Below are 41587 nucleotides of genomic sequence, written 5' to 3' on the forward strand. Positions count from 1 at the left end.
GGCGAGGGCGGCGGCGAGGCGGCCTTGCGGCGCGCCGACCAGGCGCTGTACTGCGCCAAGCGCGGCGGCCGCAACCGGGTGGCGCTGGCGGGGGAGGAGACGGTGGGCGGGGCGGGGAAAGAGGCGGATCGGCCGGGAGTTCAGGTCCCGGCCGCTTCCGGTTGAAACTGGGGCTTAGACCGCGTGTTCCATGGTGGCGCGCAGCTGCTGCTTGCGCGAGCGCGAGCGGAACACCATGTACAGGCCGGCCGGGATCAGCAGCGGCAGCAGCAGGGGCGAGACCGCCGCCGCCACCACCACCGCCAGCAGCACCAGGCCGCTGATCATCAGGATGCCCAGGCCGGCGAACAGCAGGCCGACAAACACCGCGCCGCAGGTGATGGCCACGGCGGCGATCAGCAGGCCGCCGCCGGCAAACACGGTGCCGAGCAGGAAGCCCAGCGGGCCGTCGATCTCGTCGCCGTCGATGTTGACGTGCATGCCGTCACCGAAGATCGACTGCCACGCGGCGACAGCCAGCAGGGTGACGAAGGCGGCGAATACCAGTTTTTTAGCAGTGATTTTCATGGCGGACCTCGGTGGTTGGGTGGTTCTGTTTTTCCAGTGCCGTTTGGCATGGTTGAACTGTACCGATCCCCCCCGGCGGCGGCCAGCGGATTGCGACAGACCGGCAAATTGGCGGGATGGAATGCTTGTCCGGCGCGACGAGCCGGAATCTCCCTTGATTTAAAGTTATGCCTGCCTATACTGATACTCTGACCATTGCAGGGAGGGCTACAACATGGCTTGGCTAGAATTGAGCGAGGGTCAATCGCTATCCTCGATTTGCAAGCGGACCGGGCGCCAGCGCAGCGCACAGCACCTTTCCGGCGGAGGCCCCAAGGGCCCGCCATCGGCGCCGCCGACGATACCGCCCATCATCATCACGCCGTTCAGCTACCACACACCGGACCCGGCCATTGACCCCCGCGTGACGCCGCTGCGCCCGCCCATCGTGCCGCCGCCGCGGCCGTGCATCTCGTGCTGAGCGCGGCCGCCTGAGCGCACCGCCGCCGGACGTAAAAAAAGCCCGCTGCAAGCGGGCTTTGGCGCTGGGCGGGCGCTTTATACCCGCGCCTTGCGGCGGCGCGCGATGACGCCCACCAGGCCCAGGCCGGCCAGCACCATGGCGTAGGTTTCCGGTTCCGGCACCGGCGCGCCGATCTGGTACAGGCCGGCGTTGGAGGTGGCCTGGAGCGCGGTGTAGAACCGGTCCACGCCGCTGCCGGCGTCGAACGCGCAGAAGTTGGTGACGTTGCCCGGCCCGCCCTGGCCATTGCCGAAGTGCAGGCCGACAATGACGTTGCCGGTCAACAGCTGCGGGAAGTCATAGGTCGTGACGTGGCTCAGCGGATCGGCGCTGACGTTGAACGAGGTGATCGGCGCGCCGCTCTGGCCGCTGAAGCCGAACTCCGAGGCCAGCAGGCCGGCGACCGTCAGCTTGTCGGCGGGCGAGTTGTCGACCACGTTGCCCGCGGTGCTGTAGCACTTCGAGACCGTCACGCCGGGCAGGTCGAAGGTGAGGTCGGTCGTGGCGCAGCCGGCCGCCGAGGCCAGGCCGGAGACGGACAGCAGGGCTGCCGCGGCGATTGTTGGAAGTAATTTTTTCATCATGGACCTATCTTAATAAAAACGCGGATTGGATTGGTGGCCGCGGCGGCTGGCTAGACCCAGCAGACCGATGCCGGTCAATAGCATCGCGTAGGTGCGGGGTTCGGGAACCGCCGCGATGTATGAATGGTTGTCCGACTCGAAGGCGTTCTGGTTGGACGAGAACGTGACCTTGGTGATGGTCGTGCCGCTGTCGGTGAAGAAGTTCAGGTAGAAGCCGGCCTGCTGGTTGCCATTGGCCAGCAGGCTGGCGGCCGACGCCATGGCGTCGCCGTTGATCTGCAACACCATCGTGTTGCCGCTGTACAGGGTGACAATGTTGTAGTTGTCCGGCGAGCCCATGTAGTAGCCAAAGTAGCGCACGCCGGCGCCGCCGAACGTCACGCTGGACGACGAGGGCTGGCCGTTGCTCACGCCGACCGAGAAGAAGGCGGTGGCGTCGCCCGGCGGCTGCGCCGCGTAGCCGGGATTGCCCGGCGACGGGATCAGGGCGCCCGGCTGGTCATAGGTGGCGAAGCCGGCCGGCAGCAGGCCGTCGTCGAAGGTGTTGGTGGTGACGCCGGCGACGGCGGACGTGGTGCCGCCGGTCGCGGTGTAGGTCACGGCGGCGCCGGCGTTCAGGGCGGCGCCGGCCAGGCCAAGGGCCAGGAGGGTGTTGGTGATCATTTGGACGTTCCTTATGCGGAAGCTCGCGGGCGCTGGCGCCCTGCTTGCACTGTTGTTAACAACTGGAAACTAGTGATTCAAGATTGATAATAATCATATTTCTATGGCAATGCCTCGCCAAATCTAGAATGTTTCGTCGGTTTTTGTGTCCGGCGAGTGGGGAAGTGTTAACAATAGATGCCGAAGGGAATTGAAAATGCCGCCCGTCGCTGGGGCGCGCAACGGGCCGCCGCGGCTGACTAGTCAAATGCATGCCGCTGCCGATGTCACACTTTCGTGTAGAAAAACAAACACGGCCGCGGCGGGCCCGCCGCCGGCTTTTTGCGCTGGCGGCGCGACTTTCTATTGTTGTTGCGGGGCGGGCCGCTTATCATTTCACCCCCATCCATCTTTCCAGGCGAGCCCACAGCATGAGCGCAGACTATCCCGACACCGAACAGCAGCAGGACGACGAGGCCCCGGTCCAGGAGGCGCGCGTATGGCAGGGGAACGGCTGGACCGCGCGCGTCATCAAGAACGATGACGACGAGGGCTGGGCGGTGGCGATGATCAAGGATGGCGAGCCGGAACCGGCGCTGGTCGGCCCGTGGACCATGGGGCGCGACAAGAAGAACCCCAAGCCGCTGGACGTCAACGCCTTCAACACGCTGGTCAAGACCGCCAACGAGGTGATCCGCCGCCATGAGCAGCAGTTGCACGCCCAGCTGCACAAGAACGTGTTCGTCAACGGCGAAGGCGGCCAGGTCCGGGTCAACCTCGACATCGTGCCCGACGAGGACGACCCCTACGCCACGCTGAGCGCCTTCGATTCCTACGGCGAGGAGCTGGCGCGGGTGCGGGTGGCGCCCACTTTCAAGCTCAGCGTGACCAGCGCCGCAGCCTGGATCGACAGCGGCTATCGTAAACCGTAGTTACTCAAATCATTAGTTCTTTACTAGAATTAAGATTTCGTTAAATAAACGTGTAAGCGGATGTAACATTCAATTGTGCGGGGCCGGTCGGCGAGGACGAGGCTGCTACATTTTGGACTCCCTTTTTTTAGGAGTTAGAGATGATTAAAATCAAAGCCCTGGCTGGCGCCCTGGTCATGACCGGCGCCGCTTTCCTGTCGCAAGGCGCGATGGCGGCCGACATCAGCAATCCCGACACCGCGCTGGACCTGAGCAGCGGTGCGGATTATGTCGGCCACATGATCACCGGCAACCACGCCGGTGACACCTTCACCGACAAATACACCTTCACCCTGACCGGCGCGTCGACCATCACGGGCGACCTGCTGTCGTACACCGGCAATGCCAAGAACGGCCTGGACATCACCAACCTGGCGCTGTACGGCACCAGCGGCTTGCTGATGACCGGTAACCAGGTGTCGACCGGTGCCTCCGATATTTGGCAGCTGAGTTCGGCCGTGCTGGGCGCCGGCAACTACTACCTGGCGGTGAGCGGCAGCGCCGTGTCCAAGTCGGCCGGCTCGTATTCGCTGGGCGTGACCGTGACGCCGGTGCCGGAACCGGAAACCTACGCCATGCTGCTCGGCGGCCTGGGCCTGGTGGGCGTCATCGCGCGTCGCCGCAAGCAAGCCGGCAACGCCTAAGCTTTTTCCGCGCAAGCGAACAGCCAGGCCGTCGCAGGACGGCCTGGCTGTTTTTGTTTCGGTGGCCGGCGTGGGCCGGACCTGCTAGTATTTCCTATGCGCATTAGCCCACACTAGGAAAATCGATGGAAAGTCGCCTCACCCGCCTGGAAGCCGTCCAGGCCATGTTGCTTGAAATCGGGCAGAAGTCGAGCAGCTGCACCGATATCAGCGAGTTCCTGCAGGCCGTGCACGCGGCGCTCGGACGCATCATGTACGCGGCCAACTTCTTCGTGGCGTTGAGCGACCGCGACGGGCCGGGCAACCAGGTGCGTTTCGTGTATTTCGTCGACGAGGTGGACGACCCGCCCAGCCGCGACGAATGGTTCGAGCTGGTCGAGGGCGAGTCGCCGACCGCCACCGTGATCGCCACCCGCGAGCGCATGGTGATGACGGCGGCCGAGCACCTGTCGCGGCGCGAGGCCAACGCCGGTTTCGGCATCGGCACCATCGCCGAGCACTGGATGGGCTGCCCGCTGCTGGACCAGAACCACCAGGCGCTGGGCGCCATCGTGATCCAGAGCTACGACAAGCAGCACACCTTCAGCGAGGAAGACCAGGCGCTGTTCGCGCTGATCGCCAACCACGTGTCGAGCGCGCTGCAGGGCCTGCAGAGCATGGACCGGCTCGAGCGCGCGGTGCAGGAGCGCACCGCCCAGCTGTCGCACGAGGTGGCCGAGCGGCGGCGCGCCGAGGCCATCCAGCGCGCGCTGTACGAGCTGGCCAACCTGTCGGCCACCGCCACCGGCGGCAGCCGCCTGAACATGCGGCTGCACCAGATCATCAGCGAGCTGGTGCCGGCGCAGAACTTCCTGATGGCGCTGTACCACGCCGACACCAAGGAAATCAGCATCCCGTATTTTGTCGACCAGAAGGACGAGCACGCGCCGGTCAAGCGCTTCGACTACGGGGTCGGCATGTCCTCGTACATTTTGCAGCGCAAGCAGGCCATGCTGCTGGACCGCGCCGGCTTCCAGGCGCTGGTCGACAGCGGCGAGATGGAGCACCCGCTGGGCAACACCGACATCGCCAGCTGGATGGGCGCGCCGATGCTGCTGGGCGACGTGGCCTACGGCGTGATCATCGTGCAGAGCTACGACGAGACGGTGACCTACACCCAGGCCGACCTCGACATCCTGGCCTTCATGGCCAGCCACGTGGCGGTGGCGATCGCGCGCATGCAGGCCGACCGCGAGATCCGCCGCGCCAAGGAGGCGCTGGAGGAGCAGAACGCGGCGCTGGAAAACGCGCTGACCTCGCTCAAGGACGCGCAGGGCGAGCTGGTGCGGCAGGAGAAGCTGGCCTCGCTGGGCCGGCTGGTGGCCGGCGTGGCGCACGAGATCAACACGCCGCTGGGCATCTGCGTGACCGCCACCAGCCACCTGGTGGAGGAGCTCAAGCTCACGCGCGAGGACATGGCCAACGGCACGCTGGACGAGGACGGCCTGAACCAGTTCTTCGACATCATCGCGCAATCGCTGCGCATCATGACCACCAACACCCAGCGCGCGGCCGCGCTGGTGCGCAGCTTCAAGCAGGTGGCGGTGGACCAGTCGTCCGACGATATCCGCAGCTTCAACCTGCGCAAGTACCTGGACGAGGTGCTGCTGTCGCTGCAGCCCAAGCTCAAGGGCAAGCCCATCGCGGTGGAGATCGATTGCGACGAGCACATCAACATGGCCAGCTTCCCCGGCGCGGTGTCGCAGATCGTCACCAACATGGTGGTGAACTCGCTGGTGCACGGCTTCGAGGAGGGGCAGTCCGGCAAGATCAAGATCAGCGGCAAGGTTGACGGCGACTTCGTCGACTTCCAGTTCAGCGACGACGGCGTCGGCATGGACAGCGCCACGCTGGCGCAGCTGTTCGATCCCTTCTTCACCACCAAGCGCGGCTCGGGCGGCAGCGGGCTGGGCGCGCACATCCTGTACAACCTGGTGACGGGCGCGCTGGGCGGCACCGTCAAGGTGGTCAGCGCGCCGGGCATGGGGCTGCACTACAAGCTGCGCTTCCCCAAGGTCAAGCGCAAGTAAGGCAGCCGCTTACTTGGCGGCCTTGCTGATCTCCACTTCCCAGTCCACGCCCGAATCGATGTGGTGCTGCTTGGCGTAGTTGCCCTGGCTGACGGCCACCGCCACGTCCAGCAGGCTGTTCAGGTAGACCAGCGGCTTGCCCTGGGCGACGCCGCCGAAGGTGTGCTCGAACGGCGCCACCACCTTGTCCACCTGCTTGCCCTTGTGCAGGATGCGCACCTGCACGCGCTCGTGCACGCCGATGCCCAGCTCGTCGAACAGCGCTTTCGGGATGTTGGTCCAGACGTTGCCGTACTTGATGTCCAGCACCGGGATGATGCCGCGCACGACGTTGCCCTGGCGGACCGCCTTCTGGTACGGGATCTTCACCACCGACTCGCTCGGCAGCACCGGGCCGACCTGCTCGAAGCTGATCGCGCCCGAGGCCAGCCGCGCGCCGACGTAGGCGTACACGTCGCGGCCGTGGAAGGTGTAGGACTCGCCGGAGCCGGCCAGGCGGTTGACGTTCTCGTCGATCTCGCGCAGCTCGGCCACGCCGTCGCGCTCGGCGATCAGCGTGAACAGGCCGTTGTCGGGGCCGACGAAGTAGCGGCCCTGTTTGGTCTTGAGCACCACCGACTTGCGCGTGGTGCCCACGCCCGGATCGACCACCGCCACGAACACGCTGCCCTGCGGCCAGTAGTTGGCGGTCTGGTACAGGCGGTAGGCGCCCAGCCAGATGTCGTAGTCGGGGATGTTGTGGGTCAGGTCGGAGACGTGCAGTTGCGGATCGACGCCATAGGCCACGCCGTGCATGGCGGAGACGGCGCCGTCCGAGGTGCCGAAGTCGGTCAGCAGGACCAGGGCGTTGCTGGCGTGGGCTTGCGCGGCCATCAGCGTGCTGAGGCAGACGGCGGCGAACAGGGCGGAAATGCGGGTGAGCTTCATGGAGTCCTCAGGTTAGAAAGTGTAGCGCAGGCGGCCGTAGAAATACGCGCCGTTGACGCCGATCGGGTTGATGAAGTTGTACGGCAGCGCGCCGCCGTAGGTGGCGTTGTTGGTCTGGCGCACGCGCTCGGGATAGCGGTCGAGGATGTTGTCGCCGCCGACGGCCAGGGTCAGTTGCTTGCCCAGCTTGTACTGCGCCTCCAGGTCCACCGACCACACCGCGCCGAACGATTGCGCGTGCACGCCGTCGTCGAGCGGCGCGTCGCTGTCGTACGAGAAGTCCTTGAGCGGGCCGAAGCGCGTGGCGCGCGCGAGCAGGCTCCAGCGCGCGGCCTGCCAGTCCGCGCTCAGCACCAGCTTGCTGGTGGGCGAGGCGTGGCGGATGCGGTACAGGCTGGTGTCGGTCAGCAAGGTCAGCGACGGATCGATGGCGGCCAGCGCGGCCGAGCCCTGGCGCACGCGGTCCAGGCGGGTCTTGTTCAGGTTGAGCGCGGCGTTCAGGTCCAGCTTGCCGCCGGCGATGGACAGGTCGTGGTTCAGCACCGCGTCGACGCCGGTGGTGCTGGTGTCGAGCAGGTTGGCCAGGTAGGCCACCGACTGGATGTCGCTGCGGCCGATGCCGGCCAAGTAGGCGGTGGCGGCGTCGCTCTGCAGGTCGCTGGTGCGGGTGATGCGGTCGCGGATCTTGATGCGGTAGGCGTCCAGCGTGACACTGGTGTTGCGCTGCGGGCGCCACGCCAGGCCCAGCGACAGGTTGGTCGACTTCTCCGGCTTGAGCGCCTCGGCGCCGAAGCTGCGCGCCAGCGGATCGCTGGCCGGCAGCAGCGAGGCGGTCTGTAGGCCGCTGCCGTCGCTGTTGAAGTTGAGCGTGGAGAAGCGGAAGCCGGTCTGTACCAGCGCCGGCGCGCGGAAGCTGTTGGACAAGGAACCGCGCAGCAGGAAGGACTCGCTCAGCTTGTAGCGCGCGGACAGCTTGCCGGTGCTGGCGCTGCCGAAGTCGCTGTAGTGCGAGTAGCGCGCGGCCGCGCCCAGCAGCAGGCGGCTGGTGATGTCGCTCTCGACGTCGGCGTACACCGAGCGGATCGAACGGCCGCCGTCGAAGGCATCCTGCGGGCGCAGGCCTGGGCCGGCTTGCGCGCCCGGCGGCGCGTCCGTCACGGGGCCGGCCGCGTAGGAGGCGGCGTCGCCCGGCGAGCTGCGGTAGGTCTCGTGCATGGTCTCGGCGCCCAGCGCCAGGTTGAGTGGCGCGCCCAGGCCCAGATCGAGCTCGCGCGTGAGGTCGGCGTTCAGGGCGTTCTGGCGGAAGTCGAAGCTGGCCAGGTGGAAGCTGGTCGGGCTTTGCGCGCCCAGCGAGGCGTTGGCCGAATGGTCGAGGTCGTAGCGGAACAGGTTGGCGCCGTGGCGGACGCTCAGGTCCCAGTTCCAGCCGGCGCGGGTGAAGCGGGCGCCGGCCACCAGGCTGACGTCGCTCATGTCGCCCTTGGTCACCGGACGGTAGCCGGCCGGGTACAGCGCCGGCACGTTGGACGGGTCGCCCGGATAGCGGAAGTAGGCGCTGCCGTCGGACTTGCGCTGGTTGACGGTGGCGAAGGAATACGCGTCGACGCCATCCGCCAGCGGCAGCAGCGCGTTGTAGAACAGGTAGTTGTTGTTCTGGTGCGAGTCGCCGGACTTGAACACCACCTTGCCGTCCAGCACCAGGTCGGCCGCGGTCGAGTTCCACGAAGTCCAGCCGGCGTCGCTGAAGCCGGCGCGCTGGGTCGGCGCGCGGCTGCGGGTGTCGAAGCCGAAGCGCAGGAAGCCGGCGTCGCCCAGCGGCACGCCGTAGTCGGCGCTGGCGGTCTTGGTCTGGCCGTCGGTCTTGGTTTCGTTGGTGGGTTTGAAGTCGGTGTGGTTGGCGCCGTAGCCGAGCGAGGCCGAGCCGCCGCTGCGCGCGTTCTTCAGCACGATGTTGATGACGCCGGCCACGGCGTCGCTGCCGTACTGGGCGCCGGCGCCGTCGCGCAGGATCTCGATGTGGTCGATGGCGCCAGGCGGAATGGCGTTGATGTCGACCGGCACGGTGCCGGCGAAGCTGCTCTCGGTGTCCAGCACGGCGCTGGCGTGGCGGCGCTTGCCGTTGATCAGCACCAGCACCTGGTCCGGCGCCAGGCCGCGCAGCTGCACGCCGCGCACCGAGTCGGAGGCGCCGCTTGATTCGATGCGCGGGAAGTTGATCGATGGCGCCAGGTTCTGCAGGGCCGCGCCCAGTTCGCCGCTGGCCAGCGCGTTCTCCACCTCGCGCGCGCCGAAGCGGTCGATCGGCACGGCGCTGTCGTACACGGTGCGGTTGCGTGCGCGCGAGCCGACCACGGTGACCTGGTCGATGGCGGCGTCGGCGGCCGGCGCGGCCGGCGTGATTGGCGTTTGCTGCGCGTGCAGCCCGGGCTGCGCGGCCAGCAGCAGCGCGCAGGCGAGCACGCTGCGGCGCAAAGGCAATGGGGGGAGGGCGTGCGGGTGGCTGTGCTGGGGCATGCTGGATTCCTTGCGTGGTCTGGACCGGACCACGATCTTAAGGGCAAGGAATTCAGTTTAACAACAATCGATTGTGTATATGCTTATGTTGTCAGTCCGGGAAGCGCTCGTTGATGGCGACCGCCTTGTCGATGTTCTGGCACAGCAGGTCGACATACAGCGGGTCGAGATGGTGGCCGGCCACTTCGCGCAAATGCGCCACCACCTGGTCGATCGGCCAGGCTTCCTTGTAGCAGCGCTTGTGCATCAGCGCGTCGAACACGTCGGCCACGGCGACGATGCGCGCGTACAGGTGGATGTCGTGGCCCTTGAGGCCCTGTGGATAGCCGCTGCCGTCGAACTTCTCGTGGTGCTGGTGGGCGATCACGGCGGCCGCTTTCAGGATCGGGCGCTGCGAGCCGTCCAGGATGGACAGGCCGACGGTCGGGTGCTGCTTCATGATTTCCCATTCGGCCGCGTCGAGCTTGCCCGGCTTGAGCAGCACCGCGTCCGGCGTGGCGATCTTGCCGATGTCGTGCATCGGCGCGGCGTGGCGCAGCACGGCCGTCTCGTCCTCCGGCATGCCGGACGCCTGGGCCAGCAGGTGGCACACCTCGGACATGCGGCGCACGTGGTTGCCCGCCTCGTTAGAGCGCGACTCGACCACGTCGCCCAGGCGCAGGATCAGCTCGGCCTGGGTGTCGGTGATTTCCTGGGTCAGCAAAATATTATCGAAGGCGATGGCGACGCCGGAGCAGAACACCTCCAGCAGCTTGGTGTCGATCTCGGAGATTTCGTCGACGCCCTTGAGCACCAGCAGCGACGCCTTGCCGCTGCTGTTGGGGAAGTAGCCGATGTAGGTGTCGCCCTCGACGCGCGAGATCTTGTTGCTCTTGGCGGCGTCAAGCTGGGCCAGCACGTCGGGGCTGAGCAGGGTGCCGTCCTCGTCGCCGATCTGGGCCAGGATTTCGTAATCGTTCTCGCCGGTGATGGCGGTGGCGCCGCGCAGGCGCAGCAGCATGCTGTGCTCCAGCCGCAGCAGCGCCACCACCTGCTGCAGCAGGCCGTTGGCGAAGTCCTTCAGGTTACGCTGCTGGAAGATGTGGGCCGAGGCGGCGATCACGCGCTCCAGGCCTTCGCGGTAGTTGAGCTGCTGGCGGCGGGCCTCCTCGACCTTCATGATGTCGCGGTAGGCGCGCAGCGCGGCAAAGGTGGTGGTGAACAGCTTTGTGCGGTCGAGCTCGGTCTTTTCCTTGTAGTCGTTGATGTCGTAGTTGACGATCACGCGTTCCTCGGGGGCCTGGCCGGGCTGGCCGGTGCGCAGCACGATGCGGGTGAACTGGTTGTCGAGGTCCTCGCGCATCCAGCGCGCGACCTCCAGGCCGCTGTCTTCCTTCTCCATCACGACGTCCAGGAACACCAGCGCCACGTCGGCCTCGCGCGCCAGCACTTCCTTGGCTTCGGCGCCGCTGTAGGCGTGCACGAAGCTGAGGGCGCGGCCGTCGAGGCGGAAGCGGCTCAGCGTCAGCTTCGTGATGTCGTGGATGTCCGGTTCGTCGTCGACCAACAGGACTTTCCAGGGCGCCAGCTTAGGCGAGGCAGCAGACAAAAAAGACATAGGGACGAGTTCCGCAAAATGGCACGACTGAATGAGTTTTTCGATTGTAGTCTTACCCACGGATATTGACAACAGGCAACAAAAATTCCTGCTGCCTTGCACAACACTCCGGAGCTGACCGGGCACTCTGATTGTACGGCGCGCTGATCCACGACGGCGCAGCGTTAGTCTGCTGTAACGCCATGTGCAACCGGAACAATACTTCGTTTTTGGCAATATTGCTATCTCTGTGAGAAATATTTTGGTGGGTTGTGCAACAAACTTGCGGCGGAGGCGGCGCGGTTACTTTGATGCGGGTCTAAGGGCGTGCAAGTAATGGGGACTACGATTTAAGTATCCTCATGGCCGGAGCGCGAAAACATGCTAATCGCCAACTACGCCCACATCCATACGCAGATCGTCGAGCTACTGGAATCCTCGCGCCGGGCCGCCGCGCGCAGCGTAAACGCGGTGATGACAGCCGCCTATTGGGAGATTGGCCGGCGGATTGTCGAGAGCGAACAGGCAGGAGGCGTACGTGCGGCCTACGGGGAGGAGTTGATTGAGCGCTTGGGTACGGACCTTACCAAACGCTTCGGCCGCGGCTTCAGCAAACAGAACTTGCTGCAGATGCGTAAATTCTATTTGTTCTGGCCGGAAATTCTCCAGACAGCGTCTGGAGAATTGCTTTTACCTTGGTCGGCCTACGTGCGCCTGATGTCGGTGAAAGACGCCACCGCCAGGCTGTTCTACGAAACGGAGGCGCTGCGCGGCGGCTGGTCGGTCCGCCAGCTGGACCGTCAGGTCAACAGTCAGTTCTACGAGCGCACCGCGCTGTCCAGGAACCAGGCCAAGATGCTGGTGCAGGGCGCGCAGCCGCAGCCGGAGGATTTCATCACGCCGGAACAGGCGATCAAAGATCCCTTCGTGCTGGAGTTCCTCGACCTGAAGGACGAATACTCGGAGTCCGACCTGGAAGACGCCCTGATCCAGCATATGGCCGACTTCCTGCTGGAACTGGGCGACGATTTCGCCTTCGTCGGACGCCAGCGCCGCCTGCGCCTCGACGACAGCTGGTTCCGCATCGACCTGCTGTTCTTCCATCGCCGCCTGAAGTGCCTGGTCGTGATCGAACTGAAGACCGGCAAGTTCGGCGCCGCCGATGCCGGCCAGATGCATCTCTATCTGAACTACGCCCGCGAGCACTGGACCAAGCCGGAGGAAAATCCGCCGGTCGGCTTGATCTTGTGCGCGGCCCGCGGCGCGGCCGAGGCGCGTTACGCGCTCGACGCCCTGCCCAACAAGATCATCGCCGCCGAATACCAGATGCTGCTGCCAGCCGAGCGCCTGCTGGCCGCCCGGCTGGAGCACTGGACGCAAAAAAGCCCGCAAGGCGCTTGACGCGCGTTGCGGGCCGGGACAGCTGGGGTGACTTAGTTCAGCGTCGGGAAGCCGGTCAGGTAGCCGACGGCGGCGCCGAAGCGGTCGCGGTAGTTGGCGCGGATCAGCGGGTCCAGCGTCGGCTGCACCTTGCTGTGCATCGCTTCCCAGTCGCCCGGGTGCTGGAAGTTGCTCATGATGTAGGCGAAGCCGTTCATGTCATCGACCGCGTGCAGGCCGGTCGACTCGGCGCCGGCCGGCGTCGACAGCAGGCGCGTCAGCGACTTGGTGTCGACGTTGTAGGCCCACAGGAAGTTGTTGACGTGCAGGCCGCTGTCCTCGCCGATGAACAGGGTGCGCAGCTTTTCCGAGAACTTGATGTTGTCCGGATTGGCGATCTTGTCCGGATTGGCCAGGTTGCCCAGGTCGTCCGGCTTGGCCAGGTCCTCGCCCACCAGCGCCGGCACGGCGGCCATGTCGACCGGCACCCATTCGCTGTTGATGGCGGCGCCGGTGTCGTCCACCTGGCCGGCCTTCAGGTTCAGCGCGTACACGATGCCGGCGCTCGGGCCCTGGATCTTGATGCCGCCCGAACCGTCCTTCATGGCGCCGTTGATGTAGCTCATCGCCGAGTACGCGATCTTGTCCTTGGCGTTGACGGTCGTGCCTTCCATCTTGGTGAAGCCCATGCTGCCGCCCTTGAACGCGGCGTAGCGGTGGGTCTCCAGGAAGGCCGCGGCCTTCTCCTTGCCCGGCACGATCTTGATCCAGTTGGTCTTGCCGCTGAACGGGATCTTGGTGTACGTGGCGTCCGACGGATCGCTGGTCTTGACGCTAAGGATGTCGGCCGCCTTCAGCGAGTCGGCCAGGGCCTTGATCTCGGCGCTGGTGGCGCTGCCCAGCTTGATCCACGACAGCGAGGCCGAGCCGCCGTTCTCGGCGGTTTTCTGCGTCCACTTGGCCACGTACAGGGTGCCGGAGGACAGGTCCTGCGCCTTGTCGGCCACGAACATGAACAGGCCGCCGTTGGTGGCGTCATCGCCCATCAGCGCGGTGCGCTCGTCCGGCATCACCTGCACCAGCTCGTGCGAGATGCGGCCCATGCAGTAGTGCTTCTTGATGCTGCCGGTGCCGTCCGGGTTGACGGTGATCTCCGGCATGTGGCCGTAGTGGTAGGGGTTGGCCTTGGTGGCGTCGCCGAACAGGTTGGTGCTGAAGTTGGCGAACTGGGCGTTGCTGGCGATGCTGGTCGCGTCCGGCTCGTACTCTTCGCTCGACAGGTGGGTGTTCCACGGCGAGCGGCTGGCGCCGCAGGTGATCCACAGGCCGTTGACGCCGGCGGTGTTGACGTTGTGGTACTTGACCAGCGACAGCGCGCCGGTGGTCTTGTCCTGGTCCAGGGTCAGCACGGCGATCGGCGACGGCAGCATGCCGTACATCGAGTCGCCCTTGACGTTGCGGGTGGCGTATTCGAACTGCACCACGGCGAACACGGTGTTGCCCTTGATGCCGGGCACGGTCGGCGCGGCCAGCTTGAGCAGCGAGGTGCCGTCCGGGCAGTCCGAGAAGAACTGGCGGCCGCCAGCATCGGTCTTGTCGATGATCGGGCGGTTGTTGATGTCGTAGTAGCCGCCGGCCAGGATGGTGCCGCCGCTGCCGTTGGGCACGTTCGCGCCGGTGATGAAGAAGGTCTGGTAGGCCAGCGAGTAGGGCTGGGTCTTGCCGTCGGAATAGGTCAGGTTCAGCGTCGAGCCGACCGTGGTGGTGGCCATGGCGGCGGCGTTGGCCAGCGATGGCGCGGCCATGCCGGTGAAGGTGACGGACAGCAGTTGCGGTGCTTGCGCGGCGGTGTCGCCGCCGCCGCAGGCCGACAGCAGGGCAGCGGTCGCGCTGCCGCCTGCCAGCGGCAGCAACGGCGCGCTGGACAGGAACTTGAGGATGCTGCGGCGGGACAGATCGAGGGACTCGGTCATGGGAAAATCCTGTTGTAGTTGTGGCCGTTCCATGTGCCGGCGCCGGGCGCGGCATCATGCGAGGTGGTGGCTGCACCTCGACGGGCGTAATATTAAGAATTTGTTATGACAGGGGCGTGACATCGGGCCAGGTAAGTTTGGTAACAAAGCGCTTCAAAAGCGGTTCGCGCCGGCGAAACGGGCTATATTGAAAGCATCAACTGTGAAGGAGAAGCAAATGCGAGCATCCATCCGTACCATGCTGGCCGCGTCGTTGGCGCTGCTGGCCGGCGCCGCCTGGGCCGACGTCAGCGTCAGCTATGTCAAGCCGGAGGACTTCACCGACGTGCCGCGCAACGCCATCGACCGCGCGCGCGTGCTCAAGGATTTCAGCGACTATTTCGCCACGCTCAACGCCAAGCTGCCGCCCGGCCAGAACCTGAAGATCGAAGTGCTGGACATCGACATGGCCGGCCGCATGTGGCCGCGCCGCAATGGCGGCGAGGACATCCGCGTGCTCAACGGCGGCGCCGACTGGCCGCGCATGCGCCTGCACTACACGCTGGAGCAGGACGGCAAGGTGCTGCGCAGCGGCGACGAGCAGGTCTCGGACATGAACTACATGCAGGGCATCAGCCGCTACCACGACGGCGACACCCTGCGCTACGAGAAGCAGATGCTGGATGACTGGTTCAACAAGACCATCGTGCCCAAGGTGGCCAAGCGCTGACGCGCGCGCTCAGCCGATGCGGTTGACCTTGGGGAACTTGGCCAGGAACTCCGGCGCCATCGGCGTCACCTGGCCGCTCTGGTAGTTGAAGAAGACGAAGCCGGACTTGGCCATCGCCACCAGCTTGCCGTCCTTGGGACGGGTCACGCGGAAGGTGATGTCGCCGCCGTAGGCGTTGAAGTCCATCACGCCGATCTCGAACAGCAGCTGGTCGCGCGCGTGGGCCTCGGCCTTGTAGGTGGTGGCCAGGTCGGTGACGATGATGCCGACGCCGTCGCTGCCGGTTTCCTGCACGCCGAACTCGTACAGGAAGCGGGCGCGCGCCTCGGAGATCATCGAGATCATCGAGTCGTTGCCCAGGTGGTTGGCGCCGTTGATGTCGGTCACGCGCACCGTCAGCTGGGTCGAATACAACCCCGAATTCACACTCATTGACACACAACCATTTACTGGCATAGCATGGACATCGGTGATGAAAAAATGCTAATGACGGAAGCTGAGAATGGTTAAGGTGTCGAATGCGAAGTTGCTGATAACTCAAGGTCTCACACCTCATATTTACATCGCCCGCGCGCGCATCTGCTGATGGCCCGCCTTGAGACTATCCAGTTCCAGCCTATGCGAGAGGTTGTAGAGGAGGGCCGCATCCAATGGAAGAACGATAAGCTCGGCCGACCGGTGGCTAACCTTCCGCAGATTTTTTGGAGTAACGGCGAGCCTTGGTCTGAGGTTAACCACTGGGCGCTGATGAAGGTAACCAGCTCCGTCGGTGGACACATCAAAACGGTCACCAGCCTTATGAAGCACTTGGGCGCCTATGCAGACTGGCTGGAGGCGGAGCAGCAGGACTGGCGCCATTTCCCCGAACGCATGGCGGACCGCACCATCGTACGTTTCCGAGGTGAGCTTATCGCCCAGAGGAAGCGCGGGGTGATCCGTCCCAGCACCGCCACAGTACGCATGCTAGCCGTGATCCAGTTCTATCGCCATGCTCAGGTCTATGGCTTTGTGGGTCGACAGTCGCCCATGTGGCGGGACGAGGCGGTGGTTCTGCGGTATCACGACTCAGTGGGTTTTCAGCGCACGCTTCTTCGGATGAAGTCGGAACTGTCGATTCCCAACCGGGCAAGGCCCGGTCTTATGCTTGAAGACGGGCTTGTCGCCTTGCAGGGCCGCGATGCGCAAGCGCTGCTGAAATTTACGGCAAACGAGAACCTCATCGAATTGCACCTAATGCTATCCATTGGGATGCTTACCGGCGCACGTATTGGCACCATCACCTCGATTTCCATTCGCAATCTGGAAGACGCATTATCTGATCCCAGCATGCCGGGCTTCTGTCGCATGCCGGTAGGACCTGGAACCGGTATTAGCACCAAGTTCGACGTCAGTGGCGATTTGCTGGTGCCCGCTTTCCTGGTCGGCACGCTAAAGAGTTATGCCTACTCGATGGAGCGTCTGCGCAGGCAAGCCCATGCATCGAAGGAGCATCGTGGTCTTCTGTTTTTGACTTCGAGGGGTAATCCGTACCAGCAGTCTTCATTTAATCGGTTGATGACGGACCTACGGCGTCGGGCCACGGCGGCGGGCCTCCGGTTTATGCAGACGTTCAAGTTCCACCAAACCCGATGCACCTATGGGACATGGTTGATGGAACTTGCGTTGAGAGTCACCAGTCAAGCGGCTGCCGTGGCGTTCGTCAGAGATGCCATGCTACACAAGGATGAGGCAACGACGATGCGCTACGTCCGGTTCGTCCAGCAGGCTCCTGTTAAGGCGCTGATTTCCAACGAGTTCACAGTGGCGTTCTCAGGCATCCTGAATCGCGATTGGAACAACTACCATGCGTGATGAAATGCGCTTGCCTGACCTGACGTTCCCAGGATACGAGCAGGGCCGGAACGAGACACCACTTGACCTCAAGCGGCTGCTCTATCACGGCGGTGCATCGATGCCCATTCGCCAGGCTTCTGCCTCTATCCTGGCTGGGGAGCTGGGTCTACCACTACCTGAGCGAATCGAAGTCGTTAGGCGCGCACACGAGGCTATCTCAGGGAAGCTGGCGTCTGGCGGCAGTCAGGCAACGACCAAGACGCAGATCAGAAACCTGATCACTTTCGTCGGCTGGGTGGAGAGTGCCGGCCTTGATCTGAATTTGGAGACAGTACAGACCAACTATGTTCATTGGACAGACATGCTCCAGCATCGTCTGAAGGTTGCTAAGGCAATCAAACCCCACACAGCCTACACCTTGAGCAGGTCGGTCGGCCAGATTCTGGACCACGTCGTAGGTCGGGAGACGCCGATGATTGAATTGACCCGGGTCCGGGAGCCCAAAGGCCGGAAGACGCCGCAAGGGCGAGTGGCGGACAAGCAGAATCTTGAAGCGACCTTCGCTTTCGGTCGTCTCATGCAAGACATTTGTGATGGGCTGACACTCGACGTAATTTGGGGAGCGCGACCTTTTCGTATCCCATTGCGCGCTGGTGGCGAATTGGTTCAGAATGCAGGACTACACGCACCTAAGGCTGCTGTTGAGCGCACCGCTTTTCTTGAGAGTTCGCGTCTTGCGAAGCGGGCGCTGCGCCACGCCGCGTATGAAAGCAACAAGTCGCCTGAAGCGAGACGGCACATCCTGAATCTACGAATTTTGGCCGAGCTCCTCATGTTCATCGGCCAGACAGGTATGAATCTGTCCCAGGCTTATCAACTCGAACTGCGGCATTTTAGCTATGCCAGCGACCTCGACGGTTATAAGGTTAGAGACTATAAGGCGCGACGCGGAGGGGAGGTGCTCTTTGATATTTTTAAGGAGTATCGCAATCACTTCGAGCGCTATCTTGACTGGCGTAGAAAAATATTCCCAGCTGAAATTCGTCTGTTTCCGTTAATACGCTATCGCGGAACGCATGAGTCGTCGCGGCCTTCGTTCCTCCCAATTCAGCAAGCATGCAAGGATGCAGGTGTAGCTTGGCTTCCTCCTAGCTCCCTTCGCAGTACGCGTGTGAATTGGTTACTCCGACGCAGTGGTGATACCGACTTAACAGCGGAAATGGCGCAGCATCAGAGGGAGACCCTCCTGCACGTCTACGAACGCCCCTCTCAGCAGCGAGCCATCGGAGAGGTCACGCGGTTCTGGAGAACTGCCGATCCAGCACTTTGCAAGTCGAGTCCTCTGCAAGCAGCCGCGCCCGGAGCCTGCGACGGTACTCCGTCGATGGTCTTATTCAAGCCGGTGGCTGCAACAGCGCCAGACTGTATTCATCCCTCCGGTTGCCTGTGGTGCGAACACCATCGCGACATTGACTCGCTTGACTACGTCTGGGCTCTGGCATGCTTTCGCTACCTCAAATCTCTAGAACTCAGTCGCTATCGACCACCCCAGGGAGCGCAGCACTCGGAGCATCCGGCTTATCACGCGGTTATGCGCATGAGTAACAAACTCGCATGGTTCCGCGATTCGAATAATGCTCGGCGAGCTTGGGTTGAGGAAGCCTGCGCCAGAATTGACGAAGGCAACTATCACCCGGAGTGGCGCCGTTTGATCGAAGCAGTTGAGGGAGAGCCGGTATGAAATTAGTGCTTGCCGAAATGAGGCATGGAATCCGAGCTGACTGGATCACCCCAACGTCTCCGACTTTCAGGCCATCAACTTGGCCACCAGCTCGTGACTGGCCCGTCAGCATTGACCGTGACGGCACTGTGCTTTCGCGATGGGGCGATTCGGTGTGGGACCTCACTCCGATCGCGGGAACGATCTTCAAGCTTAACTTCGGCGACGGGGCAAGCTGCAAGACCGATCCGCTGGACAGAGCCAATGCTGACATCTTGAGATTGATCGTCACTTGGCGCATGTGGGGGCCGCGGCCGGTCAGGGCGGCCGGCACACTTCAAAGAGCCTTTACGGTGGTCCGCTCGATCGTCGCTGTGTGCAGCCGGAACGGCATACTGGTGTCTAACCTGATGCAATTCCCGAAGGTCCTTGAGCAAGTCCCTGCTGTGCTGGCACCGAGTAGGTATGAAAGTACAATCACCGAATTGCACCGGCTGTACGACGCTCGCGAGGCGCTGGGACTTACTATCCTTGATCTGTATGGGCTGAAGCGCTTAGCGATTGCTATGCCGGATCACGACAAGGTGCAGACCCCGTACATCCCGCCCCGAATTTGGGTTTATCAGGTAGAGCGGCTCCGCGAATGCCTCGTTGAATTCCTTGCTTACCGTGAGCAGGTGCAAGCCTGCTTCCGGTATTGTCTCGATGCCTATGTGGGCAACTACGGCTCAATCGAAGCAGCCGTGCAACGTGACAAGGACCCCGGTAAGGTTCCGTTCACTAAGAACTCGCTGGTGCGCATTGGATGCACCTACCATGGGCCCTTCGTGGATATCGCCGATCGATTCGGCTTGACCGCCTTGTTCCAGAAATGGCTCAACGTCGAACGCAAATCACTGTCCGTGCAGCAACTTTCCAGCTACCTTAGCTTAGTCACTGCTGCCGGTCTCGCGTACGTGGCCAACTTTACCCTGCAGCGCAAGGAAGAAGTGGCCTCTCTACGCACTAGCTGTCTCGTATGGGAGCAGGACGAGAAATTGGGCCGGGTGCCTATAGTCTGCGGAGAGACGACGAAAACTGATCCAGATTCGGATGCCCGTTGGGTGGCAAGTCCCAGCGTGGAAACAGCGATCCAAGCACTGTCGATTATTGCAGAGCTGCGAATGATCTGCGATGCGAATAACCCGCAGGTGGCAGCTACGGTCGCCGATAAAGAAGATCCGTATCTGTTCAGCATGGCAAGCGAACCGTGGGGAGGGGGCAAGTTAACCGCCTACCATATTCGGCGTGATGTGGACAGCTTGACGGAGATCGCGCGATACTACCCGAAGCTCTTCGACAGTGCCCAGCTCTGTGTTACACAAGAGGACCTGAAAGTTGCGAGGCAACTCACGCCGAATCTTCCGGACGACAAATTCGCAGTCGGCTTGCCCTGGCCACTGGCATGGCATCAATACCGGAGGACCAGCGCGGTAAACATGTTCGCGTCCGGGCTCATCTCGGATAGCTCGATGCAGCAGCAGATGAAGCATTGTTCGCGCTTGATGCCCCTTTACTATGGGCGTGGGTATACGCGCCTGCACTTGAACGAAAACGTCGAGACGACGATCATCACGGCGATGTACGAGGCTCTGGCGAAGCAACTTCTCACGGCCATGAGCGACCGTTTTGTCTTCCCCCAGGCCTCTGAACAGAAGCACGCCGTCCTCGTGAACATTCTCACAGTGAAGGATACGAAGACTCTCACCGAGTGGGCCAGGAGCGGAAAAGTCAGCTTCCGCGAGCATCGACTGGGAGGATGCATGAAGGTGGACGTGTGCGACTATGGCGGAGTTGAATCAGTTTCTCGTTGCGCCGGTGGTGACGGTGGCAAGCCGTGCCGGGACGTGGCCTTCGACCGAGAGAAGGAGCCGCAGGTACGCATCGCCCTGCAGCGAATCGCAGAGGAAATGGTCGGCCTGCCCGATAACAGTCCTCGATACCAAGCACTTCTTGCTGATCGCCGTGGAATGGAGAGCTACCTCAATGTCATCGCAAGCTGATACGCTCGGTGCCGAGCAGCGCTTCCGGCAGGCATACGAACGCCTTAAGGCTAACGCTCCTAAGATCGTCGAGCCTGGTACGGCGGTGACCCAGAACAACGTCGCTCGGGAGGCTGGTTGTGATCCGTCCGCGTTGCGCAAGGCGCGATTCCCGGCGTTGATTCGCGAAATCCAAGCTTACCTGGAAATTCACCGCGACGACACGCCGTCGCAGCGGCAGGTGGCACTGAAGAAGAGTAAAGTCAGGCGCTCTGCGACAGAACGGCTGGAAGATGCTATCCGCCAGCGGGACGCAGCTCAGTCACGATTGGTGAGCGCCGAACGGCGCGTCGTTGAACTGTGCGAACAAATCCGGGGACTCCAACAACGTCTGGACGAGCTGCAACCGCAAGTGACACGGTTTGACCGTCGGTGACCAGACGGACAGCCGTAAAGCCAGCTGTTCTCACTGACCGCCGCTACACATTCCCTCACGGGGTGCCGCCCTGCTCTAACTGTTCGCCGCCATTCGTTCTTATGCAACGCTGCCGCACAACCCTGTTAGATTTCGCGTATTTTTCAGATGAGCAAGATGTTATCCTCTAGACACCAGCCGAGTTCGGCCGACAGCAGACGACTCCCTGAAATCTCGTCGTTGTGCTAAGCGAGTGTCAGTGTAGCTTCCATTAGAAAAGAGAAAAAATAGCTATGAGTACAGAAGTATATGAGAACGCCCAACTAAACATTTTGATTAGCAATGTGGTAGCGACGGACGAAGAATTGGTGGCGTTTCGCGCTGGACTGCTGAAGGAATTTAGCACGATTCAGGACCTCAAAATTGAGGTGGACCACATGTCCAAGCAGGGCCCGCATTATGCGGTTCGCTTCAATATCCCTGGGCCACTGTATTTCGATGACAAACGCTTGATGGACGTCCTATATGCCATTCCGCTTGGGCGTTGGAGTATCGATTACAAGGCTGGTCCGAAAGGCGAGACGGCCATTCTGTAATCTAGGGAAAGCCGTTGTCGGCTAGCACCGGACAATCGCTTTTAAACATCGAAAACAGGAGAAATTCAGTGAATAAATATCAACGCGGCTCCCTAGTAAGTTTTACCATCGATGACAAAAAAATCACTTTGGAATGTAATATGCCAAAAGAGCCGACCCCAGAAGATATCGCGATTCTAATTAGAAATCACGCTGAGCCTGGGACATATAAAATTCCCGATGTGGTACGTCCATCCACTAAATTTGAGGCCGCAAATGCATTTTTGTCAGTTAATAGGATTGAGAATATTGTTATTTCTCCACTGAACGAAGAAGACAACTGATGGTAAGCAGCGAGCGAATTGAAATTACTGGCGCAAGGATAAAAAATGAAATCGATGTTTTGGGCGATACTAGGGTTTGCATTGGCTGGATGTACAACTGTTACTGTAGTCGAGGGAAATAAAGTTGAGGAAGCAGTTGGTAATTCCCCCCAATTTAACGTTAAATCGTCAGTACCCGTCGGTGAAGTATTGTTCTCTCAGTTTCGCTACTGGCGTAAAACCGGGTATGTTTTACGCGACTCTGCAAACATTTCAATAGGCGGAGGCCAAGTTCAAGTAAGTTCTGGTGACTTTCTGGTGAAGTCGATTGTGGAGGGGCAGCCCGCTTACTGCACAGAAAAGCCTGCCTTTAAGATGATAATTGGCGGAAAAACAGCATGTTTCACCGACCTTGAAAACAAGGGGTTACTAAAACAAGTAAAAGTAGCATCTGATGTAATGTGGTGGTCCTCAGACTTGGCTAACCCGCTGGCGTACGCTTCCTCTGAAATTGTCGTGCCGCGACAGGACGCTATGAAAAGAGAACTTATTTATCAAGGAATCAGTAAAGGCGTGCTGCGTCTGACTTATCGGGAATATTTTAATGATATGGCGCGTCCCGCATTTTTCCAAGATGTCACCTATGATGTATCGATCTTCCCCACCGAGATAACGTTCAAGTCAGTACGCTTACGGATTCTGGATGCTGGAAATAAAGGTATTGAATATCAGGCATTATCAGGATTTCAATAGCAGGTCGTGGATAAGAAGCTGAATCTCGAGAATGGGGGCGGCGATGGTGAGAATGCTCAATTTTGTGTCGGAACAGCACGCATTGTCACTGTCCCGACCGACTGTCCGCATCACCTAATTTAAAGATCCGTGTATCGTGGCAGCAAGTCCTGGTCGACCAGGCGGATTTCGATGGCATTGGCAATCTTGACGTGTTCTGGATTCAGATCCGAAAACGGTGTGTCGGTGACGCTGACGATGATGGTGCCAATTTGGCGGTCTTTGCCCTGCTCGTCCTTGCCCGTTACAGGCACCAGCGCCCGAGCCTCGGGCACCTGCTGGATCGTCAATAGCCGGGGCAGGTAGAGCATCCAGCCAACACCAGGGCGATCGGGAAATACAGCGTCGTACTGCCCAGGACTTATGGAGCAATAGAGCGGCTTGTAGAGTTGCGCCGATTCAGTGAGCATTTTCACTCCCTGAGTGAAATCTCCCAACCTAAATCCGTCGGGCTCGGAGTCCATGCCAATAGTCAGACTGGACGACACACCGTCTTGTCTGTTAAAGAGACAAGAGATCGAGGCGCCCGTTGTCTGCTCCTCCTCGCCGTTCCACAGCGAGAAACTTTGTGCAGCTGTGTTTTCTTTGTTCTCTTCTTGGATAATCGCGAGCGCGGCGGTAGTAGGTCCTTTATCATCAAAAGCATGATACGTATAGGACGAATCTCTCTCTCCGGTGGACAGGAACCATCGGTCCGGTTGAAGTAGCGGGTCGAGCGATGCTGTCCCTTGAAGTAATTTAAAGATGTAGTCCATCTGAAATTTAACGGATGGACTTCCGATCGCATCGTCATGAAATCGAATTTCCAGATCGTGGCTGATGTAGGGTCTTTTCTTCATGGTCTGTATAGAACTTCGATCTGAGGGGTTGCCCGGGATAAGATTTTAGACATGTAGCGGTATGAGGTCGGTTCCATGAAATACCATTGCAGCTGGATTGGTGGTTTGGGAACGGCAGCGTTGTTCTGTTTCACCGCCTCGTCAAGCATTCCCATGAAAATTTTGTCTTGGAAGCGATACTTAAAGCCTCCCCATTCATCGAAGAACTGGTCATAGCGCGCCTTGGCCTCCATGAGCAAACACTCTGCAGATCTGAATCCGTCGAATTTTGTACCTCCGAAATCCCATTCGGTGAGGAAACCTGGAGGAGCCGGCGGCATCTGGGTTATTCGTATCTGGTAGGCGATTGAGGTTTCCGGCCAACCCGCAGTGTTTCGCAGGTAGGGCTTGCCTTCGTCTGCTGTGCAGTTCTTGCATTTTTCCTTGGTCCGTACGTCCGCGCGCGCGATCGGTGCGGCCTTGGCCTCGTCGGCTTCCTTTTGGCGCTTGCGCGCAGCCTCGCCAGCGGCTCCGGCCACCGCGCCAACACCCAGCGCGACGAGCACCCGCGCAACTGCGGCTTCAATCGCGGTAAATGCAATAGCTACCATCAGCGTCCTCCTTCGAGTTTCTTGTTCAGCACCACAAGCATGTCATCGAGCCGTTGTTCTGGCGTGGCACCGGACTTGCGCAGGTAGGCATTGACTGCCGGATCGTCGTGTATGCCTGGCGCATCGGCCGCCAAATACAGCAGACGCACGATATGCGGCGTTGACGTGAAACCGGCGCGGGCCGCGTAATCCAGTGCTGCCTGCATGCGGTTCTGCACCGCGTCGCGGCCAGGTTGATCCAGCATGTCGGGCCGGCGAGCCAAGAACTGATCGCATAAGGCCACCACGAATTGATACGCGTCGCGCTCCTGGAGCTGATCCCATTGCGCTTGACTAAGCTTGAGCATGGTGTCTCCCTATCCAGACCCGCTGCCCTTTATGCAGCAGATGCCATTCGTGAATGTGGGCGAAGAACGTTTCACGCTGGACCGGTTCCAGCACCTCGGCCAAGCTGACCAGCACACGCGGGTCCCAGAAGCGCAGCAGCGCAGAGCGCCCGTCCGGCAGTTCGGTGTCGAGATTGAGCTGCAGCAGTTGCGCCAGGCCTTCCAGAGTTTGCGGGGCGATCAACCAGCTGACTGCGGGAGCGGCATGTTCCAGCATCGCCAGCGCCTCCACGAACTCGGCGCCAATTTGTTCAGCATCGATCAACCACGGCCCGGCATGGGCCAGGGCAGCATCTTGCGTGCCTGCGAACAATGAGCGGAAACCCGCTCTCGTCACGCATGGCTCGCCGAAATGCGCGCGGTACTGGGCGCCTTCCACCAGCGCATACAAGCGCAACGGACTTATGCTCTGCTGCAATTGCTCGAGCCGCGTCACCACGTCGGGCGGCGCGCTCAATCGCGCACCACGGTCGCGCTGCCGGTGGCGGCCGCCTTGAGCAGGCAGTCCAGGCAGATACCCGATCCCGTGCTTGACGCGATCTGCGATGCCGCCGCCAGGGCGTCGGCCTTTTCCGCAGCGGCCGGATCGCCGATCGACGACTCATCGGACCAGGTCGTGGTGATCTGGCTGGAAATCAATTTCGCTCCGCATGCGGTCGAGTCCATGTGGCGCGCATAGCCGTTGCCTCCACCGTCCACCAGGTCGCCGGGCCCAGACGTGATCGGGAAAGTCCCCTTGCACTTGGGGCAAACGGTCATGTCGCCCACGCGTGCAACGCTCTTGCCGTGGATATTGAAGGTAAGGTCCGCACTGATCACAGTTCCGCCGTGACTGGTCTTGTCGCCCATGACGATGAGGGGTCTGTTCAAAGGATGCTCCGGAATTGGATACTGCGACTCGGTTAATTGCTTTTATAGCATACTTTAATAATTGTCATGGGCGCACGGTTGAAATGTACGGGACTGGTGCGTGAGACAAAGTGCGCTCATGGACATGGCCTGAAAAAAACAAGCCAGTTCTTGGGCTTGTCCATGGACATAGCCAGCTTGTTCTATCAGCTCATGTTACGGGCCGAATTGGAATGTCCATGGCGACAGAACTCGCGGTTATCAGCAATAGTATTGGTCCTCCGGGAAGGCCAGCGTCAGGCGCGCCATTACAGCTGCTCGCCGACGAACAGCAGCGTGTTGCCGTGCGCCTGGGCGGCCGCGCGCTGGTGGTAGGACGAGCGGTGGTTGCAGTTGAAGCCGTGCTCCGCGCCCGGATAGACGTGGATCTCGACCTGCTCGTTGTCGCCGAAGCGTTCGGCGATGCTTTGCACCGCGGCCGGCGGGATGTGGCTGTCGGCGCCGCCGAAGTGCATCAGCACCGGCACCGTGATCTCGCCGGCGCGGTCCAGCGCGTTCTGGATGCCGCCGCCGTAGTAGCACACCGCCGCGTCCACCAGGCCGTTGGCGGCCGTGTGGTAGGACAGCTTGCCGCCGTAGCAGAAACCGATCGAAGCGATCTTGTCGCCCACGCCGTCCAGCGCGCGCAGCGCCTTGACGGTGGCGGCGATGTCCGATTGCGCCAGCGCGAAGTCGTTGGCGTTCATCAGTTCGACGGCGCGCTTCCAGCCGGCGTCGTCGTAGCCCAGCTCGATGCGCGCGCCGTGGCGCCAGAACAGGTCCGGCGCGATCACCACGTAGCCGTCGGCCGCGTACTGGTCGGCGACGTTGCGGATGTGCTGGTTGACGCCGAAGATCTCCTGCAGCAGCACGATGCCCGGCCCCTTGCCGCCGCGCGGCAGCGAGACGTAGGCGCCGAAGCTGCCGTCGGCGGTGGCGATGTCGATCCAGTGGCTGTTGGTTTCCATGATGTTCCTTGTGCTGTGATTCGGTGAGCGGCCATCCTACCCTGTTTTACGCGGCGGCGCAGCGCGGCCGTGCGGCCTAGCGCTTGACCTTGCCGAAGGCGTCGCCGGCCTTCCAGCTTTGCATGGCCGGCGCGTTGCCGACCGCGTAGCCCAGGTTGAGCGTGAACTGCGCCTGCTGCACCATGCCCGACAAGTCCCAGTCGGCGTGGTATTCGTCGGTGACCTGGTGGTAGTCCTTCTTGAACGCGACCAGGCGCGCGGCCGATGCCGCCGGGTCCTTGACGAACTCGAAGTGGCCGTCGCCGGAGAACACCGCCGAGCCGACGTTAAACGCCGGCACGCCGGCCTTGGCGAAGTTGAAGTGGTCGGCGCGGAAGTAGGCGCCGGACAGGTCGGGGATGGCCGGCGCCAGCTTCAGGCCCATCTTGCGGGCGACATCGGCGGCGGCATCATACAGGCTGCTGCGCTCGGCGCCGGCGACGCCGATGTCGCGCGTGAGGCCGACGAAGTTCATGCTGTCCAGATTGAGGTCGGCGGTGGTTTGCGCCAGCGGCCAGGCCGGGTTGCGCACATAAGCCGCGCTGCCCAGCAGGCCCTGTTCCTCGGCGGCCGGCCACAGGAAGACCTGGGTGCGTTTGGCCGGATGCTTGACCGCTTCGGCCGCCATCGCCAGCAGGGCGGCGGCGCCCGAGGCGTTGTCGATGGCGCCGTTCCAGGTGTGGTCGCCGCGGTCGTCGCGGCGCACGCCTTCGTCCATGCCCAGGTGGTCCCAGTGGGCCGAGTAGACCACCGCCTGCGCTTTCAGCTTGGCGTCGCTGCCCGGCACGATGCCGGCCACGTTGAACTGTTCGATCTGGCGGATCGCGCTGTGCACCTCGGCGTGCACGCTGGTCTTCAGGTCGACCGGACGGAAGGCGCGGGTCTCGGCCTGGGCGCGCAGCGCGTCGAGGTCGAAGCCGGCGGCCTTGAACAGGGTGCGCGCGGTGTCTTCCTGCAGCCAGCCTTCGACCGGATTGCCGGCGCCGGCCAGGTGGAAGCGCTCATGACTGAAACCGTTGGCCGGCACGCTCCACGGATAGGAGGCGGACGGCGTGGTGTGGATCAGCAGCACCCCGGCCGCGCCCTGGCGCACCGCTTCCTCGTATTTGTACAGCCAGCGGCCATAGTAGGTGTAGGCCTTGCCGGCGAAGCGGTTCGGCTCCTCGGCGGTGGGCTGTGGATCGTTGACCATCATGACCAGCAGCTTGCCCTTCATGTCGACGCCCTTGTAGTCGTCCCACTTTTCTTCCGGCGCGATGGCGCCGTAGCCGACGAACACCAGCGGCGCATCGATGGTCAGGTCGGCCTTGCCGGCGGCGGTGCCGAACACGATTTCGCTGCCGTTGCTGGGCGTGATGCTCTTGCCGTTGGCGTCGAAGCGCACGAAGCTGCGCTCCAGCAGCTTGGTGCCCTCGATCTTGACCGGCATGCGGTAGCCGCCGCCGGCCAGCGGCTTGAGGCCGATGACTGCGGCTTGCGTCTCCAGATAACGCACCGCCAGGTCGCCGCCGCGCTGGCCCGTGCCGCGGCCTTCGAACAGGTCGTCGGCCAGGAAGGACAGGTGGGCGCGCAGCGGCGCCTCCGTCAGCAACGGCGCCTGCTGGGCGGCGGCGTGGAGGGAGGCCAGACCGAGTCCGGCGGCGATGGCGAGTACTGGAAGACGCATTTTTACTCCGTAATGTGTGAATCTTGGGCAGAAGCGGGCTATCTTACTGTACTTGCCAAAATAAGGGATAGCCTATGAAAGTCATCATCATCACCGGGAGTTCGGACGGCATCGGCGCCGAGATGGCGCGCCAGCTGGCGCGCAGCCATGGCGGCGGCGTGGCGCTGGTGCTGGCGGCGCGCAACGCGGCGGCACTGGAACAGGTGGCCGCCGATTGCGTGGCATCCGGCGCGCAGACGCTGGTGGTGCCGACCGACGTATCGGTGCAGGCGCAGTGCACGGCATTGGTGGCGGCCTGCGTGGCGCGCTTCGGCCGCGTCGATGCGCTGGTCAACAACGCCGGCCGCTCGGCGCACGCGCTGTTCGAGGAGGTGGCCGACCTGGCCTGGTATGAGGAACTCATGAAGATCAACCTGTGGGGCAGCGTGTGGTGCACGCATGCGGCGCTGCCATATTTGAAACAGTCGCGCGGCAGCATCGTCGCGGTGTCGTCGCTGGCGGGGCTGGTCGGGGTGCCGGGGCGCACGGCCTATGGCGCCACCAAGTTCGCCATGAGCGGCTTCTTCGAGGCCCTGCGCGCGGAATTGAAGGCGGCCGGCGTGAGCGTGACGATCGCCTATCCGGGTGTGGTGGCGACACAGATCCGCTACCGCGGCTTCAACGCGGCCGGCGGGGCGCTGGGCAGCAGCGGCCTGAAAGAGGACAAGGCGATGCCGGTGGAGGAGTGCGCGCGGCTGATCGTCGACGGCATGCTGGCGCGCCGCCGCGAGGTGGTGATGTCGGCCAAGGGCAAGCTGGGACGCTGGATGAAGCTGATCGCGCCCGGCCTGGTGGAGCGCATGGCGCTGGCCGCGTTGAAGGACGAGGTGAAACCGCATTGAAGGGCGAGTTGTAAGCGAATGTAAGAGTCGGTAAGAGGTTGTAATGAGCGTCAACTGAACGATGGTCTGCGCCGTTTTTTGCTCATGCGACACGGGATAGTCCCGATGCCGAAACCCAGAAAAAGGAACTACATCATGACCAAAATTATCGCTTCCCTGATCGCCGGCCTGTTCGCAACCGCAGCATTCGCACAAGCGCCAGTCGCCGCCACCACCGCTCCAGCCGCCAAGCCGGCCGTGGTGAAAACCGAAGCGAAAGCCGAAGTGAAAGCGCCTGAAGTCAAAACCGCCGATGTCAAAACCGAAGCCAAGGCCGAAGTGAAGACCGCGAAGACCAAGACGCATCACAAGGCCAAGGCAGCCAAAGAATCCAAGGATGCAGCGCCAGTCGCCGCTGCGAAAGCAGACACCAAAGTAGCGGAAGTCAAGTAATTCAATAAACGATATAAATCAATTTAAAGGAAATCACATCATGAAAAAAGTAATCGCCACCCTGATCGCCACCCTGTTCGCAGGCGCCGCATTCGCCCAGGCTCCAGCCGCTTCGGCACCAGCCGCCGCCCCTGCCGCATCGACCCCGGCTCCAGCCGCATCGGCGCCAGCATCGAGCGCACCGGCCAAGAAAGTGCATCACAAGAAGGCCAAGGCCACCAAGGCCGCCAGCGCACCGGCAGCTTCGACCCCGGCGCCGGCAGCATCGGCTCCAGCAGCCAGCAAGTAATCCGCCGTATCGCGGAACGCAGCGAGGCTTCGGCCGGAATGCCGCCCAGTTCACACTGGGCGGCATTTTTCATTTGTGCGCGGCGTGTTTGCGGCCAGTTGTAAGCGAGTGTAAGAGTCGGTAAGAGGTTGTAATGAGCGTCAACTGAACGATGGTCTGCGCCGTTTTTTGCTCATGCGACACGGGATAGTCCCGATGCCGAAACCCAGAAAAAGGAAATACATCATGACCAAAATTATCGCTTCCCTGATCGCCGGCCTGTTCGCAACCGCAGCATTCGCACAAGCGCCAGTCGCCGCCACCACCGCTCCAGCCGCCAAGCCAGCCGTGGTGAAAACCGAAGCGAAAGCCGAAGTGAAAGCGCCTGAAGTCAAAACCGCCGATGTCAAAACCGAAGCCAAGGCCGAAGTGAAGACCGCGAAGACCAAGACGCATCACAAGGCCAAGGCAGCCAAAGAATCCAAGGACGCAGCGCCAGTCGCCGCTGCGAAAGCAGACACCAAAGTAGCGGCAGCCAAGTAATTCAATAAACGATATAAATCAATTTAAAGGAAATCACATCATGAAAAAAGTAATCGCCACCCTGATCGCCACCCTGTTCGCAGGTGCCGCATTCGCCCAGGCTCCAGCCGCTTCGGCACCAGCCGCCGCCCCTGCCGCATCGACCCCGGCTCCAGCCGCGTCGGCGCCAGCATCGAGCGCACCGGCCAAGAAAGTGCATCACAAGAAGCACAAGACCACCAAAGCCGCCAGCGCACCGGCAGCTTCGACCCCGGCGCCGGCAGCATCGGCTCCAGCAGCCAGCAAGTAATCCGCATCCGCTAGTGCAGGACGTGCCGCCCCGGACCTCTGGCCTGGGCGGCGCAAGAAAGAAGACAGGCTCCGGCCTGTCTTCTTTTTTTGGGCGGCGAACGTCGCGCTTTTGCTGATAAATGGCCGTTTTTGTCCAAAAACCGGCCCGAAGCGTCGATAGAGAGTAAACTACGCACAAATTTCTTTCGCAATTAGGCGATTCGAACATACTTGTGAGTGACGCCATGTCTGAAACCCCAACCTCCCCCATCACCCTTTTTTCCGATCTGAACCTCAGCGCGCCGTTGATCAAGGCCCTGAAGGAAGTCGGCTACGAGTCGCCGTCGCCGATCCAGGCCGCGACCATCCCGCTGCTGCTCGATAACCTGGACGTCCTGGGCCAGGCGCAGACCGGGACGGGGAAAACCGCCGCCTTCGCGCTGCCCATCCTGTCGCGCATCGATATCAAACAGACCACGCCGCAGGCTCTGGTGCTGGCGCCAACGCGCGAACTGGCGATCCAGGTCGCCGAGGCCTTCCAGACCTACGCCGGCCATATCCCCGGCTTCCACGTGCTGCCGATCTACGGCGGCCAAAGCTACGGCCCGCAGCTGTCGGCATTGCGCCGCGGCGTGCACGTCGTGGTCGGCACGCCGGGCCGCGTCATCGATCACCTGGACAAGGGTTCGCTCGACCTGTCCAAACTGAAAACGCTGGTGCTGGACGAAGCCGACGAAATGCTGCGCATGGGCTTCATCGACGACGTCGAACGCATCCTGCAGGAGACCCCGGACTCGCGCCAGACCGCGCTGTTCTCGGCCACCATGCCGTCGGCCATCCGCCGCATCGCCAACACCTATCTGCGCAGCCCGAAGGAAATCACCGTCGCCGCCAAGACCGGCACCAATGAAAACATCCGCCAGCGCTACTGGCTGGTGTCCGGCATGCACAAGCTCGACGCGCTGACCCGCATCCTGGAAGCCGAGAACTTCGACGGCATGATCATTTTCTCGCGCACCAAGCTCGGTACCGAGGAACTGGCGCAGAAGCTGCAGGCGCGCGGCTTCTCGGCCGCCGCCATCAACGGCGACATCCAGCAGGCGCAGCGCGAGCGCACCATCCAGCAGCTCAAGGACGGCAAGATCGACATCCTGGTGGCGACCGACGTCGCCGCGCGCGGCCTGGACGTGGAGCGCATCAGCCACGTGGTCAACTACGACGTGCCGCACGATCCGGAAAGCTACACCCACCGCATCGGCCGCACCGGCCGCGCGGGCCGCAGCGGCGAGGCGATCCTGTTCATCACCCCGCGCGAAAAGAACCTGCTCAAATCGATCGAGCGCGCCACCCGCCAGCCGATCGGCATGCTGGAGCTGCCGACCATCCAGGCCGTCAACGACGTCCGCATCGCCAAGTTCAAGTCGCAGATCAGCGAGACGCTGGCCCAGGGCGAGCTGGAACAGTTCCAGTCGCTGATCGAGGACTTCGAACGCGAACAGAATATCCCTGCGATCGAGATCGCCGCCGCGCTGGCCAAGATGGCGCGCGGCGACGTGCCGCTGCTGCTGGATAAAAAGCAGCAGGTGGCCGCCGCGACCTGGGACGAGCGCCCGGGCCGACAAGTGGGCTTCGAGCGTAACGACCGCAATGACCGTGGCGACCGGGGCGACCGCTTCGAGCGCGGCGACCGCGCCGAACGCAGCGAGCGTTTCCCGAAAAAGGAACGCATCGTGCGCGCCGCCGATCCCGGCATGCAGACCTTCCGCATCGAAGTGGGCTACCAGCACGGCGTCAAGCCGGGCAACATCGTCGGCGCCATCGCCAACGAGGGCGGCATCGACTCCAAGAACATCGGCCGCATCGAGATCTACGACGACTACAGCGTGCTCGATATGCCGGACAGCCTGACCGCCGACGTGCTCGAACACCTGGCCGGCATCAAGGTGGGCGGCCAGCAGCTGCGCATCAGCCGCGATAACGGCGATGCCGCGCCGTCGGCTGCACCGGCGGCCCGTCCGGTACCGGCCCGCGCGCCAGCTGCCGCCAAGGCCGCGCCGTTGGCCGCTCCGGCCGCATCGCCGCTGGCCAAGGCCGCGCGCGTGGAATCGGCCGAGGTGGAAGCCGAAGCCGCGCCGAAGAAGAAAAAGGAAAAGCCCGGCAAGGTCACGCTGCCGATGAGCGCTTTCCGCATCGAGGTGGGCAGCAGCCATGCGGCCACGCCGTCCAACATCGTCGGCGCCATCGCCAACGAGGCGGGGCTGGAAGCCAAGCATATCGGCCGCATCGAGATCTTCGACACGTACAGCATGCTGGAGCTGCCGGACGGGATGCCGCCGGACCTGTTCAAGCACCTGGGCAAAGTGTGGGTCGGCGGCGCGCAGCTGAAGATCAGCCACGCCGACCGCATGCCGCCGGAGTCCGGCAAATCGACGCCGCCTAAAAAGCCGGCGCCGGGCGCCAAGGACAAGTTCAAGAAAAAGTACTGATCGCGTACTGATCGAGGACTGAGCACGCAAACCACAGGGCCGCAAGGCCCTGTTTTCATTTGGGCCGCCTGCACGCGCACGGTGCGCCCCGGCCGCCGCCATGCACCACAAGCACGCCTGGCGCGCGCGCCGGCCGGCCTCTTTCATAGGAGAGCGCCGACTGGCCCGTTTATTGCATTGGATTAAGGGAATCCGACCAGTCGTTGAGTAAGGAGCACGGAATGACCGCATTGTTTCTACACTCCCGAGGCGCCGATGCTGCTGCGGAATGACCTGCTGCAGTACACGCATCCCACGCAGCGCACCTTGCGGGTGCTGTGGATCGCACCCGAGCAAAGCCACGCCTACGTGTTCGACGTGGCGGCGCGTTCGGCCGACGTCGAACTGGTCGCGCTGCCGCTGCTGCAGGCCGACCTGCGCGCCGGCCGCGCGCGCCTGCTGGCGGCCGATCCCTACCTGATGGTGGTCAGCCAGGAGCTGCTGCCGCCCAAGCACCTGCAGCTGCGCGAGCGCGCGTGGCGGATCGTCGAGGCGCTGGTGGCGCAGGAGCCGGGCATCTACGAAGCGCGCCTGCGCGGCCAGCTGGTGGCGCAGGCCACCGTCGACCATGGCGTCTCCCATCCGACCATCTACCGCTACCTGCGCCGCTACTGGCAGCGCGGGCAGACACCCAACGCGCTGCTGCCCGACTACTGCAACTCCGGTGGGCGAGGCAAGGTGCGCCAGGCTTCGGCCGGCGTCAAGCGCGGCCGCCCGCGCAAGAACGACGCCGGCGATGGTCCCGGCATGAACGCCGACGAGGAGATCCGCCGCACCTTCCGCGTCGCCATCGCGCGCTACGCGGCGGGCCACGCCAAGTTCTCGCGGCTGGGCGCCTACCAGCAGATGCTGGCCGACTTCTTCAGCGGGCGCCGCATCGACGCCGGCAGCGGCCGTGTGCTGGCCGCGCAGGACGCGCCGGCGGCGCTGCCGACCTTCGGCCAGTTCAACTACTGGCTCGACCACGACGACGACCGCCCGCCGGAAGTGGTGCGCCGCAGCGCCGCCACCACCGCGCGCGGACTGCCATCGCCGGACCCGTACCCGCCTGGCGCCGACGGCGATTGGCAGCCGCCGGCCGATGGCCGTCCCGGCGCCTGCTTCCACCTGGACGTGGTGCGCACCGAAGTGCAGCTGGTCTCGCGCGCCGACCGCCAGCAGACCATCGGCCGCCCGCTGGTGTACGTGGCGATCGACGCTTTCAGTCACATGGTGGCCGGGGTCTACATCGGCATGGGCGCCGCCAGCTGGCAGCACGCCATGCTGGCGCTGGCCCACTGCGGCGCCGACAAGCAGCGCTACAGCCAACAGTTCGGCCGCCGCATCGAGGCCGTGCAGTGGCCCAGCCGCCACCTGCCCGACACGCTGTCCACGCACGCCGCCCTGGGCGGCGGCACCCAGCGCGACACGCTGCTCAACAACTTCAACCTGCGCTGCGTCGCCGCCAACGACGGCCCGGACGACTGGCGCGCCGTGCTGGCCAAGCGTTTCCAGCTGCTGGCACCGGATGCCGCCGGCGCCCCGTGCCGGCTGGACGGCGTGCTCGATCTGGACCAGTTCACCCGCATCGTCATCGACTGCGTCCTGTACCACAACAATAGCGCGCCGCTGGCGCGCGCCGGCCATGCCACGCCGCGCGCGTTGTGGGAGTGGGGCGTGGCCCATCGCGGCGGCAGCCTCAAGACCTATCCCGAACAGCTGCTGCGCTGTAGCCTGATGCCGGCCGCGCAAGCCACCGTCACCGCCGACGGCATCGAGCTGTCCGGCGTCGCCTACACCTGCGCGCGCGCCATCAACGAGCGCTGGTTCGAGCGTGCGCGCTCGCGCGGGCAGTGGCATGTGCGGGTGGTCTACGATCCGGCCGACATGGATATGATTTATTTGTTGGACCCGAACGCGCCGATGCAATTCCACGCCTGCCACATGGCCGACGGCGGCGGCATGCCGCGCCACCTGGCCGCGGTGGAAATCGCGGCGTTGCCTCGCCCGGTTCCCGCCATCCCCGCAGCACCCCTACGTAGCACTACGCACGCCATCGCCAGCTTCGCCAATTGAAACGCCCACGGCGCTGTCCAGCGCCGTGCATGCCCCTTCCTTCCATTCCGGTGCGCGCCTCTCGCTGGTGCGGCGCGCCGCTTCCGCATCCGCTTCGCAGGTGCCACCGGCGCAAATAAAGTCTGTCGCCGCCGGCGCCTTTTCATGCCTCCGGCGTGCCGGCCATGGGGCTGTGAAAGGACATTGTTTTATGCCGTTCCGCCTTATTCCATAAGGATCGCTTCGGCGGTGAAGCATGTTTATTTTGTCCCGAACAGTGGCACGACGATTGCTAGATAGGAGCTATGGAATCGCAAGTCACGAAAGGACATCGATGAATAGCAAAACCGTAAAATCGTTTAAATCGTTTAGTTCATTTACTCGAAGGGACTTCCTGTACCGCGCGGCAGCGGTCGGCGGCACCGGCCTGCTGCTCAACACCATGAACGCGTGGGGCATGGGCATGGATTCGACGGCCTCCGCGCCGCCGGCGCTGAGCGGCAGCGGCAAGGGAAAGAAGGTGCTGATACTGGGCGCCGGCCTGGCCGGCATGACCGCGGCCTACGAGCTGGGAAAGCTGGGCTACCACTGCCAGATCCTGGAAGCGCGCACCTTTGCCGGCGGTCGCTGCCAGACCGCGCGCAAAGGCTTCAGCCTGACCGAGCTCGGAGGCGAGAAGCAGACCTGCGATTTCGACGACGGCCAGTACATCAACCATGGCCCATGGCGCATCCCGTTGCACCATCAATCGACGCTGCACTACACGCGCTTGTTCGAGGTGCCGCTGGAGGTCATGGTCAACGATAACGACCACGCCTTCGTCTACTCGGAAAACGCCGGTCCCTACGCCGGCAAGCGCATGCGCGTCGCCGAGATCAAGGCCGACATGCGCGGCCACGTCTCCGAGCTCTTGGCCAAGTCGGTCAAGAACAAGCAGCTGGACCAGGAGCTCACCGCCGACGACCAGCGCCTGCTGCTGGACTACCTGGCGCACGAAGGCCAACTGGCCGGCGCCGACCTGCAATACAAGGGCCGCAGCGGCCGTGGCTTCACCGTCAATCCCGGCGCCGGCCTGTCGCCCGGACCGGGCACGCCGTCCGATCCGCTGGGCTTCAAGGACCTGCTGGCGTCCAAGCTGGGCAACGTCTACAGCGCGGTGCAGGACTTCCCGATGCAGAACACCATGTTCCAGCCGGTGGGCGGCATGGACGCCATCGCCAAGGCGTTCGAAAAGCGCGTCGGCAAGAACATCCGCTACCGCGCCGAAGTGCAGACCATCCGCCAGAACGACAAGGGCGTCACCGTCACCTACAAGGACACCGGCAGCGGCAAGGTCGCCAGCATCGGCGCCGACTACTGCCTGGTGGCGATGCCGCTGTCGGTGCTGCGCCAGATCGACACCGACTTCTCGGACAAGTTCAAGAGGGCCGTCGCCACGGTGGCCTACGCGCCGGTCGGCAAGATCGGCCTGCAGATGAAGCGCCGCTTCTGGGAGGAGGACGAGCACCTGTACGGCGGCCATATCCTCACCGACCTCAAAGGCATCAACACCATCTCGATGCCGTCCTACGGCTGGCAGAAGAAGAAGGGCGTGCTGCTCGGGTATTACCAGTACCAGACGGCCGCCATCGAGACCAGCGCTCTGTCGCCGAAGGAGCGCGCCGCGTTCGCGCTGGAGGCGGGGCAGAAGATCTTCCCGCAGTACACCGAGAACTTCGAGACCGCGTTCTCGGTCGCCTGGCACCGCGTGCAGTACAACCTTGGCGGCTGGGCCGAGTGGACCGAGAAGACCCGCGCCGCCGCCTACCCGATCCTGCTGGAGGGCGAGGGCCGCGTGCTGCTGGCCGGCGAGCACCTGAGCTACCTGACCGGCTGGCAGGCCGGCGCCATCGAATCGGCGTGGCAGCAGATCGCCAAGATCCATGAAAGGGCCAGCGCATGAAGGAAGCGTTGATCAAGGCGGCGATGGTGGTGGTCGCGCTGCTGGCGGCCGGCGCCAGCTCGCCGTCGCGCGCGCAGCAGATGGATGGCAAGGCGCTGTTCCTGAAGAACTGCGCGGCCTGTCACCAGCCCACCGGCAAGGGCATACCGGGCGCCTTCCCGGCGCTGGCGGGGAACAAGTTCGTGCAAGGGAAGGGTACCGACGTCGCCTCGGTGCTGCTCAAGGGGCGCGGCGGCATGCCGGACTTCAGCGACAGCTTGAGCGACGCGGAAATCGCCACCGTGCTCAGTTTCGTGCGCAGCAGCTGGGGCAACCAGGGCGCGCCGCTCAGCGAGTCCGAGGTGCTGGCGCTGCGCGACGTGCTGCAAGTCGACCATTTTAGTAACGGCCAGATGTCCAACAAACATTGAAGGAAAAACGCATGAAGAAATCGCTCGCCACCCTGTTGATCCCGGCCGCGCTGGCGCTGTTGCCCGCCGCCGCAGGCGCCGCACCGAAAGCAGTAGCCGCCGACATCGTCCGCCACAAGATCCCCGGATCGGACTTCCCGATCGCGCTGGCCGTCACCGTGCCGTCCACCGCCACCATCCACTTCGTCAGCGGCCAGGTGCCCGCCATCGTCGATTCCAGCGCCGCGCCGGATTCGCTGGCCGCCTTCGGCGACACCAGGACCCAGTCCGAGTCGGTGCTCAAGAAGATCAAGGAAGTCCTGGAGGGCATGAAGCTCGACATGAGCGACGTGGTCAAGATGACCGTCTACCTGGTCGGCGATCCGGCCAAGGGCGGCAAGGCCGACACCAAGGGCTTCATGGAGGCCTACACCCAGCACTTCGGCGGCGCGCAGACCAAGCTGCCGGCGCGCGCCGTGGTGCAGGTCGCGGCCCTGAGCAATCCGGGCTGGCTGGTGGAAATCGAAGTCGTCGCCGCAAAAAAATAATTACGCAGTAGGTCTTACTTTCTTTTTCATTCAATGGGGATTCATTATGCATAAGGCCATACTCAAAACCGGCGTCGCCGCCGTGCTGTCCACCCTGGCGCTGGGCTCCTCCTACGCCGCCGCAGCAGGCGCCGACGACAATGCGGCCGCCACGCCGGCCGCCGACGCCTCGGGCGAAGCCCCCGTCAGCGCGGTGATCGTCACCGGCACGCGGTCGAGCGGCATCAAGGTGGAGAACAGCGCCTCGCCGATCCAGGTGCTGGATTCGGCCTCGCTGCAGCGCACCGGCCAGCCGGACCTGATCCAGGCGCTGGCGCAGAACCTGCCGTCGTTCACCGCGCAAGCCTTCGGCGGCGACACCGCCAACCTGACGCTGTCGGCCCGCCTGCGCGGCCTGAGTCCCAACAACACGCTGGTGCTGATCAACGGCAAACGCCGCCACGGCACCGCCAACCTGGCCGTGCTGGGCGGGCCATACCAGGGCGGCGCCGCGGCTGACCTGAACTACATCCCGGTCGCCGCGATCGACCACATCGAAGTGCTGCAGGACGGCGCGGCCGCCCAATACGGCTCCGACGCCATCGCCGGCGTGATCAACATCATCCTCAAGTCGAACAACCATGGCGGCACCGCCAGCGCCACCGGCGGCGGTTACTCCGACGGCGGCGGGCGCACCGGCGACGGCGCCGCCAACATCGGCGTCGAACCGTTCAAGGACGCCTATCTGAGCCTGACCGCCGAATCCAAGTACCACGGCTACAGCGACCGTGGCGGCATCGACCCGCGCGTGGTCGACCCCGAAAACATGAAGAACTGGACCGGCATGTTCCAGCAGCCCGGCTACCCGCACGTCAACCACATCTCGGGCGACGCGCAATACCACCTGAATGTATTGGCGGCCAACTTCGGCTACGACTTCGCGCCGGACAGCCAGCTGTACGCCATCGCCACCTGGGGCCACAAGGAGGCGCGCGCCTACGAGAACTACCGCCTGCCGAGCAAACTGCCGAAGGTCTATCCGACCGGCTTCTCGCCGAAGGAAACCATGAAGCAGGACGACTACGCGCTCACCGCCGGCGTCAAGGGCGTGGTGGCCGGCTGGAACATGGACCTGAGCTCCACCTACGGCAAGGACACCAGCAAGATCGGCGTGGCCGATTCGGGCAACGTCTCGCTGTTCACCGACACCGGCAGCACGCCGACCGTGTTCCACGCCGGCGCCTTCATCGCCAGCCAGCTCACCACCAGCCTGGAGGCGAGCCGCGAGTTCGCGGTCGGCTGGGCCAAGCCGCTGAACGTGGCGGCCGGCCTGGAACACCGCATCGACAAGTACGAGATCGAAGCGGGCGACGCCGCCTCGCGCTACAAGGAAGGCTCGCAGTCGTATCCCGGCTTCTCGCTGACCGACGCCGGCAGCCACCGCCGCACCAACGAGGCGGCCTACGTCGACCTGGCCGGCAACCCTGTCAACGACCTGACGCTGGACCTGGCCGGCCGCTACGAGCATTTCAGCGATTTCGGCAACGCCAAGGTCGGCAAGTTCACCGCCCGCTACGACATCTCGCCGAAGGTGGGCGTGCGCGGCACCTTCAGCAACGGCTTCCGCGCGCCGACCTTGGCCGAGGAATACTACTCTGCCACCAACGTCGGCCCGACCACCGCCTTCGTGCAGCTGGCGCCGAATTCGGCCGGGGCCAAGCTGGTGGGCGTGGACGGCTTGAAGCCCGAGCGCTCGACCAACTTCAGCCTGGGCCTGGTGCTCAATCCGGCCGCCAACCTGGCCATCACGCTGGACGCCTACCAGATCAAGATCCGCGACCGCATCGTCGGTTCCGGTGCGCTGTATGGCTCGGGCGGCGCGTCCAACTCGCCGGCGGTGGTGGCGGCGATCACGGCCAACGGCAATAATCTCGACAAGGTCAGCCAGACCGGCATCAACATCTTCTCCAACGCGGTCGACACGCGCAGCCGCGGGCTGGAGTTCGTCGCCACGCTCAACGAGAGCTACGGCACGGCGGGCAAGGTCGACTGGTCGGTGGCGGCCAACTACAACAAGGTCGAAGTCACCAAGATCAACCAGGCGCCGGCCCAGCTGCTGCCGCAGACGCTGCTGGACAAGACCGCGATCTCGGACCTGGAGACCGCGTCGCCGAAAGTGCGCATCAACCTGGGCGCGCTGTGGAAGATCGGCGCCTGGACCATCAACCTGCGTGAAGCGATCTACGGCAAATCGTCGGAGTACGGCAGCGAGGACGGCTCGGTGTACCACCTGACCGAAATCTCGGCCAAGGCGATCACCGACCTGGAGGTGGGCTACAAGATCAACTCCGCGTGGTCGGTGGCGGTGGGCGCCAACAACCTGTTCAACAAGTACCCGAACGGCGTGAATCCGGCGCTGCTGGCCGACCAGCGCGCGGCCAACGACAACGCCGCGGTGACGGTGCTGCCATCGTTCTCGCCGTTCGGCATCAACGGCGGCTACTACTACGCCCGCGCCAACTACAAGTTCTAAATCCGCCGGTCAACTTTGGGGTCAAGTCTGGCATTCGGACACGAGCTCCACCGTAGCATGCCGCTACGGTGGAGCTCGTGTCCGAATGCCAGACTTGACCCCAATTTGCGTGTAGCATGGCGGCATCGTCTTTTGGAGTACACGCATGTCCAACCCTATGACTTTGCAGGAATATATGGCGCTGGGCGGGCCGGCGCCTACGCTGCATGTTGCCTATGGCGCCGCGCCGTCGCAATTCGCGGAATTGTTTGTGCCGGCCGGCGATGGGCCGTTTCCGGTCGCGCTGATCGTGCATGGCGGCTGCTGGTGCAAGGAGTACGCCGGGATCTCGCAGATGCGCAATATCGCCGGCGATCTGCAACAGCAGGGCGTCGCGGTGTGGAATATCGAGTATCGCCGCTTCGATGAGGAGGGCGGCGGTTATCCCGGCATGTATCTGGATGTCGCCACGGCGGTCGATCTTCTGCGCTCGCTGGCGGTGGAGTGGCGGCTGGATTTGTCACGCGTGGTGCTGGTCGGGCATTCGGCCGGCGGGCATCTGGCGCAGTGGGCGGCTTCGCGCGCGCGGCTGCCGCGCAGCAGTCCGCTGTTTGTGGACGATCCGCTGCCGGTGGCCACCGTCATCAGCCTGGGCGGGCTGGCCGACCTGCGCAACGAGGAGCAGTTGATCAAGACCAGCTGCGAGCGCGATATCGTGCAGCTGGCCGGCCGCGCCAGCGCTGCGCGGTCGGATATTTTTTCCGATACGTCGCCCGTCGAGCTGCTGCCGTCCGGCGTGCGCACGGTGCTGATCCACGGCGAGTTCGATACCATCTCGCCGCTGCGCGCCGGCCAGGATTACGCCCGCCGCGCCCAGGCGGCCGGCGACCAGGCCGAGGTGATCGTGCTGCCGGGGGGCAGCCATTTCGACGAGGTGGCCGCCACGTCGCCGTCGTGGACCATCGTCTCGGCGCAGATCCGCAAGGCGCTCGGTTTGTAGGGCCGCCGCCCGGCGCGCCGCTCCGGCGCCCCGGTGTATGCTGTCGCCATGGATTCCCTGATCGCCGCGTCCGCGCGCGCGCTCGCCGCCGGCGACGCGCTCGGCGCCCTCAAACGTGTCGCCCTGCGCGACGATCCGCCGGCGCTGGAGA

At 63.3% G+C, this 41587-nt stretch carries 40 protein-coding genes; 25 read left to right on the forward strand and 15 right to left on the reverse strand.

Features of this window, described 5'->3' with window-relative positions:
* Positions 1 to 174: 174 nt before the first annotated feature.
* Positions 175 to 567 (reverse strand): hypothetical protein, encoded by a 393-nt coding sequence (locus tag GTP90_RS23665; protein WP_161085843.1) that lies wholly within the window; start codon positions 565 to 567, stop codon positions 175 to 177.
* 214 nt (positions 568 to 781) lie between these two features.
* Between GTP90_RS23665 and GTP90_RS23670 the strand changes: the two genes are divergently transcribed.
* On the forward strand, positions 782 to 1027 hold the full coding sequence (locus GTP90_RS23670; protein WP_161085844.1) for a hypothetical protein: 246 nt from the start codon (positions 782 to 784) through the stop codon (positions 1025 to 1027).
* Between the two features lie 77 nt (positions 1028 to 1104).
* On the opposite strand, the gene GTP90_RS37090 is transcribed toward GTP90_RS23670, so the two are convergent.
* Both GTP90_RS37090 and GTP90_RS23680 read right to left on the reverse strand, forming a co-directional pair.
* Positions 1105 to 1653 carry a PEP-CTERM sorting domain-containing protein gene (locus GTP90_RS37090; protein WP_254452017.1) on the reverse strand — a complete coding sequence of 183 codons (549 nt, stop codon included), beginning with the start codon at positions 1651 to 1653 and terminating at the stop codon, positions 1105 to 1107.
* Positions 1654 to 1662: 9 nt separating this feature from the next.
* Positions 1663 to 2316 carry an Npun_F0296 family exosortase-dependent surface protein gene (locus GTP90_RS23680; protein WP_161085845.1) on the reverse strand — a complete coding sequence of 218 codons (654 nt, stop codon included), beginning with the start codon at positions 2314 to 2316 and terminating at the stop codon, positions 1663 to 1665.
* A 410-nt stretch (positions 2317 to 2726) separates the two neighbouring features.
* On the opposite strand from GTP90_RS23680, the gene GTP90_RS23685 reads away from it, so the two are divergent.
* The 3 genes from GTP90_RS23685 to GTP90_RS23695 all read left to right on the forward strand — a co-directional run bounded on the left by GTP90_RS23685 (position 2727) and on the right by GTP90_RS23695 (position 5979).
* Positions 2727 to 3227, forward strand: a complete 501-nt coding sequence (locus tag GTP90_RS23685) for a hypothetical protein (protein ID WP_161085846.1) — start codon at positions 2727 to 2729, stop codon at positions 3225 to 3227.
* Between the two features lie 140 nt (positions 3228 to 3367).
* Positions 3368 to 3910: an FxDxF family PEP-CTERM protein gene (locus GTP90_RS23690; RefSeq protein WP_161085847.1), complete on the forward strand. Its 543-nt coding sequence runs from the start codon at positions 3368 to 3370 to the stop codon at positions 3908 to 3910.
* Between the two features lie 125 nt (positions 3911 to 4035).
* A complete protein-coding gene (locus tag GTP90_RS23695) occupies positions 4036 to 5979 on the forward strand; it encodes a GAF domain-containing sensor histidine kinase (RefSeq protein WP_161085848.1) in 1944 nt (647 codons plus the stop codon).
* A gap of 9 nt (positions 5980 to 5988) precedes the next feature.
* Here the strand turns inward: GTP90_RS23695 and GTP90_RS23700 are convergent, their stop codons facing one another.
* The 3 genes from GTP90_RS23700 to GTP90_RS23710 form a co-directional block, all read right to left on the reverse strand.
* Entirely contained in the window at positions 5989 to 6906 is a 918-nt protein-coding gene (locus GTP90_RS23700; RefSeq protein ID WP_161085849.1) for an SAM hydrolase/SAM-dependent halogenase family protein, read from the reverse strand.
* A gap of 12 nt (positions 6907 to 6918) precedes the next feature.
* On the reverse strand, positions 6919 to 9420 hold the full coding sequence (locus tag GTP90_RS23705; protein ID WP_161085850.1) for a TonB-dependent receptor plug domain-containing protein: 2502 nt from the start codon (positions 9418 to 9420) through the stop codon (positions 6919 to 6921).
* Positions 9421 to 9511: 91 nt separating this feature from the next.
* Positions 9512 to 11017 (reverse strand): response regulator, encoded by a 1506-nt coding sequence (locus tag GTP90_RS23710; protein ID WP_117014315.1) that lies wholly within the window; start codon positions 11015 to 11017, stop codon positions 9512 to 9514.
* 360 nt (positions 11018 to 11377) lie between these two features.
* Between GTP90_RS23710 and GTP90_RS23715 the strand changes: the two genes are divergently transcribed.
* Entirely contained in the window at positions 11378 to 12397 is a 1020-nt protein-coding gene (locus GTP90_RS23715; protein WP_161085851.1) for a PDDEXK nuclease domain-containing protein, read from the forward strand.
* Between the two features lie 32 nt (positions 12398 to 12429).
* On the opposite strand, the gene GTP90_RS23720 is transcribed toward GTP90_RS23715, so the two are convergent.
* Positions 12430 to 14349, reverse strand: coding sequence for a PhoX family protein (locus GTP90_RS23720; RefSeq protein ID WP_161085852.1), 1920 nt, complete (start codon positions 14347 to 14349; stop codon positions 12430 to 12432).
* A gap of 217 nt (positions 14350 to 14566) precedes the next feature.
* Between GTP90_RS23720 and GTP90_RS23725 the strand changes: the two genes are divergently transcribed.
* Positions 14567 to 15058 (forward strand): DUF3016 domain-containing protein, encoded by a 492-nt coding sequence (locus GTP90_RS23725; RefSeq protein WP_161085853.1) that lies wholly within the window; start codon positions 14567 to 14569, stop codon positions 15056 to 15058.
* A 9-nt stretch (positions 15059 to 15067) separates the two neighbouring features.
* Here GTP90_RS23725 and GTP90_RS23730 read toward each other — a convergent pair whose 3' ends face one another.
* Positions 15068 to 15490, reverse strand: a complete 423-nt coding sequence (locus GTP90_RS23730; protein ID WP_161085854.1) for a thioesterase family protein — start codon at positions 15488 to 15490, stop codon at positions 15068 to 15070.
* 153 nt (positions 15491 to 15643) lie between these two features.
* Here GTP90_RS23730 and GTP90_RS23735 point away from each other — a divergent pair, with 153 nt between their 5' ends.
* The 7 genes from GTP90_RS23735 to GTP90_RS23765 all read left to right on the forward strand — a co-directional run bounded on the left by GTP90_RS23735 (position 15644) and on the right by GTP90_RS23765 (position 22698).
* Entirely contained in the window at positions 15644 to 16909 is a 1266-nt protein-coding gene (locus tag GTP90_RS23735) for a tyrosine-type recombinase/integrase (protein ID WP_161085855.1), read from the forward strand.
* On the forward strand, positions 16902 to 18632 hold the full coding sequence (locus GTP90_RS23740; RefSeq protein ID WP_161085856.1) for a site-specific integrase: 1731 nt from the start codon (positions 16902 to 16904) through the stop codon (positions 18630 to 18632). Before GTP90_RS23735 ends, GTP90_RS23740 begins: the two co-directional genes overlap by 8 nt.
* Complete coding sequence (locus tag GTP90_RS23745; protein ID WP_161085857.1) at positions 18629 to 20653, forward strand: hypothetical protein; 2025 nt, start codon at positions 18629 to 18631, stop codon at positions 20651 to 20653. Before GTP90_RS23740 ends, GTP90_RS23745 begins: the two co-directional genes overlap by 4 nt.
* Positions 20637 to 21068 (forward strand): hypothetical protein, encoded by a 432-nt coding sequence (locus GTP90_RS23750; protein WP_161085858.1) that lies wholly within the window; start codon positions 20637 to 20639, stop codon positions 21066 to 21068. The genes GTP90_RS23745 and GTP90_RS23750 overlap by 17 nt, the downstream gene beginning before the upstream one ends.
* A 272-nt stretch (positions 21069 to 21340) precedes the next feature.
* Positions 21341 to 21643, forward strand: coding sequence for a hypothetical protein (locus GTP90_RS23755; protein ID WP_161085859.1), 303 nt, complete (start codon positions 21341 to 21343; stop codon positions 21641 to 21643).
* Between the two features lie 68 nt (positions 21644 to 21711).
* Complete coding sequence (locus tag GTP90_RS23760; RefSeq protein WP_161085860.1) at positions 21712 to 21966, forward strand: hypothetical protein; 255 nt, start codon at positions 21712 to 21714, stop codon at positions 21964 to 21966.
* 45 nt (positions 21967 to 22011) lie between these two features.
* A complete protein-coding gene (locus tag GTP90_RS23765) occupies positions 22012 to 22698 on the forward strand; it encodes a hypothetical protein (protein WP_161085861.1) in 687 nt (228 codons plus the stop codon).
* Between the two features lie 119 nt (positions 22699 to 22817).
* Here GTP90_RS23765 and GTP90_RS23770 read toward each other — a convergent pair whose 3' ends face one another.
* The 7 genes from GTP90_RS23770 to GTP90_RS23800 form a co-directional block, all read right to left on the reverse strand.
* Positions 22818 to 23576, reverse strand: coding sequence for an immunity 52 family protein (locus GTP90_RS23770; RefSeq protein ID WP_161085862.1), 759 nt, complete (start codon positions 23574 to 23576; stop codon positions 22818 to 22820).
* Entirely contained in the window at positions 23573 to 24166 is a 594-nt protein-coding gene (locus GTP90_RS23775) for a Tox-REase-5 domain-containing protein (protein ID WP_161085863.1), read from the reverse strand. Before GTP90_RS23775 ends, GTP90_RS23770 begins: the two co-directional genes overlap by 4 nt.
* The gene (locus GTP90_RS23780) at positions 24166 to 24513 is read right to left on the reverse strand and encodes a hypothetical protein (protein ID WP_161085864.1); all 348 of its coding nucleotides are present in this window, start codon (positions 24511 to 24513) and stop codon (positions 24166 to 24168) included. The genes GTP90_RS23775 and GTP90_RS23780 overlap by 1 nt, the downstream gene beginning before the upstream one ends.
* Complete coding sequence (locus GTP90_RS23785) at positions 24500 to 25009, reverse strand: DUF4123 domain-containing protein (protein WP_175048206.1); 510 nt, start codon at positions 25007 to 25009, stop codon at positions 24500 to 24502. Before GTP90_RS23785 ends, GTP90_RS23780 begins: the two co-directional genes overlap by 14 nt.
* Positions 25006 to 25422, reverse strand: coding sequence for a PAAR domain-containing protein (locus GTP90_RS23790; protein ID WP_161085865.1), 417 nt, complete (start codon positions 25420 to 25422; stop codon positions 25006 to 25008). The genes GTP90_RS23785 and GTP90_RS23790 overlap by 4 nt, the downstream gene beginning before the upstream one ends.
* Before the next feature lie 287 nt (positions 25423 to 25709).
* Complete coding sequence (locus tag GTP90_RS23795; protein WP_161085866.1) at positions 25710 to 26408, reverse strand: dienelactone hydrolase family protein; 699 nt, start codon at positions 26406 to 26408, stop codon at positions 25710 to 25712.
* A gap of 76 nt (positions 26409 to 26484) precedes the next feature.
* Positions 26485 to 28113 carry a M28 family peptidase gene (locus tag GTP90_RS23800; protein ID WP_161085867.1) on the reverse strand — a complete coding sequence of 543 codons (1629 nt, stop codon included), beginning with the start codon at positions 28111 to 28113 and terminating at the stop codon, positions 26485 to 26487.
* Between the two features lie 74 nt (positions 28114 to 28187).
* Between GTP90_RS23800 and GTP90_RS23805 the strand changes: the two genes are divergently transcribed.
* From GTP90_RS23805 to GTP90_RS23860, 12 genes are all read left to right on the forward strand, one after another.
* The gene (locus GTP90_RS23805; protein WP_161085868.1) at positions 28188 to 28994 is read left to right on the forward strand and encodes an SDR family oxidoreductase; all 807 of its coding nucleotides are present in this window, start codon (positions 28188 to 28190) and stop codon (positions 28992 to 28994) included.
* Positions 28995 to 29129: 135 nt separating this feature from the next.
* Positions 29130 to 29426, forward strand: coding sequence for a hypothetical protein (locus GTP90_RS23810; RefSeq protein ID WP_161085869.1), 297 nt, complete (start codon positions 29130 to 29132; stop codon positions 29424 to 29426).
* Positions 29427 to 29466: 40 nt separating this feature from the next.
* On the forward strand, positions 29467 to 29715 hold the full coding sequence (locus GTP90_RS23815) for a hypothetical protein (protein WP_161085870.1): 249 nt from the start codon (positions 29467 to 29469) through the stop codon (positions 29713 to 29715).
* Positions 29716 to 29940: 225 nt separating this feature from the next.
* On the forward strand, positions 29941 to 30237 hold the full coding sequence (locus tag GTP90_RS23820) for a hypothetical protein (RefSeq protein WP_161085871.1): 297 nt from the start codon (positions 29941 to 29943) through the stop codon (positions 30235 to 30237).
* A 40-nt stretch (positions 30238 to 30277) separates the two neighbouring features.
* Positions 30278 to 30526 (forward strand): hypothetical protein, encoded by a 249-nt coding sequence (locus GTP90_RS23825; RefSeq protein WP_161085872.1) that lies wholly within the window; start codon positions 30278 to 30280, stop codon positions 30524 to 30526.
* Between the two features lie 226 nt (positions 30527 to 30752).
* Positions 30753 to 32993 carry a DEAD/DEAH box helicase gene (locus tag GTP90_RS23830; protein ID WP_161085873.1) on the forward strand — a complete coding sequence of 747 codons (2241 nt, stop codon included), beginning with the start codon at positions 30753 to 30755 and terminating at the stop codon, positions 32991 to 32993.
* A gap of 255 nt (positions 32994 to 33248) precedes the next feature.
* Positions 33249 to 35087, forward strand: coding sequence for a TnsB C-terminal domain-containing protein (locus GTP90_RS23835; RefSeq protein ID WP_161085874.1), 1839 nt, complete (start codon positions 33249 to 33251; stop codon positions 35085 to 35087).
* 313 nt (positions 35088 to 35400) lie between these two features.
* Positions 35401 to 37008 (forward strand): flavin monoamine oxidase family protein, encoded by a 1608-nt coding sequence (locus GTP90_RS23840; protein WP_161085875.1) that lies wholly within the window; start codon positions 35401 to 35403, stop codon positions 37006 to 37008.
* Positions 37005 to 37418, forward strand: a complete 414-nt coding sequence (locus GTP90_RS23845) for a c-type cytochrome (RefSeq protein ID WP_161085876.1) — start codon at positions 37005 to 37007, stop codon at positions 37416 to 37418. The genes GTP90_RS23840 and GTP90_RS23845 overlap by 4 nt, the downstream gene beginning before the upstream one ends.
* A gap of 11 nt (positions 37419 to 37429) precedes the next feature.
* On the forward strand, positions 37430 to 37945 hold the full coding sequence (locus GTP90_RS23850; protein ID WP_161085877.1) for a RidA family protein: 516 nt from the start codon (positions 37430 to 37432) through the stop codon (positions 37943 to 37945).
* 46 nt (positions 37946 to 37991) lie between these two features.
* The gene (locus GTP90_RS23855; protein ID WP_161085878.1) at positions 37992 to 40457 is read left to right on the forward strand and encodes a TonB-dependent receptor plug domain-containing protein; all 2466 of its coding nucleotides are present in this window, start codon (positions 37992 to 37994) and stop codon (positions 40455 to 40457) included.
* Positions 40458 to 40602: 145 nt separating this feature from the next.
* Positions 40603 to 41436 carry an alpha/beta hydrolase gene (locus tag GTP90_RS23860; protein WP_254452018.1) on the forward strand — a complete coding sequence of 278 codons (834 nt, stop codon included), beginning with the start codon at positions 40603 to 40605 and terminating at the stop codon, positions 41434 to 41436.
* Positions 41437 to 41587 lie beyond the last annotated feature (151 nt).

Source organism: Duganella vulcania, assembly GCF_009857655.1.
In the GTDB taxonomy this organism is placed as follows: Bacteria; Pseudomonadota; Gammaproteobacteria; order Burkholderiales; family Burkholderiaceae_D; genus Rugamonas; species Rugamonas vulcania.

Excerpts from the sequence above, each read along its gene's own strand:
- GTP90_RS23740 (WP_161085856.1), top strand. The coding sequence starts at position 16,902 with ATGCGTGATGAAATGCGCTTGCCTGACCTGACGTTCCCAGGATACGAG.
- GTP90_RS23795 (WP_161085866.1), bottom strand. The coding sequence starts at position 26,408 with ATGGAAACCAACAGCCACTGGATCGACATCGCCACCGCCGACGGCAGC.
- GTP90_RS23810 (WP_161085869.1), top strand. The coding sequence starts at position 29,130 with ATGACCAAAATTATCGCTTCCCTGATCGCCGGCCTGTTCGCAACCGCA.
- GTP90_RS23715 (WP_161085851.1), top strand. The coding sequence starts at position 11,378 with ATGCTAATCGCCAACTACGCCCACATCCATACGCAGATCGTCGAGCTA.
- GTP90_RS23725 (WP_161085853.1), top strand. The coding sequence starts at position 14,567 with ATGCGAGCATCCATCCGTACCATGCTGGCCGCGTCGTTGGCGCTGCTG.
- GTP90_RS37090 (WP_254452017.1), bottom strand. The coding sequence starts at position 1,653 with ATGATGAAAAAATTACTTCCAACAATCGCCGCGGCAGCCCTGCTGTCC.
- GTP90_RS23825 (WP_161085872.1), top strand. The coding sequence starts at position 30,278 with ATGAAAAAAGTAATCGCCACCCTGATCGCCACCCTGTTCGCAGGTGCC.
- GTP90_RS23705 (WP_161085850.1), bottom strand. The coding sequence starts at position 9,420 with ATGCCCCAGCACAGCCACCCGCACGCCCTCCCCCCATTGCCTTTGCGC.
- GTP90_RS23720 (WP_161085852.1), bottom strand. The coding sequence starts at position 14,349 with ATGACCGAGTCCCTCGATCTGTCCCGCCGCAGCATCCTCAAGTTCCTG.
- GTP90_RS23815 (WP_161085870.1), top strand. The coding sequence starts at position 29,467 with ATGAAAAAAGTAATCGCCACCCTGATCGCCACCCTGTTCGCAGGCGCC.
- GTP90_RS23665 (WP_161085843.1), bottom strand. The coding sequence starts at position 567 with ATGAAAATCACTGCTAAAAAACTGGTATTCGCCGCCTTCGTCACCCTG.
- GTP90_RS23835 (WP_161085874.1), top strand. The coding sequence starts at position 33,249 with ATGCTGCTGCGGAATGACCTGCTGCAGTACACGCATCCCACGCAGCGC.
- GTP90_RS23680 (WP_161085845.1), bottom strand. The coding sequence starts at position 2,316 with ATGATCACCAACACCCTCCTGGCCCTTGGCCTGGCCGGCGCCGCCCTG.
- GTP90_RS23820 (WP_161085871.1), top strand. The coding sequence starts at position 29,941 with ATGACCAAAATTATCGCTTCCCTGATCGCCGGCCTGTTCGCAACCGCA.
- GTP90_RS23750 (WP_161085858.1), top strand. The coding sequence starts at position 20,637 with ATGTCATCGCAAGCTGATACGCTCGGTGCCGAGCAGCGCTTCCGGCAG.
- GTP90_RS23765 (WP_161085861.1), top strand. The coding sequence starts at position 22,012 with ATGAAATCGATGTTTTGGGCGATACTAGGGTTTGCATTGGCTGGATGT.
- GTP90_RS23775 (WP_161085863.1), bottom strand. The coding sequence starts at position 24,166 with ATGGTAGCTATTGCATTTACCGCGATTGAAGCCGCAGTTGCGCGGGTG.
- GTP90_RS23755 (WP_161085859.1), top strand. The coding sequence starts at position 21,341 with ATGAGTACAGAAGTATATGAGAACGCCCAACTAAACATTTTGATTAGC.
- GTP90_RS23770 (WP_161085862.1), bottom strand. The coding sequence starts at position 23,576 with ATGAAGAAAAGACCCTACATCAGCCACGATCTGGAAATTCGATTTCAT.
- GTP90_RS23685 (WP_161085846.1), top strand. The coding sequence starts at position 2,727 with ATGAGCGCAGACTATCCCGACACCGAACAGCAGCAGGACGACGAGGCC.
- GTP90_RS23735 (WP_161085855.1), top strand. The coding sequence starts at position 15,644 with ATGGCCCGCCTTGAGACTATCCAGTTCCAGCCTATGCGAGAGGTTGTA.
- GTP90_RS23745 (WP_161085857.1), top strand. The coding sequence starts at position 18,629 with ATGAAATTAGTGCTTGCCGAAATGAGGCATGGAATCCGAGCTGACTGG.
- GTP90_RS23800 (WP_161085867.1), bottom strand. The coding sequence starts at position 28,113 with ATGCGTCTTCCAGTACTCGCCATCGCCGCCGGACTCGGTCTGGCCTCC.
- GTP90_RS23850 (WP_161085877.1), top strand. The coding sequence starts at position 37,430 with ATGAAGAAATCGCTCGCCACCCTGTTGATCCCGGCCGCGCTGGCGCTG.
- GTP90_RS23780 (WP_161085864.1), bottom strand. The coding sequence starts at position 24,513 with ATGCTCAAGCTTAGTCAAGCGCAATGGGATCAGCTCCAGGAGCGCGAC.
- GTP90_RS23730 (WP_161085854.1), bottom strand. The coding sequence starts at position 15,490 with ATGAGTGTGAATTCGGGGTTGTATTCGACCCAGCTGACGGTGCGCGTG.
- GTP90_RS23670 (WP_161085844.1), top strand. The coding sequence starts at position 782 with ATGGCTTGGCTAGAATTGAGCGAGGGTCAATCGCTATCCTCGATTTGC.
- GTP90_RS23855 (WP_161085878.1), top strand. The coding sequence starts at position 37,992 with ATGCATAAGGCCATACTCAAAACCGGCGTCGCCGCCGTGCTGTCCACC.
- GTP90_RS23700 (WP_161085849.1), bottom strand. The coding sequence starts at position 6,906 with ATGAAGCTCACCCGCATTTCCGCCCTGTTCGCCGCCGTCTGCCTCAGC.
- GTP90_RS23805 (WP_161085868.1), top strand. The coding sequence starts at position 28,188 with ATGAAAGTCATCATCATCACCGGGAGTTCGGACGGCATCGGCGCCGAG.
- GTP90_RS23695 (WP_161085848.1), top strand. The coding sequence starts at position 4,036 with ATGGAAAGTCGCCTCACCCGCCTGGAAGCCGTCCAGGCCATGTTGCTT.
- GTP90_RS23860 (WP_254452018.1), top strand. The coding sequence starts at position 40,603 with ATGTCCAACCCTATGACTTTGCAGGAATATATGGCGCTGGGCGGGCCG.
- GTP90_RS23840 (WP_161085875.1), top strand. The coding sequence starts at position 35,401 with ATGAATAGCAAAACCGTAAAATCGTTTAAATCGTTTAGTTCATTTACT.
- GTP90_RS23690 (WP_161085847.1), top strand. The coding sequence starts at position 3,368 with ATGATTAAAATCAAAGCCCTGGCTGGCGCCCTGGTCATGACCGGCGCC.
- GTP90_RS23830 (WP_161085873.1), top strand. The coding sequence starts at position 30,753 with ATGTCTGAAACCCCAACCTCCCCCATCACCCTTTTTTCCGATCTGAAC.
- GTP90_RS23710 (WP_117014315.1), bottom strand. The coding sequence starts at position 11,017 with ATGTCTTTTTTGTCTGCTGCCTCGCCTAAGCTGGCGCCCTGGAAAGTC.
- GTP90_RS23845 (WP_161085876.1), top strand. The coding sequence starts at position 37,005 with ATGAAGGAAGCGTTGATCAAGGCGGCGATGGTGGTGGTCGCGCTGCTG.